Here is a 46,420-nt window from a genome sequence, read left to right on the forward strand (position 1 = left end):
AAATTATTTAATATTATTGTATACTTAGTAAGACTATTATATAATAATTGTATTATCATTATGTGTTTTGACTAATTTCATCATTTTAATATGCAACAAAATAAAATTTATAAAATTATAAAATTATATAAAATACAGCCGATAAATTAAATGCCGGGGTAGGCAGGTATTTATGAAATATTGTTGTAAAAGTACAATTAAATATTAACATTGTATCGGGGGGTAAAATGTCTAAATTATCAAATCAAAAATTAAAGCTGATGTATTTGTTGAAAATTCTTTTCGAAAAAACTGACTCAGAACATTCTTTAACAGTTCCAGATCTTATAAACGAACTAAAAAAATACGACATAAATGCAGAAAGAAAAAGCATTTACAACGATATTGATTCCTTAAAAAGCTACGGAATTGATATTTTGTGCAAAAAATCAAAGACTTACAGCTACTATGTCGGGGACAGAACTTTTGAACTGGCAGAGCTTAAACTTCTTGCAGATGCTGTGGCATCGTCTAAATTTATCACTGAAAGAAAATCTAGAGACCTCATAAGGAAAATAAGCAGCCTAGCCAGTAATTACGAGGCTTTGCAGCTTAAACGACAGGTTTATGTGGCAGACAGAGTAAAAACCATGAATGAAAAAATTTACTGCAATGTTGACAGAATACATCTTGCTGTTGCAACCCACAGGCAAATTTCCTTCAAGTACTTTGAATATACAGTTGACAAGAAAAAAAGATACAGAAACAATGGTGAAAGATATACAGCAAGTCCCTATGCCCTCACATTGTATGATGAAAATTACTACCTGATTGCTAATTGTGAAAAACATGATAGAGTTTCTCACTTTCGTGTGGACAAGATGGAAGACATTGAAGTTCTGGAAATAGCAGTAGAACAAGGAGATCATATAAATTTTGGAGATCATGCAAAAAAAGTGTTTGGTATGTTTGGAGGAGAGGAAGTAACTTTGGAAGCATTGTTTGATAATTCTCTGCTTGGTGTTGTAATTGACCGCTTTGGTGAAAAAACAATAATACGCAAATACGACCAGGAAAGCTTCATGGCAATTGTAAGAGTTCAAATAAGTCCTCCTTTTCTGGGGTGGATATTTCAGTTCGGCAACAAGGTTAAAATTCTTTCACCTGGCAATGTAAAGGACAAACTGGTAGAATACTGCAGAGAAGTTGAAGGCAGTTATTGCTGAGATGATTTTAGATTTAATTGCTGTGGAGCTGTTTAGTTTTTAATTGTTATTTTGAAGTTTTTCCTTGAAATTACATTATTATTATCGGTCAAAGGAAATAATTGTTAATAAAGCATTTTTTACCTAATTAATTGTAATTATTTTGAAAAAACATTGTATTTATCGACACTAAATGCTATAATTTTTACGAAACATAATAAAAATTAGATTAAAAATATGATTCAACTTGGAGAATTTTATGCTTCAGCAACCTATATATTCACTGTTTATCAGAATAATTCCTGAAACATTTTTAGTTATGTATGCAATTTGTCTTTTATCTGATTCAGAAGTTGATTTAAAAAAAGTATTAATATCCGGTGTAATTGGAGGTGTCGGAATTTATTTTGTACGATTTTTGCCAATTCATTTCGGAGTACATACAATTATAGCTATTTTGTTTGATATTGCATTGGCTGTTAAATTGAATAATATTGAGATACATAAAGCAATTAAAGCTACTTTGACATCAGTAATATTGTTGTTTTCTTCAGATATAATTCTGGTTGTTGTCTACAATTCACTTAATTTTACATCAGCATTGTCTGGACAAACATTGTTATCGGTAATAGCAGGTATTCCTTCAATGATATTCTATTACTTGATTGTAGTTATGATTATTAATTTTAAAAGCAAGAGGATTAAAAATGAACTGGATTGATAATGTTTCTAAATCCTTTGCTTCAATTGTTTCATCAAATTTATCCCTTGGACAAGACCAGGAAGAGGTTATTGCCTACGGAGCGTTTGCACTAATTCAGACTGTATTGTCTATTTTTGCAATTGTAGCTTTTGGTCTTTTGTTAGGGGTTTTTGCTGAATCTATGATTATTTCATTTGCAGCGGCAATTTTAAGGAAGTTTTCAGGCGGAGTCCATGCAACTAAACCATTGAACTGTGCTGTTATTGGAATGATTATATTTTGTGTTCTTGGTCTTTTGGTAAAATATCTGATGATTAATATTGAATTTGTATATTTAATTGGATTAATGGCATTAGAATTTGCTTTTGTTTTCTATGTTATGATTAAATACAGTCCTGTTGGCAGTGCCAACAAACCGTTAAAAAATCCAGATAAAAGAAAACGTCTTAAAAAGCAGTCTTTGATGTTTACTTTAAGCATGTTGGCCGTAAACATAGTTTTAACATATGCCTATGTACTTACAAATAACATAAAATTTTTAACAGTTGCCGTATGTATATCCACAGGTATTTTATGGCAATCTATAACTTTGGTATCTCTGGGACACATAATTATAGAATCTTTAGATACGTTTATGGGGGGTACGACTATACTAAATAGGAGGGCGAACAAATGAAAAAAGGTCTAGTATTGAAGGTTATGACTTTAGCAGCTGTAATGTTGTCATTTTTAGCTACAACAACTACTGCTTCAGCTTGCTGGTGGGGAATGTATCAGCCAGAAGAACCTAAATCATTAAGAGAAGAATAAAAAGGGGTCTTATGACCCCTTTTTATTGGACATGCAAAGCAGGTGATAAAAATGATGCAAATTGACATAAATAGAAAACAAAAATTATATGACATGTTGTCTGTATTAAAGCTCATTTCTCTTTTGATATGTGGTATTGTTATATTTACACAATTTCCAGAAAACCTTTATATGATGTCGTGGGTTAGCAATACAATTGGAAATAACATTGTTGCGTTGAACTTCATAGGTTTTGGAATTTTTGTTCTCATATGTGAGGGATGGCTGCACAGTTTTAAAAAAGATCAGATAGAACAAGTGTATAATATAAGCAGCCTCATAGAAAGTGTAGTTTTTATGGCCATTTATACAGGACTGATTTGTATATCAGGATTCCATGAAAGCCAGTACAAATTCCTGTATTTATTTATAATAATTGCAAATACAATTCAATATGGCTTCAAAACTGGCATAACAACTGCAGTCATAAGCTCTGTTGCTATTTTGATAATAGATTTACTGGGGTATAAAACCGGTGTTAACAAATATTTTGAAGCAGATTTGGTGCTGTCAGGAGTTTTTGTTATAATGGCATGGCTTTTGGGGTATTATGTGAAACTTGAAAACCAGCACAGGGAAAATACATTGCATTTGGCAAATATTGACGAGTTGACCGGCGTATATAACCACAGATATTTCCAAAATTCATTGTCTGAGCATATTCACGAAGCAGACAAGTCAAATAAGGTACTGGGGCTTTTATTCATTGATATTGACCACTTCAAATATTACAATGATCTTTATGGCCATAGTGCAGGAGATGTGGTGCTGAATAAGTTCGGAGAAATATTCAAAAAAAATGTAAGAGAAAATGATGTGATTGCAAGATACGGCGGTGAAGAATTTGCAATTATTTTGCCGGATACCTGCGAGGAAGAAGCTGTTGAAATAGGAAACAGATTAAGAGATGCTGTAGAAAACACACATTTTGAAGGTGAGGAAAATCAACCTAGCGGAAATTTGACTATTTCCATAGGTGTTTCATGTTATCCCATAAAGGCTAAAAACAAAAAAGAACTAATCAATACTGCTGATGATGCTTTGTACAGGGCAAAGTTTTTCAATAAAAACAGAGTTGAAAGCTATTATTCAGTGTTGGAAGAATTGAAAGAGGATATTGACGAAAAACATATTGATTTAATAAGTTCCATAAAGACTCTAATAAGTGTTATCAATGCAAAGGACCGTTACACATATGCTCACACAGACAGAGTAGTTATTTACTGCGAGCTTATGGCAAACCATCTCAATCTTTCTGACAATGACAGAAAGACATTGAGGTATGGAGCGTATCTACATGATATAGGAAAAATTCAAATAAGCAAGGATGTATTAAACAAAATAGGCGTGCTTACAGATGAAGAGTGGAATCTGCTCAAGACACATCCTGAAAACGGAGCACAGATTGTAAGGACTGTTACTGCTCTAAGTGAAGTGCTGCCTCTTATATTGCACCATCATGAATGGTATGACGGAACAGGATATCCTAAAGGATTAAATGGAGATGAAATACCTTATCTTGTGAGGATATTAAGTGTGGCTGACAGTTTTGATGCCATGACTTCAAACAGGCCATATCACAAGAGAAAAACCTATGAGCAGGCAGTTGAGGAACTGATAAGATGCAGTTCATCGCAGTTTGATCCAGACATGGTTCAAGAGTTTATTAGAATGCTTGATAATAATAGAAATATGCTTGATCTAAACTAAAATAATATTAAACGTCCTAAAGGCGTTTATTTTTTTATCTATGTAACGATGCGTGTATATGTGTAAAAAAGAATATGAAAGCAAATATAATGTGATATAATAATAAGAAAACATTGGACAATGGAGGGTATATGGCTACATTTGATGATTTTAGTAAAATAGATATTCGTGTGGGAGAAATAATCAAGGCTGAGTTTTTCGAGAAAGCAAGAAAACCAGCTTACAAGCTATGGATTGATTTTGGAGATGAAATAGGAGTTAAAAAATCTAGTGCACAGATAACTGATTTTTACAGCGCAGAAGATTTAATAGGATGTCAGGTGCTTGGAGTTGTAAATTTCCCTCAAAGGCAAATAGCAGATTTTATTTCGGAGGTACTTGTACTTGGTACATATTCAAAGGGAGGGGTAGTTCTTATACAGCCTGAAAGAACCGTTGAGAAAGGTGATAAACTGGGATAAGATTAGGAGAAAATGATATTTGCATTGACAAATTCTCCTTTTTTTGATAAAATAATTGAAGTTATACGTTTTCAATGTCGAAATATCTTACTTTAAAATTTTTAAGACTATTTAGATTCAGTATAATTTTAAGAAATTTTGGCAATGGAAATTCAATCCGGATAAATTAGAAAAGGGAGTACTATTCATTTCTTCTGAATAGCAGGTAAATTATGAACAATTTTAGGAAAACGATTATCATTGCGGGAATAACGTCTATAATGCTATGTACAACAGCATTTGCAACAGAAATTAATGCTGTTGATATAGATACACAGGAAAACATTCAAGCAGAAGTCATAAATGAAGAAAATAAAGTTCAATCAGTAGAAATTCAAGTACCTGAAATTCAGGAAACAACTCCTCAAGAACCTATTCAACAGGGAAAAGTTACTGTAAATATACTTAATGTAAGAAGCGGTCCTTCAACAGAAACAGAAATATTAGGGAAACTTTCTTTAGGAAGCACATTCAATATAAAAACTCTCAGCAACGGCTGGTATGAAATAGAATACAACTCTGCAACAGCCTATGTCTTTGCTGAATATGTGAAAATAATAGATAAATCTACTGAATCACCTTCAGGAAGCAATGTGGTAGATTACGCAAAACAGTTCATCGGCACTCCTTATGTGGCAGGAGGAAGTTCACCCAGCGGCTTTGACTGCTCCGGTTATGTAAAATATGTAATGGCTAATTTCGGTATTGACATGCCAAGAATTTCTACTGATCAGTATTCAATAGGAGTAAGAGTTGAAAAGTCTGAGCTTATGCCGGGAGACTTGGTTTTCTTCAAGTATTCATCAACTTCATATAATCTGAATCACGTTGGAATTTATGTTGGAGATGGAAACTTCATACATTCTCCAATACCTGGACAAACTGTAAAACTTGACACATTGTCATCAGGATATTTTTCTAAATATTACTATGGAGCAACAAGAGTTATAAAATAAAACTGCGGCATGTGCCGCTTTTTTGTTGCGTAGTTGTTGTTCATTTATTTATGAAAATGTGTTATATTAATAATATAATAATTTGTTAACAGGAGACAAGATGAAGACAAGCGAAAAAATTTATCAGGAAAATTCCTACCTTACTGAACTTGAAGCAGAAGTTATAAGCTGTATTAAAAAAGATGATTTTTATGAAGCAATACTTGACAAAACAATATTTTATCCTCACATGTCCGGAGGACAGCCAAAGGATGAAGGAACAATAAACAACATTGATGTATGTGATGTGCAGGAACTTGGCGATGAAATTGTACACATTCTGAAGGATGAAATAAGCGGCAAAGTTAAACTTAACATAAATTTCAGCAAAAGATTTGACTATATGCAGCAGCATACAGGACAGCATATTCTTTCATATGCTATTTCTCACTTGTTCGGCGGAAACACTGTGGGATTTCATTTGAGCGATAATTATACAACAATAGATCTGGACATATCACTCACTGAAGATATGATTGAACAGGCGGAACAATTGTGCAACAAAATCATTTATGATAATAAAATTGTTGTTGCTAAAAATTATTCCTATGAAGAAGCAATGAAGCTTGATCTACGAAAAGATCCTCTGAAACTCGATGTTTTGAGAATAATTGAAATCCAGGACTGCGACATTTCAGCATGCGGTGGAACTCATGTGAGAAATGCAGGAGAAATAGGAATTATAAAGGTTACAAAGACTGAAAAATACAAGCAGGGAACAAGAGTGGAATTCCTTTGCGGGAAAAGGGCACTTGGTGACTACATAATTAAAAACAGAAATATTTCAGCTCTGTCATCCATTTTGACCTGCAGGGCAGACATGATCATGGATAATTTTGAAAAAATTATTAATGAAAACAAGCAATTAAAAAAAGATGTGAACAATCTCAAGAACAGTATCAATGAATATAAGGCAAGAGATTTAAAAACAAATGCCATAGAGAAGGAAAATTTAAAGTATATATTTTCAGCGTCAGATGAGGATGTAAAGGACTTAAGATATATTTGCTCAAAGATAACTGAGGATGAAAACTATGTGGCAGTAATGGTTTCTGAAGCTGATACTGGATGCAGCCTTGTAATAGGTCAGTCAAAAAACATGAATTATGATATTAAGAATATATTTGAAAAGTGCAGAGTTATTATGAATGGAAAGGGAGGAGGAAACAACTTCCTTCTTCAGTGCACGGGAGATAAGTCAAACGGGGCAGAGTGCCTGAAAATTGCAAAAGATATACTCTTTAAATAATGAATCTCAAACCAAAACAACCATGGGCGGACAAGATTCGCCATACGTCCGAAGTTAAAAAATCCCAAGCAATGCTTGGGATTTTTTTTAATGTTTATGGTATATGCAATTGGATTCGTATTTAGGCTCACAAGTTAGATGAACTCCAAGTTTCTTGAATATTTGCTCATCAACAGATGAAAGAAGCACTGTTGAATGAACTTCACAGCCTTTTAAATTAGGAAGCTGTTCAAGTGCCAGTCTTGCTTCAGGGTTGTTTGCAGCGCTCACAGAAAGTGCAATCAATATTTCATCTGTATGAAGTCTTGGATTGCAGCTTCCCAGAAAAGAAGTCTTCAATGTTTGAATAGGTTCTATTGCTTCAGGAGAAACAAGGTGAACTTCATCATCAATTCCGCTAAGAGTTTTTATGGCATTTAAAAGAGCTCCTGCTGAAGCTCCAAGCAAATCTGAAGTCTTGCCTGTTACAATCTGACCGTCATGAAGTTCTATGGAAACTGCCGGATAATCTGTTTCTTCTTCACGCTTGAGTGCAGGTTCAACAACTCTGCGGTCACTTTCCGAAACTCCCGCTTGTTTCATGAGAAGTTCCAATTTGTAAAGAACATCTCTTGAGCAGCGTCCTCTTTTTATGTCGCAAAGGCCCTGGTAGTATCTTCTTATGATCTCCTGTTTTGAAGCATCTTTGCACACCTGGTCGTCAGTGATGCAGTTTCCTGCCATATTAACGCCCATGTCTGTTGGTGACTTATAAGGGCTCTTGTCAAAAATACTTTCAAATATTGCATTTAATACAGGGAATATTTCAATATCTCTGTTGTAATTCACTGTAGGATTGCCGTATGCTTCCAGATGGAACGGGTCAATCATGTTAACATCGTTAAGGTCTGCTGTTGCTGCTTCGTATGCTATGTTAACCGGATGGTGAAGAGGCAGGTTCCAGATAGGGAAAGTTTCAAACTTTGCGTATCCAGCCTTCACACCGCGCTTGTTTTCATGGTAAAGCTGTGAAAGACATGTTGCCATCTTTCCGCTTCCAGGCCCTGGAGCTGTTACAACAACCAATGGTCTTTCAGTTTCGATATAATCATTTTTGCCATAGCCTTCATCGCTTACAATGAGTTTAATGTTGCTTGGGTATCCTTCTATTTTGTAATGAAGATATGATTTGATGTCTAGTTCATGAAGCTTGCGGCGGAACTGTTTTGTTGCAGCGCCTTCTGTGTATTGAGTTATAACAACACTTCCCACAAAAAATCCCATGTTGCGGAATGCATCTATAAGACGAAAAACATCATCGTCATAAGTAATTCCCAAATCTCCTCGGATTTTGTTGCTTTCTATTGCATCGGCATTTATGGCAATGATAATTTCTGTCTGGTCTTTGAGCTGAGACAGCATTTTCAGCTTGCTGTCCGGCAGAAAGCCCGGAAGCACTCTTGATGCATGGTAATCGTCAAATAATTTCCCGCCGAATTCAAGATAAAGCTTATTGTCAAAATGTGCAATTCTTTCTTTAATGTGTTCAGATTGCATATTTAAGTATTTATTGTTGTCAAATCCAATTTTCATAAATAAGTTCTCCTCGTTTTATACATGAAGAAGAGTATATCATTAACAGTATATATTTTCAACAATTAAAACTAAAATATTCTTAGCAAATATTTAAGAATTTAAGCCTTTTTGTTGACAAGAAAGAAATTAGAGATAATAATAGAATAGGATACAATATTTTACAGCTATTGCAATGCAGAAGGAAATGTTGATACAGTCTCAATATAATGGAGGAGAGCAATGAAGAATTTAGTTGTTTATTACACCTTAAGCGGCAATACTGAAGCTGTGGCAAAGGAAATATCAAATTTGTCCGGAGGAGAGCTTAAAAAAATTGAACTGGTTAAGGAACCGGAAGCAGCAGGCTTTGCATGGGCAGCATTTTCATCAATACTTGGACTTAAAGGCAAAATCAAAAGCACGGATTTGAATGATGACGGCTATGACAATATTTTTATTGGAGGCCAGGTGTGGGCAGGTCACAGTTCAACTCCCTTAAATTCCATCCTTCACAGCATGAATTTTAAAAATAAGAATGTTTATATATTCCTGACGCTGGCAGATGAAAAGGAACCAACATCAGTTATTAAATCAATGACTGAGCGCATTGAAAGAAAAGGCGGAAATTTTGCTGATGTTTTTTATGTTCAGTCGAAGATGAAGGAAGTGCTCAAACAGGAAGAATTAAATCAGCCCTTGAAGGAATGGCTTTCAAAGAACAATGTCCTTCAGTCCATTTAAAATAAAAGAATAAAAAAAATTAACGGAGTGATAAAATGATACATAAAGCTATTGAATTTGCAGCGAAAGCTCACAGAAACCAGGTAAGGAAAGGCTCAGATGCTCCTTACATAGTGCATCCCTTTGAGGTAGCACACATACTCACAGAAAACAAATGCAGCAAAAATCTCATAATTGCTGGACTCCTCCATGACACTGTGGAAGACACTCATGTTGAAATAGACGACATTGAAAGAGAATTTGGAAGTGAAGTTGCAGCCATTGTAGCTGCTTGTTCAGAAGATAAGTCAAAATCATGGGAAGTAAGAAAGCAGCACACAATTGATTACCTTGGAAGAGAAGCTGATATGGATGTTATGCTTTTGTCTCTGGCCGACAAGCTTTCAAATTTAAGAAGCATTAAGGCAGATTATGCTGTTATGCAGGAAGAAGTATGGACCCGTTTTAACAGACCAAAGGAAAAACAAAGCTGGTACTACGGAGAACTTCTTGATGTTTTTGAACCGTTGTTTGACTATGAAATGTACTGGGAATTTACAGACATTTATGCTGATTTGTTTGCAACGTACTATATTGACAAAAACAAGGAGCTTATTGTTAAGACAAACGAGCACGACTATTACGGTTACAGCAGAGAAATGTGCAAATGGGTACGTGATGACAAGCTGAAAGCACTCATAGACAACAAGGAAGTTTCTAAAATTGAAAAGGATTATGCAGTGGCTCTTGTGAAGCAGTGGAATGAAGAATAATTTGTTTCGATGCAGATTGTTCATGGTGTTTTTTAGAACCGCTAACTATGATACCGCCACGAAAACTAGTATAATTATGAGGGTAATATGGAAATCAGTATTGATTTAAAAAACGGATATAAAGTAAAAACTATTAATGAAAAAGACAACATTAATCAGGTATATGGACTGTGCAAGAGATGCTCAGACTATTACCTTCTCCATGACGGAACATATCCGGATTATGAGGATGCAGTGGAAATTTTCACATCTCTTCCTCCAAACAACACTTACGAGGATAAATTTGTTGTTGGAATTTTTAGTGCTGAAAATGAACTTTCAGGACTTATAGAAGTTGTGAGAAATTATCCTGAACCTGATTCATGGATAATCGGACTCATGTTCATAGATCCTGAAAAAAGGAAAACTGGTCTGGGCAGGATGTCACATGATGCAGTTAAAAATCTAGCAATAAATTCAGGAGCAAAAATGCTTAGGCTTGGTGCAGTAGAGGAAAACACTAACGGTGTAATGTTCTGGTCATCTCTTGGTTATAAAAAAGTTAAGGAAGCAAAAAGGGATTACAAGAAAAAAACACACAATCTCTACACAATGGTCATGGATTTGTAATTCATAAATCGGCAGGTGATAAATTGAATAATGTAAGCAAAATAATGAAAAAGATGATTGAATATTTTGAAAAAGACGCAGTAAGAATCAACCACGCACTGAAGGTGTATGCCTATGCCAAAAGCATAGGAGAACTTGAGAAAATTTCAAAGGAAGAACAGGAAGTTCTTGAAATTTCATCAATTTTGCACGACATTGGAATAAAGGAAAGCGAAAGAAAATATTCTTCTTCGGCAGGAATTTACCAGGAAATTGAAGGACCACCTGCTGCAAGGGAAATCATGGCTAAATTCAATTTAAGCGAAGACATAAAAGAAAGAATTGAGTTTTTAATAGGCAATCACCATACATACAGCAAAATAGACGGAATTGATTTTCAAATACTTGTGGAAGCAGATTTTCTGGTAAACATTTTTGAAGAAAATATACAAAAAGAACAGATAGAGATAATTGAGCAAAAGTATTTCAGGACAAAGACGGGTAAAAGTTTTTTAAACAACATATACCAGTAATGCTATAAGCATAAGGGGGGAACACATGCCATTTGAAATTATCAGAAGTGATATTACTAAAATGAATGTTGATGTTATAGTAAATGCAGCTAACACAAGGCTTAAAATGGGCGGTGGTGTATGCGGCGCAATTTTTAATGCTGCTGGAATGGAAGAACTGCAAAAGGAATGCGACTCCATAGGCGGCTGTGATGTTGGTGAAGCTGTTATTACAAAAGGACATGCACTTCCTGCAAAATATATTATCCATACAGTGGGCCCCATATGGCAAGGTGGAAACTTCAGCGAAGAAAAGCATTTAAGAGACTGTTATTTAAATTCTCTTAATCTTGCAAAGGAGCATAATCTCCAATCCATTGCTTTTCCTCTGATTTCATCGGGCATTTATGGTTATCCAAAGGACAAGGCATTAAATGTTGCCATGGCAGCAATCCAGGAATTTCTCCTTGAAAATGACATGACTGTCTACCTTGCGGTGTTTGACAAAAAAGCCCTTGATTTAAGCGAAAAGTTGTCAAGTCAATAAAATGTTATCCTCTTATTAACAAATGAATGGTAAAAATGAAAATACATTCAGGAAAATCAAGGACATGATTGAGCTAAAGAAGTCAAAATACGCATGGGACTTCATATTCCTTGGTGCCAACATAGATGCGGCTGAAACTGCTCTAAACCTTGGAATTGATGAAGAACGTGCAGCAAATTGAAGGACAATGTTATGGATAAAAATCAAACGGACGAGTAGTCCGCTTGATTTTTAATATTTTTTAAGCTGTTCCTTTATGCATGTGTTCCATGAGGCTGCACCTGTTTGTTCTTCTTTTGCTGAATACACAAGCAGTACCTTGCTGTAATCAAGAAAAACTGCCTTTACCTTTTCTCCGAGATTTATGTTTTCACTTTCTCCAAGAACTTGTCCATCTATGCTCTGAACCTTGTCTATGTCAGAATTTTCTAGTATTTGTTTAACAGTCAGCGTATTTCCCGGAATAGGAAATTTCATTTTTCCTTTAATACGCCCGTCATTGCCGGTGAGGCGCAGACCTACTCCTGCCAGCGCACCTATTATGCCGCCGCCTGTTCCTCCATGCTCGGAAAGATGAATGCCGAGTTCATGGGCAGTCTTGTAAGCAATTTGTTTGTTAAGAATTTCTTTTTTTGCTTTTCTTCCGTAATTCATGAGGATTTCTTTGTCTTTAATCTTATCATATTCTGCAATGCAAAGTCCTGGGTCTGAACCCTCTGCAGTTTCGGTTTCAAGAAAATTCACAGCAAAGTTTTTCAAATCTTCGAATATTTCATTGGTATGGTCTATTACAAAGCACATGGCACTGTTGTGTGACGTGTAAGGTATGTCAGGATGAAAATACAGCTGGTGTCTTGTAATGTACGTGCACCTGCCCCAGCCTTTCTCTTCGATTTTTTCGATCATTATGCTGGCAAGTTCTCCTGTTCCTCTTGTTTCCAAATTATCCGTGTCGTCGATGCATACAAAAGTTTTCATATAATTCTCCCTTCATTGAACTAATTAGTTCTCAATTCTCTCATATCTTTTCCGTTTAATATTTGCGTCACTTCATCAGAGCTTAATTCAATATTGAAAAAGTCTCGATAATAGACCTGTGTAACTTTTTTCATATCAATATGTTCAAAGTACTGAGGGTACAAGAGATTTGATGTCCACAGGATGGCCAGAGGTGTTTCAATTGAGCCCGGATGACCCCAGCGCGATACTCCGTTAGGTATCTGATATACATCCTTATTCTTTACCGCTCTGAGTGAAGACCACTGGTCGTTGGTTAAAATGTACTCTGGTACGCCGGATTCATTTGCTATGATTATATCCGGATTCCAAACATAGATTTGTTCCAGTGTGGCGTATGTCTTGTCACCTGAAATTTCAAGCTCACCACTGGTGGATACGTTAATGGCTCCCGTAATTTCCATCCAGTCGTCCTGAAAGCTTCCAGCAGCGTCGGTTCTCACTGCTTCGTTTACAGAATGATAAACGGACACCCTTTCTTCTTCAGGTATTGAAGAAGTGATTTTTTGTGTGCTGTCGATTACATTGTTGTAGTAATCAATATATTTCTGAGCTCTTTCGCCTTCGCCGAGAACCATGCCCATAATTGAAATTGTTTCAAGCTGTTCTTTCATTGTAAAGTAATCAATGACAACATAGGGAATGTGCAGGTTGTCAAGCTTTTCTGTCACACTTTTATTAAGAGCGGTGTCAGTTTTCAGAAAAACCACATCCGGATCGCATGCAAGAAGTTCTTCTATGTTTATTGTTCCTGTGCTGAATGGTACAGGAAGATCTTTTATGTGAGGATACATCTGTGTCAGGACCTTGTCTCTTTTCAAGCCGTCAACAACTGCCACAATATCATCGCCTCTTCCCAAAAGCGCTGCAACGTGTCCGGTGTAGGCGTAACCGCATGCTATTTTTTTAACTGGTGATTGGATTTCAACCTTCCTGTCAAAGCAGTCAACAACAGTGATGGTGCTTGTTTCCTCTGCCTGTGTCTGAACTGGTGCTTCAGTTTTTGCCTGTTCCTTTGAAGAACATCCCTGAAGCAAAGCAAAAGACAAAATAAATACAGCCATGCTGATTTTCAGTCTTAGTTTCATTTTATTCCTCCTTGATTTTCTTTTATTAAGGATATGGGAACAACCTGCCTGATCGAAGTCATTTCATCAAGTCTGAAATCAAGAACCTTGGAGTTTATGTTGTATGTGGTTACAATGTTTTGTTCATTCAGCACATCGTATGGTTTTCCCGTTTCTTCGAAAATTCCGTTATTCATAAGAACAACTGTGGTTGGAGCATGATTTGTTTCAAAATAATAAGCATGGTTTGGAAAGTGAGTTGCCATCAGTATGGAAATGTTGTGCTTCTTCACCAGATCTGCCACGGTTTCCAACACAACAAGCTCATTTTTAAAGTCCAGATGTGAAGTGGGCTCATCCATTACTATTATTTCCGGCTGCTGGGCAAGAGCCCGGGCAATCATAACAAGCTGGCACTGTCCGCCGCTGATTTGAGTGTAGGGAACATCTGCCAGTTCTGATATTCCCACTTTTTCCAAAGCATCCATTGCAATTTTTTTGTCTTCTTCAGAAGGAGAAGTAAAAATCGAAGTTTTATGAGCCCTTCCCATCAAGACTATTTCCTTGACCTTGTATGGAAATGAGCGTTCATGAGTTTGAGGAACGTAAGCCATTTTTTCAGCCAGCTTGTTTTCTCTTAATTCTCTTAAGTTCGTATCTCCAATCAATACATTGCCTTCATTTAATTTTAAAATTCCAAGCACGCAGTCCAAAAGAGTTGTTTTACCGCAGCCGTTAGGCCCAAGAACGCAGAATACTTCGCCTTTTCGGATTTTGAAACTGATATTGTTAAATACTTTTTTGCTGCCGTAACTGAAGGAAGCATTGCTGACCTGTACTGTACATTTATCCATTACCATGAACCTCCCTTGGTCTTTTTCAAAAGATATATGAAAAACGGCCCTCCAACCAATGATGTAAGAATTCCTATGGGAATTTCACCGCTGATCAGAGTTCTTGAAATGTTGTCTATTATTATCAAAAATGAAGCACCCAAAGCACAGCTTACTGGTATGAGCGAGTTGTTGTCATTTCCCACAATCATGCGTCCTACATGAGGAATTATCAGTCCTACCCAGCCTATGTTTCCGCTTACACAAACGGCTCCGGCAGTTGAAAGTGTGGCAAAAATAATTGCTGCAAGTTTGTTGATACTTGAGCTAATGCCCAATGTATGAGCTTCCCTGTCTCCCATGGACAAGACGTTGATTCTCCAGCGCATGAGTATGAGTCCGGCTATTCCAAAAATCATCGGAGGAGCTCCAATCAAAATGTCCTGTGCACTAGCTGAAGCAAAACTTCCCATGAGCCAGAACGTGATGGCAGGAAGTTCGTTCAATGGGTCTGCCATGTATTTTACCAGCGATATGAGGGCAGAAAAAATTGATGAAACAACAGTTCCTCCCAAAACAAGCATTATTGTTGGAGTTGTGTTGTAAATTCTTCCGATGGTATAACTTAAAAATACAGCAATTCCTCCGAACATCAATGCAAATATGTATACAAACGGAGAAGACCGTGCAAAAAGTAATATTGCCAATGCTGCTCCAAAACCTGAGCCTGAACTCACCCCGAGCATCCCTGAATTAACAAGAGGGTTGTGAAACAATCCCTGAAAAGCAGCTCCGCTTACAGCAAGAGAAGCTCCTGCAAGTGCAGAAAGCAAGGCTCTCGGCATCCTTATGTTCCATATAATTGTGGCGTATGTGTCATTAAAGGAAGAAGATGCTGCAAAGGGGTAGGCTAATATTCCCGGTATTTCTTTTAGTGGAATGGGATACCTGCCGTTAAAAAGAGTCAGGAATATCAATACAAACGGTGACATGAAAATTAATATATAAATGAATTTGTTTTTCTTCATGATTATCTCTTTTTGATTTTTTTGTTAAACAATAAATGCTGAAGCAGCAAGCATAAGGACAATGAGTGCAAAAATCAATCCGAAATTTTTTAGTTCTTCAGTAGCTTCATTTTCTTTCGTTGATGAGTTTTCCTCACTAGATTGATTGTCATCTTCCGGAGCATTTGCTTCTAAAACTTCTTCCGTGATGGATTCTTCCAATGCAGCATCTTCTTTCGCCGGAGATTCTTCAGCCTTTACTTCTGCTGTACTTTCTTCTGTTGCTTCAGTTTGCTGTGGTGTAGTTGAAACTTCTTCGGTCGCTTTAACAGGCTGCTCTGTATTTTTTGTTTCAGGAACTTCCTGAGCAACTGATGATATTGTTGAAAAGGAAACATAGACTGTTTCCCCAAGTTTACTTCCATTTTTAGCAAGCATGTCAGGAGATATTTCCACAGTGTAAGTGGTGTTTTCTTTTAAGTTATCAACGGGATCAATATATAATTCTCTTTTTTTGTCTGGTTCTACTTGGTCATCTGGAAAAATAAGTTCAGATGGAACCACTTGTCCATGTTCATCTTTAAGGATGATGCATTTTAAATTGTTTTCCTTAACAGTTAAATTCACAACATTTTTATTGAATATAAGCTTTATGTTTGAATCAGGCTCAACATCCACAGCTGAATTTTGCGGAATGGAATCCTCAAGACAGAATTCAACTTTCTTTCCTTCATCAGCATTTATGGTTTCTGCACCTGCAGTTACACAGGAAGCCATAATCATTGCCATCAATAAAGGTAATAACTTTATTTTCATAATTTTCTCCTGTAATGTACGCAAAATGTAATGCAAAAAATATAAAAAAACATATTAGTTTTAATCTGAGGGCAGACGAGACCATGTTGCAAGGAGACGCGACTTCCGTACAACATCCTTGTGAATTATCCGGGGAGGATATCTTTGTCTAAAAGGCTGCCCTCAATATAACAAAATATGTTTTGTTACCAATAATTATTTAACGGTAAAACTGATTGTTTTTTCTTCTCCAAAAGTATTTCCGTTGTTTGCTTTAAGATCAGTACCTATTACTATGTTGACAGTCTTTCCTGACTTAAGTGCTGCAGTCGGTTTTATGAATATGAAAGATTTTTCTGCATCTGAGTTTTCAATGCGGAAAACTTCACTTGATATGATTTGTCCCTTGTTGTCCTTAAGGCTTATTTGTGTCTGGTTGTTTTCCCAGTATTCACGAACTACACCGCGGTCAAAGACAAGCTTGATAATAATCTCATCACTTGGATTTCCTTCTTCAAACGTTCCTGTTTCAACTGACTGATTGTTTTCAATTGTTACGAAGGAAGCTCCCAAAAAGTTCAAGGGAGCAACTCCGTTTCCTTTTTCCTCAGTTGCTGTAGGCGCTTCAACAGCTGGTTCAGGACTGTTTTTTGTTTTTTCAAGCATAGTCACTGCATCAGAACCTGTCATATATTCAAATGGTTTAATTTTATTTTTGCCTTCCAGAAATCCTTCACTTACAAACGCTTCAATTTCTTTTTCAGCCCAGGACGGAACTTCCCCTGCATCTTTGAAAAGAAGCATTTTTTCAGGCTGCTTTGTGGTGTCAAAATTCATGATTCTTGAAATCATTATGTAAGCTTCAACGTTTGTAACTTGTTTTTCAGGATCAAACATGTTATTATCTCTTCCAAGAACATATCCTGCGCCGAATGCCTTTGAAATTTCTTTGTAGTATGAAGATTCAGGTTTAACATCCTTGAAGCTGATTTCCTTTTGTTCTTTAAAATCAAAATATGAATTGATTAAAGCAACAAGTTCGCCTCGAGTAAGGTTCGAATCCGGATTAAATATTTCACCTTCATGAATTTTTCCCCAACCCTTGTCCATCCAGTTTAACTGGGTATTTTCAGCTGAAGTTATTTCCTCTGCAAAACCCGGAAAAGTGAAAACAAACATCATGATAAGTATTGCTGATAAACTGATAAATGATAATTTTGCCCTATTCATTTCATCCTCCTGTTGTCTTAAAAATTCGGGCATAAAAAAACATCTTTCCCGGGAAAGATGCAATTGTAGATTTAATAGTACAAAAATTACGCCTGCAATTAATTCTACTTTCCAACGGGAGGCATAGACGTTTCCAGCTATACCCTAACGAATTGCATCCATGGCTTGCGCTTTAGGAAAATCAATTTCGTAAAATTAAAGACAAATATTTAATTAACAATATAGTAACATTTATTTGTGAATATGTAAACAATAATTTTAATAACTTCGCAATTATCAAAAAATAATTTCATTAAAGGTTTATTATTTTAAATGCAAGGTATAAATATAGTAAGGCATCAAAAGGGGTGATTTAATGAAAAAAATCGTTCGAGGAGTAGTTATCTTTGCAATTACTATAGCTTTTGCTTTTCTTTTATATTCCATATATGAAATTTATCTGAAGGAACAAATAGAAGATACGGGAGAGGTTGTGGAGTCTGATGATCAGGAACCACAGACTCAAATTGACATGGTCATTGATTACTTTCCTGTTTTGAAGGATACAAAGTATACTTACATTACAGCAGAAAATGATGAAGTTTATGAAATGACCATAGATTATACAAGTGAAGACATGATGCAGTTAAGAACAAAATATGCTGATGAAGTGAATATTTCAGTAATTCAGGTTTTAGACAATAAGGCCGTGCTGAAATTATCACAGGAAGAAAGTTATTTCAGAAAAAATCTCATGACCTATCCAGGTAATATGGAAATTCTTATGATGGGTCCACTTGAAGAAGGAAGACATTGGTCTGTAAACGGAGGAGGCGTCAGAACAATTACTTCAACAACTGCAATGGTTTCTACTCCAATCGAGATGTACAATGCAGTAGAGGTTACGACTGTATGGGATAATAAAAAGACTGTTGATTATTACGCCAAGGGTGTGGGGCTTGTGAAATCTATTGTTATAAGCGAGGAAGCTTTATCTGATTTTAAAGATAATGCAAAAATAACTCAAAAGACTTATTACTTAAGTGAAATTAAAAGGAACTTCAAACTGACTGAAGAAATCAATTTTTATTTTCCTGACCTAAAAGATATGAAAATAAGAAATGTATCAGAAAATATAGAATTCAGTACAAATGATATAACAGAGGAAGTGTTTACTTCTGCCTACTATGATGTTGTTATCGGTAATGTGAGGGTGCTTCCAAAAAACAGCCGCATTAACAAGCTTGACATGGGTATGGACAGTACACTTCACATTGACTTAAGCAGGGAATTTCTCAGCGGCATGAATGTTGAGGCCATGCATGAAGGAATGGTTCTTCAGAGCATAACAAATACTTTTGGGAGATTTTTCGGGACGGACCAGGTACGGTTCACTGTTGACAACGAGGATTACAAGTCTTCAAACATAAAGCTTAGGCAGAAGCCAATGAAGGTTGACTTTGTAAGGTATCCTCTTTTTTATGATGTTGTTGTTTACGGAGGAACAGCTTCGGGGATAATGGCAGCAGTTTCTGCTTCAAGAGAAGGAAAGGATGTTGCTCTCATAGAACAGACATCTCACTTAGGCGGCATGGTTTCCGGGGGCTTAAGCTACACGGATCACGGAAACATAAAAGTAATAGGAGGAATGACAAAAGAATTTTTTGAATTGGCAGGAAGGCATTACAGTAAAAAAATAAGCTGGTTTTACGAACCACATGTTGCAGAACTGATTTTCAAAAAAATGCTGCAAGAAGAAAACATTCATGTTTATTTTAACAGTCTTCTAAAGGAAAAAGGAGGCGTGAAAAAAGACGGCTCTTCCTTAATAAGCATTGAAATGCTGGATGGTTTATTATTTTATGCTCAGAATTTCATCGACAGCACCTATGAAGGCGATCTCATGGCAAAATCAAGTGTATCATACACAGTGGGCAGGGAAAGCAATGATGTTTACCTGGAAAGTTTTGCAGGGGTTCTTCCTCCTCTTGGGAGAAATAATTTTTATTATAACCTAAAGGCTTTTGATAAAAATGAAACTTTATATGAAGAAATTTCCACCAGGCTTCCGGGTCCAGCGGGGAGCGGTGATGAGTTGGTGCAATCATACAATTACAGATTGTGCCTAACAAACAATCCAAACAACCAAGTTCCATTTTCAAAGCCTGAAAACTACAGAAGGGAAAGATATCTACTCGTTGCAGCCTGGCTTAACTTCTTAAAGGAAAGTGAAGGAAGAAGCATAAAATTTTCAGATATTATATTTTTCGGACCATTGCCTAACAACAAGTATGACATTAATAATTCAGGACCATTTTCCACAGATTACATAGGAGGAAGCTACCTGTACCCTGAAGCTGATTACCAGCAAAGAGAAACAATAAAAAAAGAACACAGGGAGTATATTCAAGGACTGTTGTATTTTGCTGCAAATGATGAAGCTGTACCGGCAGAACTTAGAGTTGATGCTAAGAAGTGGGGGTATGCAGGGGATGAATTTGTTGACAATGATTACTGGCCGTACCAGCTTTACATAAGAGAAGCAAGGCGGATGGTGGGCGATTTTGTTATGACGGAAAAAGATGTTCGCCGTGAAAAGTTAAAGGATGATGTTATAGGAATGGGTTCGTACAACATAGATTCTCACAACGTCCAAAGATATCTAACATTGGATGGCTATGTTCAAAACGAAGGAGAGCTGCAAATTCCTGTTACTCCCTATCAGATTCCATACAGGGTGATGATGCCTAAGATTTCTGAAGCAGATAATCTTATTGTTACGGTTTGCGTGTCTGCTAGCCACATTGCGTATTCATCACTGCGAATGGAGCCCCAATACATGATAATGGGTGAAGCCGCAGGAATTGCAGCTTCCATGGCAATTGACAAAGACACTGCTGTGCAGCATGTGGACACAGAAATGCTTAAACAAATTCTTATAGAAAACGGCACTATTCTTGAAGTGCCGGTTGATTAATGAGGTGGAAAATGAAATTCAGAAATATTGCAACAGCTTTTTTAATGAACAAAGATGATGTCTTGCTGATGGAAAGGTCAGAAACAAACAAGCGTATGCCAGGTTTCTGGTATGGGGTGGGCGGACATATTGAACCGGAAGAAATAAATGACCCTTATTCAGCAGTCTTAAGGGAAATTTATGAGGAAACAGGTTTGAAAAAAGACAATGTGGAAAATTTAAAACTTAAGTACATGCTTTTAAGAAGAGAAGGAGATGAAACGGTCATAAATTATCTGTATTTCGGAAGAACAAATACAAGGGCTATTTTGCAAAATGACGAAGGAACCCTTCACTGGATTCCAAAGGCAGAAGTAATGAACCGCAAGTTTATAGATGTATTGAAACTTGCCTTGGAGCATTACTTTAAAAATGAAAAAAATGATGATGTGATAGTAGGCGTTATGCAAAAAGAAAAAAATTCCGGTATAAAATGGAGCACTCTTATAAATATGGAGCAATAATGCTTTGATTCAGCTCCTGAAAATTCTTATATGCATAAGATATTGATGGCCTTGTCATAATTCAGAGTATGAAAACGATTGAACACAAAAGATAAATATGTTATCATTATACATCTAATCATAATCATCCAATAAAATAAAGGAGATGATAAATTGTTCAGTGAATTAAGGAAAAAATGGCAGTCATATGTGGAAGAGGGTGTCGTTCTTGAAAATATAAAAACCGATATCCTGGAATCATGGCAAAGGTGCGAAAAGCTCGGCGTTGATTATAAGTCGGGAAAAGGAACAAAGGTTGACGATCATGTGCTTGAAAAAAGCATATACAACAAAAGAGAAATGATAAGGCTCACCCGCCCCATCATGGAAAACGTTTATGAAATGGTTAAGGCCACAAGCTACAGCGTAGTGCTTACTGATGAAAAAGGTATAATTATAGATCTGATTATCAACAGCGATATAAAGGACATTCATGACACCATAAATTTTGTGAAGGGATCCCTGTGGGATGAAAAAAGCGTGGGCACCAATGCCATAGGAACATGCCTTGCTGCTGACAAACCCATACAGGTCCTGGGTCCTGAACATTACTGCGAATATCATCACCAGTGGACTTGTTCTGCTGCTCCCATACACAACAGCAAGGGGGAAGTAATCGGATGCTTTGACATTTCAGGCCGTGCAAAGGATGTGCAGACACATACATACGGCATTGCCGTTTCAAGCGCAAACTGCATTGAAAAACAGCTTATGATTGCCGAATCATACCATCTTATGGACACAACTTTCGACGCAATACTCGATGGTATAATGGTAGTTGACAGTTCACTTAATATAATGCGAATAAACAACAAAATCAAGGATCTTTTCCGCATGGAGGAAGAAGACATATTTAAGATTGACATAGGCAAAGTATTCAAAGGAATAGACATACAACACAATATTCTTGAAACCAAAAACAAAATGAGTTTTTCCGATTACACAATTTCAATAGGAGCAAAAAAAATAGAATGTTCATTGAACATTTCTCCCATAACTGTTGGCAATGAAGTTACAGGAGCCGTGATGCTCATGAAGGAAGCAAAGCAGGTGAGGAAGGAAGTAAGCAGGCTTGCAGGATTTTATGCAAACTATACATTTGACAGCATCGTTACAACAGATGTGAGAATGAATGAGCTAATCAGCACTGCCATAAAAATTTCCAAAACAAACTGTTCTGTATTAATTGAAGGGGAAAGCGGAACGGGCAAGGAACTTTATGCCCAGTCAATTCACAACGAAAGCAACAGAAGCAGCGGTCCGTTCATTGCAATCAACTGCTCTGCCATTCCAAAAGAACTTTTTGAAAGCGAGCTGTTCGGATATGAAAGCGGCTCATTCACGGGAGCAGTAAAGGGAGGAAGGCCTGGCAAGTTTGAACTTGCCAGCGGCGGAACGATTTTTCTCGATGAGATAGGAGAAGTGCCTCTTGAAGTACAGCCAAAACTTTTGAGGGTCCTGGATAACAATAAAATTGTTAGAATAGGCGGTTCTTTTGAAAGAGACCTGGATGTGAGAGTAATTTCGGCAACAAACCGAAACCTGATAGATGAAGTTTCAAAAGGATCATTCAGACAGGATTTGTATTTCAGGCTCAATGTAATCAACTTAAAAATACCACCATTGAGGCAAAGGAAGGACGACATCATTGAGCTTGCAAGGTATTTTTTGAATGGGCTCAATGAAGAAAATGATGGAATACATAAAAAATTCAGCCCATATTTTGAGGAAATGCTCATGAAGCACCAATGGTCTGGAAATGTAAGAGAACTGAAAAATGTTGTTCAAAGAGCATACTACATGTCTGACAAAGTTCTCATAAGCAGCGTTACATTCCCTAAAAGCACTGAAGCATCAAATGACTTCAAGGAACATGAAAAAGAGGCAAAGACCTATAACCTCAAGGATATTGAAAAGGAAAGCATATTAAAGGCGCTTTCAGCAAACAAGGGAAATATAATCATGGCTGCCAATGATTTGAATATTAGCAGGGCAACTATATACAGAAAAATAAAGATGTATTCCATTGACATGAACAACTCTTATAAATATGAAGCAGTCTCAAAATGAGACTGCTTGTTTTTTTGTAAATCAAGCTGTTGAAAATAAAATCATATCTCAAGGTGAGATTCATGTCTCAAATTGAGATTTTTTGTGAGACAGCAAACAGATAATATTATAAAAAAATTCTGGATAATGAGTAGAATACCTGAATTTCACCTATAAATTTATTTGCTTATAAAACTATAAACTTGGCACGATTTATGCTTATATATAGACAAATAAAAGAAAGGAGGAACATATATGCCTCTTAAAGGAGCGTTCATATTTATAGCACCACAAGGAGATCCGGAAGTTCATAAATCAGTTATAGATACTGGAGATGTTATTTTAACAACAGTGGGCGTAAACTCTTATGAAAAAGCTGTGGAGACAGCAAAGAAACTTGCTGATGAAGGAGTTTCAGCAATTGAACTGTGCGGAGGCTTCGGAAACAAAGGAACTTTTATGGTAAGCGAAGCAGTAAAAGGAAAATCGGTTGTGGGAGCAATAAGGTTTGACATTCATCCCGGCCTGGGCAATAAAAGCGGTGATGAATTTTTCTAGGGGGTGGTATTACGAAAAAGTTTGTAATTGAGTTTGGCATGGGAATTGATTTTCACGGACAGGATGTGACAAAGGCTGCTGTGAAGGCTTCAAAGGATGCCATTTCTAAAAGCTGCCTTATAGGACTCAATGAAGTGGTAGGATTTTCTCAGGACAACATTGATGAAAACGTATTTATTGATGTGACGGTGGCTGTATCAAGACCTGAAGAAGTGAATAAAAAAGAAGTTGAAAAATGTTTTCCTGTGGGGAAAATTACTGTCAATGCCGTAAAGGGAGGGCTTAAAACAGACGGCCTTTACTTTACAAGATTTGGTGACAGAGATGATTCAATAGAAGCTTGCATAGCTTGTGTAAAAGTAGGAATAAAATAACGATGGGAGGTAATATTTTGAAAATATCAAATGAGCAATTAAAAGAAATGTATTTGACCATGTTAAAAATTCGTAAATTTGAAACAAGAGCAATGGATAAGTTTGCTGAGGGAAAAATTCCGGGATTTGTTCACCTTTATCTTGGTGAGGAAGCTGTTGCTACAGGAGCCTGCGCAAATTTAAGAAAAGATGACTACATTACAAGCACTCACAGAGGCCACGGCCACATTATTGCCAAGGGTGGAGAATTAAACTTCATGATGGCTGAACTTTTCGGAAAAGAAAATGGTTATTGCAGAGGTAAAGGCGGTTCAATGCACATAGCTGACGCATCAAAGGGAATACTGGGGGCTAACGGAATAGTTGGAGCAGGACATAACATTGCAGCCGGAGCGGGACTTGCGATTCAATATAAAGGAACAGATCAGGTATGCGTATGCTTCTTTGGGGATGCCTCAACAAACCAGAGCACATTCCACGAAGGGCTGAACCTGGCAAGCATCTGGAAACTTCCGGTTGTATTCGTATGCGAAAACAACGGATATGGAATTTCCGTAAGCCAGGCAAGACATCAGGCAATTACTGATGTATCTGTAAGAGCAACGGCTTACAACATGCCGGGAGTTACAGTTGACGGCAACGATGTGTTTGCAGTTTATGAAGCTGTTGGTGAAGCAGTTGCAAGAGCAAGAAAAGGACAGGGGCCTACGCTCATTGAATGTAAGACATACAGGTTCAGGGGACACTTTGAAGGAGACCCAACAGTATACAGGCCTTCGGGAGAATTAGAAGCATGGCTTAAGAAAGACCCAATCCCAAGGATGGAAAATTATCTGAAGGAAAACAACATAATGACTGAAGAAGAAATAAAAAAAATGAACACTGATGTTGATAATATGATTGATGAAGCAAATGCATTTGCAGACAACAGCAAAGTGCCAGCCTTGGAATCAGCTTTAGAAGATGTATACACTGATATAGTTGAGGAGGGAAGAATAAGATGAGAACAATGACATATGCTGAAGGAATTAGAGAGGGAATGAGAAAAAAAATGCTGGATGATCCAAGTGTTCTTCTATTCGGTGAAGACGTTGGAAAATTCGGAGGATGTTTTGGTGTAAGCGCCGGAATGTTTGATGAGTTCGGAGACAGACGTGTGAGAGACACTCCTATTTCTGAAGGAGCAATCATAGGTGCAGCCGTAGGTTCTGCTGCATGCGGCTTACGACCAATTGCAGAGCTTATGTTCATGGACTTTGTAACTGTAGGTATGGATCAGATTGTGAATCAGGCAGCTAAGTTAAGGTACATGACCGGTGGAAAAATTACTCTTCCAATGGTTATACGTCTTCCTGAAGGCGGTGGAGTGAGTGCTGCTGCTCAGCACTCACAGTCATTGGAAGCATGGCTTGCACATGTTCCGGGGCTGAAGGTTGTTTATCCATCAAATGCTCAGGATGCTTATGGATTGATGGTTTCTGCAATTGAAGATGACAATCCAGTTATATTCATAGAAAACAAGACATTGTATGCTGTAAAAAGTGAAGTTGATGATGAACTTAAGGCTGTTCCTCTTGGTAAGGCTTGCATTAAAAAAGAAGGAACCGATGTTACTATCATAACATATGGAAAACAGGTGATGGACGCTATGAAGGCAGCTGAAGATTTAGCAGGGGATGGTATCAATGCTGAAGTTGTTGATTTAAGGTCACTGTATCCTCTTGACAAAGAAACAATCTTTAAGTCAGTTGAAAAGACACACAAAGTTGTGGTTGTGAGTGAAGAAGTAAAAAGAGGAGCATTTTCAGGAGAAATTGCTTCACTTATAGCTGAAGAATGCTTCTACGAATGCGACGCTCCTATAAAAAGAGTGGGAGCATTGAATACTCCTGTTCCTTTCTCAATGAGTCTTGAAACATACATGCTTCCTAACCATAAGGATATAGAAGCTGCTGTCAAATCATTATTTTAATCATATGCAGCATCGAGCAATCGATGCTGCGTTTTAAAAGGAGGAGCGATGACTTCCATAGGTATTGTGGCAAATCCGGCATCAGGCAAGGACATAAGGCGTCTTGTTTCCCATGCAACCGTAATTGACAACAACGAGAAAATAAACATAGTGGAAAGAATCGTGCTTGGAGCTCAGTCATTAGGTGTATACAAAGTTTACATCATGCCTGATTCTTATAATATAGGATACAGGGTCTTAGATAAACTAAAGCTTTGTGAAGAATTGAAGTGTGAAATAGAAGTAATAGAAATGATTCGCACTGACAGTATGGAAGATACTGTAAATGCAGCTGAATACATGGAAAAAAAAGGAGTTGGCTGCATCGTTACATTAGGAGGAGACGGAACAAACAGAGCAGTGGCTAAGTCTGTAAAAAACACTCCCCTCATAACCATTTCAACAGGGACAAATAATGTATATCCTGTAATGCTTGAAGGAACAGTTGTGGGAATGGCAGCAGCTGCTGTTGCAACAGGAAAATATGACAGCAGTCTTTTCATTGCCAGGGATAAAGTAATAGAAATTTACAAGGATGATGAGCTGAAAGACATTGCACTGATTGATGCAGTCATTTCCAAAGACGTATTCGTTGGATCAAAAGCCATATGGGATATGGATACAATAGAAAAAATATTTGTAACCCGCAGCCATCCTGCTTCTATAGGATTTTCTGCTGTTGTGGGATGTAAAAAATTATTTATGCACACGATGATTTCGGAGCATATGTGGACATGAACAACTGTGAATCTTTCATAACAGCGCCAATTGCTGCCGGAATTGTTGAAAAAATATCTGTCGATGAACCCGTAATTCTTGAATTTAGTGATGAATATGAGTATATGACCAAAAACAGGGGAACTATTGCATTGGACGGAGAACGAGAAATAGAATTTTCCGCGGATCAGCGCTTTGTTTTTAAAATAAGAAGAAACGGACCATTACATGTTAATGCTGTAAAGGCACTTGAAACTGCACAGAAAAACGGATTTTTTATTAAATAATTAAATATCTTGATTATTACAAGATAATATTGGGAGGTAAAATGGCTGAATATATAGTAATGCCTAAAATGGGACTGACAATGACCGAAGGATTTTTGACAAACTGGAAAAAATCCGAGGGAGATATAATAAATACAGGTGATGTTCTTTTTGATGTTGAAACAGATAAATTGACAAATTCCTTTGAAGCAAAATCTTCAGGAATACTCAGAAAAATCCTTGTGCGGGAGGGCACTGTAAATGTCCTTGAACCGGTTGCAATTATAGGAAGTTCAGATGAAGACATAACAGATCTTCTGAAGAAGGAAGAAACTGTAGATGCCGTTGCCAATAAAGAAATAAAAACACCATCCATAGCACAATCCGAAGCTCCGGCAGCTGGAGGTAGAATAAAAATATCTCCAAGAGCAAAAAAAATAGCACAGGATTTGGGAGTGGATATTTCATTTGTTGTTGGCACAGGACCGGGGGGTGCCATCACAGAAGATGACATTAAATCATTTGCTGAAAAGCCTTCACAGAAAAAAGTTTCTCCGGCAGCTTTAATTGTTGCAGAACAATTAGATGTTGACACAAACAAAATTCAAAAAGAAACACGCATCATGAAGGACGATGTAATTAACTTTAAGCTCAGCGAAGAGCTTATTAAATATGCATCTCCAGTGGAAACAAGGGCGCCTATGACAACCATGCGCAAAGTCATTGCCAAAAGAATGCTTGAAAGCGTACAGACATCGCCAACGGTAAACTACAATCTGAAGGTGGATACAACTGCCATGAAGCAACTGAAGGAAGACTTGAAAGAAACATTTAAAGTTTCATATACTGATATTCTTGTAAAGATAGTTTCAATGGTTCTTCTGGAACATCCTCTTTTGAACAGTTCCATTGATGGCAATGAAATTATAATCCGCAATTACGTAAATATGGGTGTTGCCGTTGCTTTGCCTGAAGGACTTCTTGTTCCTGTTGTAAAATATGCAAATGTAAAGGGGCTAAAAGACATTTCCAAGGAAATAATAAACTTGGGTCAAAAGGCTAAAACAAATGTACTTACATCTGATGAACTAACAGGCGGAACATTCACAATTACAAACATAGGAATGTTTGGAATTGAATCATTTACTCCTATTATCAATCAGCCGGAGGTTGCAATTCTTGGTGTCAATACAATTGAAGAAGAAGCAAGAGTTGTTGACGGTGAAATTAAAATTAAACCTATGATGAATTTAAGCCTTACTGCAGACCACAGAGTTGTAGACGGAGCCGTTGCTGCTTCGTTTATGGCAAAATTGAAACAATACATTGAAAAACCAGGAATGCTTTTGCTTTAAGGAGGATAATATGAAAATAGCAATTTTAGGAGGAGGACCCGGAGGATACGTTGCAGCCATAAGAGCCGCTCAGCTGGGAGCGGAGGTTACGGTAATTGAAAAAGAACGCCTTGGGGGAACATGTCTAAACAAAGGGTGTATACCAACAAAAGTGCTCCTTCACACGGCTGAACAGCTTGAAACCATAAAAAAGGACAGCAGGGAAATAGGCATAGATGTATCTGATGCAGCAATCAATTGGAAACAGCTTCAAAAAAGAAAAGAAAAAATAGTAAGAAAACTTGTGGCTGGAGTTGAAAATCTTTTTAAAAACAACAACGTTTCAAAAATCTCAGGAGAAGGAAGGTTCATCAGCAAAAATCAAATTCTTGTAAAAGCATCGGATGGATCAAATGTCACAGTTGATTTTGATTATGCAATTATTGCTACGGGTTCAAAGCCTGTGATAATTCCTTTGCCGGGAGTTGACCTTCCGGGGGTGATTACAAGCGATGAAGCACTTTCCTTGCAGGAAATTCCAAAAAGCATGGTCATAATAGGAGGGGGAGTAATAGGAGCCGAATTTGCAGAGGTTTATGGAACATTGGGTTGTAAGGTTACAATAGTTGAGATGCTCCCAGACATTGTGGCAAACATGGACAGGGATATAGTAAAACCCCTTAAGGATAAATTTATAAAAAGCGGAATTGAAATATACACAGACACCAGAGTTGTTTCAATTTCAAAATCAGCAGAAAATCTTATTGTGAACACTTCTTCAAAGAACGGTGACAAATCTTTTGAGGCAGAAAAAGTACTATTGTCCATAGGAAGAAAACCTGTCACTGACAACATGGGACTTGAAGAACTGGGTATAAAAACAGTAAAAGGAGCTGTTTCTGTTAATAAATTCATGCAGACTAATATTGAAAATATATATGCTGTAGGAGACTGCAACGGAGGGGTAATGCTTGCCCATGTTGCTTCAGCAGAAGGTATTGTAGCAGTTGAATCAATTATGAAGAAGCATCCTGACATTGATTTTAAAACAATTCCATATTGTGTTTATACTCATCCTGAACTGGCAGGAGTGGGGCTTACAGAAGAACAGGCAAGAAACATGGGTTATGACATAAAAACAGGAGTTTTTCCGATGTATATAAACGGAAAAGCAATGATAGAAGCACAGACAGAAGGAATTGTAAAATATGTTGCTGATGGTACTACAGGCGAGATACTGGGTCTTCACATGTCAGGACTCAGAGCTACGGACCTTATTGTAGAAGGAGCTTTGGCAATAAGGCTTGAAGCCACAGTTGAAGAAATAATTTCAACCATTCATGCACATCCTACAGTTGGAGAATCTCTTCTTGAAGCAGCTCATGCAGTATATGGAAATGCAATCCATATTCCAAAATAAAATTAATATGGCAATCTGTATGCAGGTTGCTCGACTATTGACAAACCTAATTTACTCAAGTTGTAGGGGCGGATCTTGTGTCCGCCCGGGGTTATTAATACATAAAATTGATTTTTTCGGGAGAGCAGTAGCTCTACCCTACAACTTTGATTTCAAATTCACTGACAGTTACCAATATATTAATTGAAACAGCTTTGTCATTAAACTATGCAATCTGTAAACAGGTTGCTTTTATTATGGAATAATTAAAAAAGTTATGCAAATATTAAGTTTATTGTGATAATATGTAAGAAACTTATACAACATAGGAGGGAATATGACTTCCATCGGCATAATAGCAAATCCTGTTTCAGGAAAAGATATAAGAAGACTGGTTTCTCATGCCACTGTTATAGATAACAGTGAAAAAATTAATATTGTGGAAAGAATAGTGCTTGGAGCTCAATCATTGGGCGTTGACACTGTATATATGATGAATGATTCTCACAAAATGGGACTTAAAGTAAGAGATAAGTTAAGAACCAGCAAGGAATTAAAATGTGAAATTGATCTAACAGATACCATTACTTTCAACAGCATGAAGGATACGGTCAATGCAGCGGAGTTTATGGAATCAAATAATGTGGGATGTATTGTTTCATTGGGAGGAGACGGAACAAACAGGGCCATTGCCAAGGCAATTAAGAAAACTCCCTTAATAGCCATATCAACCGGTACAAACAACGCATATCCCGAAATGCTTGAGGGAACAATTGCAGGAATGGCGGCTGCAGCAGTTGCTCAAAATCGTTTTGAAATAGAAAGCTATGCAATAACTGACAAAAGAATAGAAATATACAGGGATTCAAATTTTGTTGACATTGCACTCGTTGATGCAGTAATTTCAAATGATCCTTTTGTGGGCTCCAGAGCCATATGGGATATGGAAAGCATTGAAAAAATATTTGTAACAAGAAGTCATCCGGCTTCAATTGGATTTTCATCTATAGTAGGATGCAAGAGAATAATACATCAGCATGATGATTGTGGAGCATATTTAGATGTAAACACAGATAAGGGCACGGTAACAGCTCCAATTGCAGCAGGAATGCTTGAAGAAGTTTCTGTAAGTGAGCCTGTTATTCTTAATCTTGATGAGGAGTACGAGTATGTGGCAGGTGACAGCGGTACCATTGCTCTTGACGGGGAAAGAGAAATAGAATTTTACAAAGGACAGCGTTTCATATTTAAAATAACAAGAAATGGCCCTATACATGTGAATGTTGTGAAAGCACTTGAAACAGCACAAAAAAACGGATTTTTCGAAAACAGAAAATAAAATATCATATAATATAATTAGACGTTGAATATTGTGATAATCTAATAATAACATAGAGGTATTATATGAATAATAAAGTTTCAGATAGAGACAAGTGGAAAAAAATAGTCGGCATAATGGTATTTGTGTCCCTATTATTATCAATAGTATATGCAACAGTTAAAATTATTTACTCCCCTACGGGAACGTCATTAGAAATGTACGAAAAAGTAAGAAGCGACTATGTTCTCATGCTGCTTCAGTGTATATTTGGAATTGTAGTTATGGCTATACCTTCAATAGTTGAAAAAAAAGCATCAATAGACATACCTAACAATATGGAAATAATTTATTTTATATTTTTGTACTGTGCAATTTACCTGGGGGAAGTGCGAAATTTTTATTACTTGATTCCAAACTGGGATACAATTCTTCATGCATTCAGTGGAGCAATGCTTGGTGCTTTGGGATTCAGCCTTGTGAGTTTTCTAAATGACTCTGAACACACACATATTGACTTAAGTCCTTTCTTTGTGGCTTTATTTGCCTTTTGTTTTGCATTGGCTTCCGGTGCTGTGTGGGAAATATATGAGTTTCTGGCAGATGAAATTTTAGCTACAAACATGCAGAAGTATATGCTGGCTGATGGAACCATACTCGTGGGGCACGCAGCCCTTATGGATACAATGGAGGATTTCATTGTCGATTCATTAAGTTCACTTGCAGTTACAATTGCAGGTTATTATTCAATAAAAAATAAAAAACCGCAAAATTCAAAAAAGTTATGACAAAATGCCATAACTTTTTTGCTGTCTATGAGTAATCATCCTTGTTCACAGGCATGATAAAAAGTTCTGTGCTGCTGTCAATTTCAGCATAAAATATGTCATCTAATTCATAACCTTTCTTTTTTATTTCAAATTCAAGCCATTTCATATCCAATCCCATTTCATTAAGTGTATCCTTGTTGATTTTTCCTCCGTTTATGACTTCAGTGGGGAAGCTTTTATTTGGTTTAAATGATTTTCCTGAATCCATTTTTGTAAAATTAAGATATTCAACTTTTTTTAAAACAGTCAGTTCACCGTTGTTTTCAAGAATTGCATAGTCAACTTCTTCCATGTTGAATATATTTATTTTTCTCAGCATCATATTAAGTTCATCCATATTGTACCTGGTTTTTTGAAGTGCTGATTTTACAATTGCACCGTGTTTAATGAGGACTGTTGGACGACCATCTGTCCAGTACCTGATTTTTAATGATTTTAAAGTAAGATATTCCATCAATACGGTCAATGAAGACCATAAAATTAAACCATATATTCCATGCTCAAATTGCAGATTATTGTCTGTTGCCAGGGACGAAGCCATGGAGCCAATAGTTATGCCTGTTACATAATTAAAAAACGTAAGCTGGCTCAATTGTTTTTTACCCATGAGTCGGGTCATTACAAGAAGTACCAGGTAAGATGCAAAAATCCTCAATGTTAATTCATACCACTGCATTTAATCACTCCGTTCTTATATACTTACAGTATTGTCCCTCTTAAAATGTTTAATATTCATATATTCTAAACTGATATAGCTCGTAATAGCCGTAGTATCAAACTTTAAGTGATTAAATCACAGAAAAAGAAATAATGAACGGTTATAATTTAGAAAAATTATTTAAAGGAGTTAATATGTCATTATTTGATTTTTTCTTAAAAAATGAAGTGGATCCAAGGGATTTAAAAGATAAAACTCTGAAGGTAAACAAGACAAGGTGCCCTCAAAATCACAGATGTCCTTCCGTTAGGGCGTGCCCGGTGGGAGCGTTGACACAGGACAAGTATGAAGCTCCTAAAATAGATCTTAAGAAGTGCGTTAAGTGCGGCAAGTGTTTGAGAGTCTGTCCTACAGGAGCAATTTCATTCCAATAGCAATAAAAAGAACAGAGAAATAATTCTCTGTTCTTTTTTTTAGATAAAAGAGTTGTCAGCTGGTTTTGATATGTTTTTTAGTGCCTGTTCTGCATTGTCTTGAAGTTGCGGCTCAACTGAAATATCTCCCAGTGAAACCATTCCTACAAGGCTTCTGTTTTCAACAACCGGCAGCCTTCTTATCTGATTTTCGCTCATAATTCTTGCAGCTTCATGTACATCCATATCAGGGCGTCCGGATACAATATTTGTTGACATTACTTCTCCAACAGTCTGGCGGCTGGTATTTTGACCGGATGCCACAGCCCTTAATGTAATATCCCTGTCTGTTATTATACCGATTACACCATTTTGACCGGTTATTGGTATTGAACCGATATTGTATTGCTTCATAAGCTGAGCTGCACTTTCAATGGAATCATTTTGATTTAAACTTACAATGTCAGTTGACATTATTTCTTTCAATTTCAAAAAAATCACCTCCAAATATATAGTTCCCTTTGAAGATGTTTTTATTAATTTAATTCATTCACTAATTTTAAAATTAAATTTATATTGCAAACTATATTACAAATCTATTCTGGGAATTCGAATTATTCGCTCTCTGCTGGGAAGAATGCTTTCAGGCGGCATTTTTGTAAGGTTGATGTCAAAATCTGTTGTTATGTCAGGAAAAATTTGTATGCCATATATAAATACATTATAATAATTATCATGAGATACTTTTATATCATATTCTGTAAAATAATATACAGGATCCATTTTGATATCTTCCGGGTCATAGGATACCGGCACCATGAAAACGGGAACATTTCCGGATGAATCTGACAAATGCGTGTCCAGAGGAACCGTTTCATCCAGTGTGGAAAATATAGTTACAGAAGCATTTTCTACGGGAGCTGTTCCAAGTTCTGTAACAGTCCTTATTCTGACATAACCAGATTTATTTGTGTTTGTTTTCTTAATCAATATATTATTAGCCTTGTAAGGCTTAAGGTTATTTGCTTTTTTGATGGTCATTTTAACCTCCTTGCAGTAAGCGGTATTATAATTGCACATCTGAATGGAAATATATTTATATATACCAATAATATATGCACTGCAGAGAAAATTGATTATGCTGAGATTAAGATTACTATATTTTTATAATGATGATGTTGAAAAAGTATTGTGACTGCAGTAATATAAAAAGAAAAGATAGGGAGGAACGACATGACAAAAGGAAGAAAAGCTGTATATTATATTTGTGACCATAAAGATTGGGGGCATGTGAGCTTTATTGTTTGGGATATTTTAAAAGAAGAAGGATATCTTCATCCTGCAGGTTTCACTTTTGATGGCAAAGAAGTGATGAAGTATACTGATGAAAAAAACAATGAATATTATTTTGCTCCAAGTGATATTGCTATATGCCGTGATTATCCCAGATTTTTGCCTGATATGAACAAACATTTCGGTGACTTTGATATGTCAGGAATGGTAACATGGCATGAAGGAACAAATGCGCCTGAAAGGGTGTTAACAATACACACAATAGGAGATGTATCATCAGGCTGCTACGGCCCAGCTAATCCTTTGTACAATCATAATCTAGTGATTTCAATGGAAAAATTACGAAAAGATATAGGACTTGAAGATTTTAAGGTAGTAACTGAAGCTACTCATTGGTCAGGAGTCCATGACGGAACAGGCGACCCGGAATTGATCCTTAAATACAATGTTCCAATGGTTGACATAGAAGTAGGAAGTGAAGAAGATAGCTGGTCCAACAAACAGGCATGCAGCATTTTAGCTCGTTCACTGTTGCATGTTTTTGATCATGACATAAAGCTTCATAATTTACTATGTGTTGGCGGCATTCATTTTGATCCGAATTTTGCCGAATCAGTACACACTTCCTGGAACGATGGGAAAGAATATTTCGGTATTTCACATATTGTGGCAAACCAGTGGCTTGTTTCCGGCGAATACGAAAATGAACAAGGTGAGGAAAAACTCTCTGCATGCATAGAATCAATTATAGGAGGAATTGACGGCATTGTTTTTCACGACAAACTAAAAGGATGTTACAAGGATCTTGTGAGAAAACTCGGCGAAAAATACAATGTTCCCATTATAAAACATCAGGCTCTAAGAATACCGGAAAATATCAGTTGGAAATAATTGTGTGCGATACTAGGATGATATATTTCAAATGGGCATCATAAACATACATATAAATACTTTAAAATGTATATTGATGAAAATAGCACATCGTGATATAATGTTCAACAATATATTCCTTCATTGTAATTGCGCTACGTCAATTATCCAATGGGAAAGTAAATTCAACCGGAGGTAATAAATGAAAATTGAAACACAACTGCTTCATGAAGGCTACCAGCCTAAAAATGGAGAACCAAGGGCTCTTCCCATATATCAATCAACCACATACAAGTATGATTCAACTGAACATATAGGAAAGCTGTTTGACCTTAGTGCTGAAGGACACATGTATTCACGTATTTCAAATCCCACAGTTGCTGCAGTTGAAGCTAAAATTGCCGCTCTTGAAGGGGGAGTGGGAGCAATGTGCACCACATCAGGACAAGCTGCTTCAATGATAAGTCTTTTGAATATTCTCAAAGCCGGTGACCATTTTATCAGCGTATCTACAATATACGGAGGAACAATAAATCTTTTTGCTGTAACTTTAAAAAGATTTGGAATAGAGTGCACTTTTGTAAGCACGGATGCCACAGAAGAAGAAATTCAAAAGGAATTCAAGGAAAACACAAGGGCTGTTTTTGGAGAAACTATAGCTAATCCTGCACTTTCTGTGTTTGATATTGAAAAATTTGCAAACATTGCTCACAAAAATAATGTGCCGCTGATTGTTGACAACACATTTGCAACACCTGTTCTTTGCAGACCTTTTGAATTCGGAGCAGATATTGTAGTCCATTCAACCACGAAGTACATGGATGGCCATGCTGTCCAGCTTGGAGGAGTAATTGTGGACAGCGGAAACTTTGACTGGACAAGCGGAAAGTTCCCTGAATTTACAGAACCTGATGAATCTTATCACGGTGTTGTGTACACTAAAAACTTCGGCAAGGCAGCTTACATAGCAAAAGCAAGAGTGCAGATGATGAGGGACATAGGAGCATATCCTTCTGCCAATGCAGCATTCCTTTTAAACCTTGGACTGGAAACTCTTGCAGTAAGAATGGAAAGACACTGCAGCAATGCATTGACTGTTGCGGATTATTTAAGCAAATCTGAAAAAGTTGAATTTGTAAATTATCCGGGACTTGCAACAGATAAATATCACGAACTTGCAAAAAAATATGTTCCTAAGGGGGCAAGCGGTGTAATTTCATTATCAATAAAAGGAAGCAGAGAAAATGCTGTTAAATTTATCGATTCTTTAAAGCTTGCATCAAATGAGGTCCATGTTGCAGACATACGCACATGTGTACTGCATCCGGCCAGCTCCACTCACAGACAGCTTACTGACAGCCAGCTTGTTGCAGCAGGTATAACACCTGGACTTGTGAGACTTTCTGTGGGCATTGAAAATATTGATGACATACTTGACGATATAAAACAGGCATTGGATAATATAAATTAGTTTTAACTTGTAGAGCTCTATTATTGTTTCATAAAGCTTATAATGATGTTTTAATAATATTTTTCGGGTATAAATTTAAGGTAATCAAATATCTGAAAGGGGAAATATTATGTCTGTTAAATGGAATGGAACAAAATTATTAAAAACAATTGCTGAAAATGAAGCAAGTGCAGCAAAATTATACAGGGCAATAGCTGCTGAAGCAAGAATTGGGGAACAGTTTTTCGAAAAGCTGGCTAAGGACGAAGAAAGGCATGAAAAAATCTACAATGCGCTGCTTGAAAGATTCGAAAAAAATGCAGAAGTTGATTTAGATGATGAAGATGCCCAGTACATGGATTTGCTGGTTGAAAACAATGTTCTTTTTGATGAGAAACTTATTGAAGAAGCAAAAAAAATATTTACCAAGAGCCAGATATTCGAACTGGCAGAGCAGTCCGAAAGAGATGCTGTCATATTTGTGACCGAACTTCAAAGGCTTTATCCTGATCTTGCCAAAGATGAAATGGAAATAATACTTAAGGAAGAAAAATCTCACCTGAAGATGATTCTTCAGAGGAAGACCGAAAGTCAGCCGCTTTTTGGAAGAGGATTATAAGTATATAAAACCTGCCTTATTTGGCAGGTTTTTTGTTAAATCTTTACAAAAAAATAAGCGGTCATCCCGCTATATTAATTCTGCTCTTTCATTGTCGTCCAGGTTAGGAGAAGATTTGTACTTTGCCCTGAGTGCAGAAAATATCCTTTTGCAGCTTACGTCTTCAATTCCGTTTCTTTGAAGATTAATGTCGATTATTTCGCTAATTTTGCTTGTTTTATTCTGTAGAACCACATTTACATTCCATGGTGTTTCTAGAATTATTTTTTTGTCGTATTCAAATTTTTCCTTGCTCTTATACTTTGTGTCTTCAAATTCCATTTCTTCAATATCTTTTATAAGAACCGGCACATCTTTTTCATCCAAAACAACATTAACCAGTTTCTTTTGTTTTTCTACTCCGCTAATTTCTTTCATATGTTCTCCTTTACATGTTACCTTGATTGCTTTTATTTTACCACATTATCGGTGAAACTTACAATTAAATTAATTTTTTTAAAAAATTTAATAGCATAAAAGCGGGAATACTTAATTGTTTAGGATAGTGCATTCAGGGTAAATATATTAAAAATGCTTTTATAATTCAATACAATATTTTATAGTTACAACATTTATGGTATAATGTAGGAGTAATAATTTAAAATATATAAGAAAGAAGGATACTAATATGGCAAATAAAAATATTAAAAAAGAAGAAAGAAAGAAAAAGAAAAAAACAGATGATGTAACAACATATGTTCCGATAACTTATGAAAGACCGGTTATGACACAGCCGGAGCTTATTAAGAAAAAGAAAAAAGATCAGTAGACAGTATTGCTAGATCGGGAGGTGAAAATTATGAATGTTTTAAAAAGAGCTGTTTCGCAAATTCAAAAGGGTGCAGTAAAATCTTTTCAAACTTTTCCTGCTGCTATTGCAAATGCACTGGCCTTTTCACTGGTTACAATTGTAAGGATTCATCTTGACTGGCCTGAGCAGGAAGCCTACAATTTTCTGTTTAACTGCCTCCATTGGGCATTTGCACTTGGAGCAATATTGAGTTTGGCTGCAATAACAGCTGCGAAAAGCCGCATAGGGGACAAAAAGTCTTTCATGACAGCAAATGTTGTGGGTGTTTTAGCTGCAGCTTCAGCTTTTCTGCTTTTATATGCTTTTGGCGGGACTGACCCTGAATTTACTGGAATCCGTTATAAAACAATTTCAATAATTGCTGCATCCCGAGTGGGAGTTTTAATGCTTGTAAGTTTCCTGACATTTATTGTTATGGCAGGATATCCAAAAGACCAATCAGATTTTGCTCATTCGTATTTCATGACGCACAAGGCATTTTTTATTGCCATTCTTTACGGCATAGTTATTATGAGCGGAACATCTGCTGTTGCAGGGGCCATAAGAGCACTGCTTTACAGGGAAATGAGCAGCAAAGTCTACATGTATATCGGAACTATAAGCGGTTTTTTAGCTTTCACAATTTTTCTTGGGTATTTTCCGGATTTCAGCAAGGGTAATGTTGATGAACACCGTGCTGTAGCCCAGAAACAGCCAAGGTTCGTTGAGGTGTTGTTTCAATACATCATGGTGCCCATAGTCCTTGCAATGACAGTTGTGCTATTGATTTGGGCAGGCAAGACAATCGTAGGAGGAATGAGAGCAAATTTCATTCGACTTTCTTCAATAGCAACGTCTTTTGCAGTAAGCGGAATATGGCTTCACATTATGGTTACTCACAATGAAACGGCTATAGCTAAATTTTAACAAAAAATTTATCCTGTGGCTGTGCTTTTTATCCTGGCCTTTGAAGCTTGGGCTTTTATATTGCAGCTTCAAAAATACGGACTTAAAACAACTGAATATTTCTTCATTGTGGTTTGGGTTGCAGCTCTCTTTGCAGCATTACTTTTAATTATTAAAAAGTCAAATGCTCATATAGGAATTGTTGCAGTTGTTTGTTCTCTGGCCGCAATAACAGTCCTGCCTTTTGTGGGATACAACGCACTTCCTATAACTGCCCAAATAAACAGACTTGAAAATCTTCTTAATAATGAGGGCATGCTTGAAGAAGGCAATTTGATTCCGGCAGCAGCTGAACCTGATAAGAATGTCAGGGAATCAATCACTGATGCTGTAAGTTTCCTTGCAGGTACCAATGAAGCAAATCTGCCATCATGGTTTGACAGAGATCTTCAAAACAGCAATACATTTAAATCAAAAATGGGATTTGATCAAATTTGGCCTCAGCCTGATGATTTTTATGAAGGATCTCCAGGTTTTTATATGAGCACCTCACTGTATCGTGAGCAGGTGGCGGTTGATGTGAGCAACTATAACTGGGCTGTAAGCTTCCAGGATTATTACGAAAAAAACCAGGATGGAGGAATAACAGTAAAAGGAAAAAGGGGAACTTATGATATTTATTGGACCTATACTCCTCCTGACAATTTACCGGATTTAAAAATTATGCTAAACAGCAGAGCGATTATAGAGGATGAGTTGAACACATATATTGACAAGATTATCGAAAAATATCCTCCTGGGAACATGGAATCTTCGCAAAAAGTACCCCTTGATGACATGAGTATTAAATTTGAAACTCCTGAAGTTGAAGCAATGCTTGTTTTAAGGGACCTCAGCATTTCTTTGGATACCCGTGAAGATAGAATAAATTACTGGATTAATCCGGATGCATTGTATATAAGAGAAAAACAATAATAAAGAATGCATTAATGTTTGACATTAATGCATTCTTTTATGTATTAAATGATTCTCATGTTGATAATGATGAGTATTACTGAATTTCAAAACCTGCTATTCCAATTGCTCCTGGTCCGCTGTGTGTGGAAATTACACATCCGGTCTGTATCCATTGAACTTTATTGAAATTATTTTCTTTCACAATCTGTTCCATTTGCACTTTTATTTCTTCATCAAGGCCAAGAGAATACAAAAGAAAGATTCTGTCTTTTTCTAAATTGTAATGGTTTATAATTTCGTTTATGTAATCTTCTGCTATACGTCTCATTTTACCGCGGAATTTTTTTGTAGATACTAATTTTCCTTCTATAATTTCTATGAGCGGCTTAAGCTGTAGCAGAGATGCTCCAAGATATGCAGCGTTTGATACACGTCCACCTGCCTTTAAGTACTCCAGATTTCCCGGAATAAAGGAGGCACGTGCTCGTGATACAAATGTTTTTATTTCTTCAACTAGTTTTTCTGGTTCCGTGCAAGTGCTTTTTTCTGCCAGTTCAGCTGATTTTACAATAATTGCAGCTTCACCGCCCGACACATTCATGGAGTCTACCAAGTAAATGTTGTCAAATTCCTTGATTGCTATGGAAGCATTTTGATATGTGCTTGAAGCTTTTGAGGAATATGCAATGTGAATTATTGCACAGCCTGGGTTATCTTCATTAATTTTGCGGAAGAAACTTTCATATTCATTTGGGTTTGTTGACGATGTGGAGGGTATTTTTTTTGTCTGTTGGTAATAATCGTAAACCATGGTAACAGGTATTGAACCATCTGGATAATTTTGCTCGTCCATTATAACATGCATTGGAACAACCTGAATATTGTACTGCTTAATTAGGTCCAAAGGGAGGTCGGACCCGCTTTCTGTTGATATTATAATTTTTCTCAATGATATTCTCCGTTCATCAAAATTGTTTTCATAGTTCATTAACTATAACATATAATAGTAGTTATTCCAAATATTATTTGTTTGTTTTAAAGTATGTAATTATTTTTCTCAAAATATTCACGAATATGTTATAATATCATAAAAAAAGGAGGCTATAATGATAAATATAGGGGATGCTGCTCCGGATGTATTTTTGGAGATAAACGGAAGAACAATTAAATTATCTGATCTTAGAGGTAAAAATGTAGTTTTTTATTTTTACCCCAAGGACATGACATCAGGCTGAACAAATGAAGCCGTTGATTTCAACGAACACCTGAATGAATTTGAAAAACTCGAAGCAGTTGTTGTGGGAGTAAGCAAGGACAGTCTTGACAGTCATAAGAAGTTTACAGAAAAAAACAATTTGAAATTTGATCTTGTCAGTGATGTTGATTTAGAAGTTATTAAGGCCTTTGATGTGTGGAAGGAAAAAAACATGTATGGTAAAAAGACCATGGGTGTTGAGAGAACAACTTTCATAATTGACAAACAAGGAATAGTAAGAAAAATTTATTCCAAAGTAAAAGTAAATAATCATGTGGAGAAAGTACTTGAAGATCTTAAGGAGTTGTCTGAATAAATAAATGCCGCATGTATGCGGCATTTATTTTAGTATCTTCCTATAGGTGGTTCAACATAGTCGGGAAGAGGACAGCTGTAAGCGCCCCCATTTTGCTTCAGCACTATATTTTTTGCTTCTTCTATAACATTAGGCATGTTCATGGTTCTTATGGCTGCTAATGCCATTGCCTTGGCAGCTGTTATGAGTCCCTTGTCTGATATGCTGCTGTTTGACTGTCCTGTCATTTGCCATGTGTGCCCAACATTTCCAACGCATGCTGTTGCAATGAGAAAGTTAAGAGTTGGTACAGCATAGCACACATCTCCCACATCTGTGGAGCCGGTGCTGTATTTTTTGTTCTTCTCATCATATGGATGAATGATGCTGTCAAGTGGATTAGCCAGAATTTCTTCCACTTTGTTGTCACCATATATTTCAGCTATTTCTTCCTTGATATTATTAAGCGTGTTCTGGTTGTATGATGAAAGGTACAGTTTTGCAAGATCATAATCTTCATCATCCCATTTAGGAGCACCAATTTCCTGAAGACATTCATCTGCAACTTTTGCAAGAGCACTGTTTGTTATGTAATCAGAAAATGCCATTGTTACTTCATAGTTCATTGTTGTTCCTGTCATCATAGCTGCACCTTTAGCAACATCCACAACGCGTTCAAACAATTCTTTAACCTGCTTTACCTTAGGTGAACGAACTTCATATTTCACAAGAGCATGGTCCTGAACAACATTTGGAGCTGTTCCTCCTGCATCTGCATAAGCATAATGAACTCGTGCCTGGTCTATGATGTGTTCTCTTAAGTAGTTGACGCCAACGCTCATGAGTTCTGCAGCATCAAGGGCGCTTCTTCCTAAATGGGGTGAACCGCCTGCATGAGAAGTGAGCCCTTTGAACTCAAAATTAGCTCCCATTATTGCAACAGAACGGTCGGACTGAACTTCGTTTGTTGTTGCCGGATGCCATGTATAAATAAGTCAACGCCGTTAAAAAGTCCTGCCCTGGCCATGAACTGTTTTGCTCCTGCCCCTTCCTCTGCAGCACAGCCGTAATAAATAACTGTTCCATTAAGATTATTTTCCTTTAAGTATCCTTTGCTGCAAGAGCAGCACCAAGGGAACCTGCTCCAAGGAGATTGTGTCCGCAGCCGTGTCCCGGAGCACCTTCCTTTATTGGACATTTATGAGGATTTCCTGCCTCCTGGCTTAAAATGTCAAGCGCGTCATATTCTCCGAGAAATCCGAAAACAGGTGCACCTGTTCCAAATACAGCAGTAAAGGCTGTTGGAATTTCAGCAACTCCTAAAGTTATTTTAAAGCCTTCCTGCTGCAGCACATCACATAAAAGTGAAGCTGATTTTGTTTCAGCATAGGGAAGCTCTGCAAAGTTCCATATTTTATGGCTTACATCAATAATCAGTTGCTTTTTTTCATCAATTATTTTTTCTATAAATTCTAAATCAGTCACTGTATCCTCCTCTTAAAGAACCTTGCTTAAAAATTCTATTGTTCTAGGATTTTTTGCATGGTCGAATATATAATCCGGTGTTCCTTGTTCCTGTATGATACCATCTGCCATGAACAAGACACGGTCGCTCACTTCTCTGGCAAAAGCCATTTCATGAGTTACAATCACAATTGTCATTCCTGATACTGCCAGATCCTTAATTACATCAAGAACTTCCTTAACCATTTCGGGGTCCAGGGCGCTTGTGGGCTCGTCAAACAGTACAACGTCAGGCTCCATGGCAAGAGCCCTGACTATGGCAAGCCTTTGTTTTTGTCCGCCAGACAGTTTTGTAGGGTATTCATTCTTTTTATCAAGAAGATCTACACGGTCCAAAAGCTCGCAGGCTTGTTTTTCTGCCTCAGCAGCAGGAACTTTTTTTTCAAGTATGGGAGCCAGAGTTATGTTTTCAAGCACCGTAAGGTGAGGAAAAACATTGAACAGCTGAAAAACCATTCCTATTTTTTGTCTGTGCTTGTCTACGTTGACTTTTTTGTCAGCAAGGTCTACGCCTTCAAAAAAACTTTACCTCCTGTTGGTTTTTCAAGGAGGTTCAGACAGCGCAAAAATGTGCTTTTGCCGCTTCCTGAAGGGCCTATTATGGACACAACCTCTCCTTCATGAATGCTTTCTGTGATGTTTTTAAGAACCTGAAGTTTTCCAAATGATTTGCACAAATCTTCAACGCGTATAAGTTCCTTATTGCTCATTTACTTTGAGCCTCCTTTCAAACATGGTGAGAGCTTTTGTCAATACAGTTGTTACAACAAGGTATATGGCTCCTACAATAATCAGTGAAGGTATTGCAAGGAATGTTGCAGATTGTACAGTCTTGTATGCTGTCATAAGTTCCTGCACAAAAAACACCGATGCCAGTGAAGTTTGTTTAACCATTGTAATATATTCGTTGCCCAGGGCAGGAAGAATGTTTTTTATTGCCTGAGGAAGAATTATTTTTCTCATTGTGTTGTAGTTGGAAAGACCCAGGCTCTTAGCTGCTTCTGTCTGGCCTTTGTCCACTGCTTGAATTCCTGCACGTATTACTTCTGCAACATATGAGCTTGCATTTACTATGAGTGCTATTATGATGCATGCTGTATCCGAAAGTTCAAAAGGGACTATTTTAGGCAGAAGCAGCCAGAAAAAATAAAGCTGAAGAAGGATTGGAGTACCACGGAGTATTCCAATGTACAAAGAGGTAATCCAATCCAAAATTTTTATTTTCGACAGCTTCATAATTGCAACCACTGTTCCGATGATTGTGGCAACCAGGACAGTGATTGCCGCTAAAATCAAAGTTCCCAACAAACCGTTCATATACACGTAGTCATATTTAATCCATAAATCTATGATAGTTTGAAACATTTTTATCTCCTTATTGTCATTGCGCTGGATCTTAGAGAAGCTGAAAAAATCAAAAGCTCCAAATGATTACAGACCAAGTTCCTTTGAATACTTAGTGTATTCTTCGTGCCATTGTTCAAATGTGCCGTCATTTACCACTTCATCTATTATTTCGTTGATTTTATCTGTAAGTTCCTCTTCGCCTAAAGGAATACCGATTCTTGTTCCTGATGTTTTTTCATCAACATAAAATTCAAAGCTGTCAACAACCATGAGTCCGCTGTCCTTATTTGCTTCTATATATAGCTGAGCAGTTGGTATGCTTGTGGCGCATACATCTGCCTTTTTTTCCTGTACCATTAAAAAACCGTCAGTTGTGGATGAAACACGTTTGAATTCCTTGTATTTCGGTATTTGTTCATTTACATAAAGCTCCTGCAGGGAACCGCTTTGTGCAACGATAACTTTGTCTGCTACGTCTTCAGCACTTTTAATGTTCTGGGCATCTTCAGCCCTTATGAGAAGGCCATGGCCGTCACCGCCTTCAGCAAAATAATATCCATTTGACATGTTCATAGCCTGTGCTCTTGCGGGAGTGTATGACAAAGCTGAAATTGCAAGGTCGTTATTTTTTTTCTGTTATACTGCTTAAAACTGCAGAAAATTCAAGTGGAACTATGTGAAGTTCAACTCCAAGTTCGTCTGCAATATACTGGGCAAGTTTAATGTCACTTCCAACATATTGCTCGTTGCCTTTCTTGCTTGGATCGATAAATTCATAAGGAGCAAAATATGGCTCGGTTGCAACTTCAATGTAACCGCGTTCGATTATTGCTTCAAGGCGGTTCTTAGGTTCTGCCGCTGCTTCCTTAGTTGTTTTGTCTGCAGTACATCCGACTGCGACTGTGACAATTGTGGTCATTGCCAATAAAAATGCTAGTAGTTTTGTTGTTTTCATATGATTGTCCTTTCAGGTATGACGTTAAAAAAAGTATATTTAATCATATTGTGTACCGACAGTGTAGCAATTTAATGCAACTGTGTACGCATTATAAATACATATTAAATTTATTTTTTTAACGCATTAAAGTTTAATGTATTATTTATACCACACTTCAAATGTGTTAGCAAGAAAATTTGTAGGACAAGACGTATTTAATCTGAAAATATTGATTGAATTTAAAGATATTAATTATGCAGATATTTTTATAGACATAAAAAACTTATGCCTGCAAATTCAGTGCTAGGTACATTCTCTGCAGAAATAAAAATCATGTGAGTTGTTATAAGTTTATTAATTTGATATAATATTTATGTTCAAATGATTAATTGGCGTTATTATAGATGAAATTTACGAGGAGAAAATTATGCTTGATTTGCTGAAAAGAAGAAGGACTGTAAGAAAGTTCAAGGAAGAAAAAATTCCCAGGGATACAATAGAGAAAATAATAAAGGCAGGACTTTTGGCTCCTTCATCAAAGGATAAGAGGCCTGTTGAATTTGTAGTAATAGAAGACAGGGATACTATGATGAGGCTCAGAAAATGCAAGGCAAAAGGTGCAAATGGACTTGATACTGCAGTATGTGCCATAGCTGTAATTGCAGACAGCGATTTAAGCGACGTCTGGGTGGAAGATGCGTCCATAGCCTCTATATTGATTCAGCTTGAAGCTGAGGCACAGGGACTGGGCTCAGTGTGGATTCAAATGAGAAAGAGACAAAGTGATATTGGTGAATCTGAGGCTGAAGTGAGAAATGTTTTGAACATACCGGAAAATTACGGAGTGCTGAGCATAGTGGCACTGGGATATAAAGATGAA

Annotated in this window: 52 protein-coding genes, 1 pseudogene and 1 riboswitch; of the genes and pseudogenes, 35 read left to right on the top strand and 18 right to left on the bottom strand. The window is 36.8% G+C overall.

What is annotated here, in order from left to right:
• Positions 1 to 227: 227 nt before the first annotated feature.
• From BN358_RS14920 to BN358_RS14955, 8 genes are all read left to right on the top strand, one after another.
• Positions 228 to 1,205, top strand: coding sequence for a YafY family protein (locus BN358_RS14920; RefSeq protein WP_019229349.1), 978 nt, complete (start codon positions 228 to 230; stop codon positions 1,203 to 1,205).
• Positions 1,206 to 1,443: 238 nt separating this feature from the next.
• Positions 1,444 to 1,905, top strand: a complete 462-nt coding sequence (locus BN358_RS14925; RefSeq protein WP_019229350.1) for a hypothetical protein — start codon at positions 1,444 to 1,446, stop codon at positions 1,903 to 1,905.
• On the top strand, positions 1,892 to 2,563 hold the full coding sequence (locus tag BN358_RS14930) for an accessory gene regulator ArgB-like protein (RefSeq protein WP_019229351.1): 672 nt from the start codon (positions 1,892 to 1,894) through the stop codon (positions 2,561 to 2,563). The genes BN358_RS14925 and BN358_RS14930 overlap by 14 nt, the downstream gene beginning before the upstream one ends.
• Positions 2,560 to 2,697 (top strand): cyclic lactone autoinducer peptide, encoded by a 138-nt coding sequence (locus tag BN358_RS14935; protein ID WP_019229352.1) that lies wholly within the window; start codon positions 2,560 to 2,562, stop codon positions 2,695 to 2,697. The genes BN358_RS14930 and BN358_RS14935 overlap by 4 nt, the downstream gene beginning before the upstream one ends.
• A gap of 51 nt (positions 2,698 to 2,748) precedes the next feature.
• The gene (locus BN358_RS14940) at positions 2,749 to 4,446 is read left to right on the top strand and encodes a diguanylate cyclase (RefSeq protein WP_019229353.1); all 1,698 of its coding nucleotides are present in this window, start codon (positions 2,749 to 2,751) and stop codon (positions 4,444 to 4,446) included.
• A 131-nt stretch (positions 4,447 to 4,577) separates the two neighbouring features.
• The gene (locus BN358_RS14945; RefSeq protein ID WP_019229354.1) at positions 4,578 to 4,907 is read left to right on the top strand and encodes a tRNA-binding protein; all 330 of its coding nucleotides are present in this window, start codon (positions 4,578 to 4,580) and stop codon (positions 4,905 to 4,907) included.
• Positions 4,908 to 5,119: 212 nt separating this feature from the next.
• Positions 5,120 to 5,902: a C40 family peptidase gene (locus BN358_RS14950; RefSeq protein ID WP_019229355.1), complete on the top strand. Its 783-nt coding sequence runs from the start codon at positions 5,120 to 5,122 to the stop codon at positions 5,900 to 5,902.
• 100 nt (positions 5,903 to 6,002) lie between these two features.
• Complete coding sequence (locus BN358_RS14955) at positions 6,003 to 7,190, top strand: DHHA1 domain-containing protein (RefSeq protein WP_019229356.1); 1,188 nt, start codon at positions 6,003 to 6,005, stop codon at positions 7,188 to 7,190.
• Positions 7,191 to 7,277: 87 nt separating this feature from the next.
• Here BN358_RS14955 and BN358_RS14960 read toward each other — a convergent pair whose 3' ends face one another.
• Positions 7,278 to 8,762 (bottom strand): DUF1846 domain-containing protein, encoded by a 1,485-nt coding sequence (locus BN358_RS14960; protein WP_019229357.1) that lies wholly within the window; start codon positions 8,760 to 8,762, stop codon positions 7,278 to 7,280.
• A gap of 222 nt (positions 8,763 to 8,984) precedes the next feature.
• Between BN358_RS14960 and BN358_RS22470 the strand changes: the two genes are divergently transcribed.
• From BN358_RS22470 to BN358_RS14985, 5 genes are all read left to right on the top strand, one after another.
• Entirely contained in the window at positions 8,985 to 9,485 is a 501-nt protein-coding gene (locus tag BN358_RS22470; protein ID WP_019229358.1) for a flavodoxin, read from the top strand.
• A gap of 35 nt (positions 9,486 to 9,520) precedes the next feature.
• Positions 9,521 to 10,237, top strand: a complete 717-nt coding sequence (locus BN358_RS14970) for an HD domain-containing protein (protein ID WP_019229359.1) — start codon at positions 9,521 to 9,523, stop codon at positions 10,235 to 10,237.
• Positions 10,238 to 10,324: 87 nt separating this feature from the next.
• A complete protein-coding gene (locus BN358_RS14975) occupies positions 10,325 to 10,846 on the top strand; it encodes an N-acetyltransferase (RefSeq protein WP_019229360.1) in 522 nt (173 codons plus the stop codon).
• Positions 10,847 to 10,899: 53 nt separating this feature from the next.
• Positions 10,900 to 11,358: an HD domain-containing protein gene (locus BN358_RS14980; protein ID WP_157593544.1), complete on the top strand. Its 459-nt coding sequence runs from the start codon at positions 10,900 to 10,902 to the stop codon at positions 11,356 to 11,358.
• Between the two features lie 25 nt (positions 11,359 to 11,383).
• Positions 11,384 to 11,884 carry a macro domain-containing protein gene (locus BN358_RS14985; protein ID WP_019229362.1) on the top strand — a complete coding sequence of 167 codons (501 nt, stop codon included), beginning with the start codon at positions 11,384 to 11,386 and terminating at the stop codon, positions 11,882 to 11,884.
• A gap of 231 nt (positions 11,885 to 12,115) precedes the next feature.
• Here BN358_RS14985 and BN358_RS14990 read toward each other — a convergent pair whose 3' ends face one another.
• From BN358_RS14990 to BN358_RS15015, 6 genes are all read right to left on the bottom strand, one after another.
• Positions 12,116 to 12,862 carry a hypothetical protein gene (locus tag BN358_RS14990; protein ID WP_019229364.1) on the bottom strand — a complete coding sequence of 249 codons (747 nt, stop codon included), beginning with the start codon at positions 12,860 to 12,862 and terminating at the stop codon, positions 12,116 to 12,118.
• Positions 12,863 to 12,882: 20 nt separating this feature from the next.
• Complete coding sequence (locus BN358_RS14995; protein ID WP_019229365.1) at positions 12,883 to 13,989, bottom strand: ABC transporter substrate-binding protein; 1,107 nt, start codon at positions 13,987 to 13,989, stop codon at positions 12,883 to 12,885.
• On the bottom strand, positions 13,986 to 14,822 hold the full coding sequence (locus tag BN358_RS15000) for an ABC transporter ATP-binding protein (protein ID WP_232233340.1): 837 nt from the start codon (positions 14,820 to 14,822) through the stop codon (positions 13,986 to 13,988). Before BN358_RS15000 ends, BN358_RS14995 begins: the two co-directional genes overlap by 4 nt.
• The gene (locus BN358_RS15005) at positions 14,822 to 15,829 is read right to left on the bottom strand and encodes an iron ABC transporter permease (RefSeq protein ID WP_019229367.1); all 1,008 of its coding nucleotides are present in this window, start codon (positions 15,827 to 15,829) and stop codon (positions 14,822 to 14,824) included. Before BN358_RS15005 ends, BN358_RS15000 begins: the two co-directional genes overlap by 1 nt.
• Positions 15,830 to 15,853: 24 nt before the next feature.
• The gene (locus tag BN358_RS15010) at positions 15,854 to 16,624 is read right to left on the bottom strand and encodes an Ig-like domain-containing protein (protein WP_019229368.1); all 771 of its coding nucleotides are present in this window, start codon (positions 16,622 to 16,624) and stop codon (positions 15,854 to 15,856) included.
• Between the two features lie 195 nt (positions 16,625 to 16,819).
• Positions 16,820 to 17,833, bottom strand: coding sequence for an S-layer homology domain-containing protein (locus tag BN358_RS15015; protein WP_019229369.1), 1,014 nt, complete (start codon positions 17,831 to 17,833; stop codon positions 16,820 to 16,822).
• 88 nt (positions 17,834 to 17,921) lie between these two features.
• Positions 17,922 to 18,038, bottom strand: a riboswitch (molybdenum cofactor riboswitch).
• A 150-nt stretch (positions 18,039 to 18,188) separates the two neighbouring features.
• On the opposite strand from BN358_RS15015, the gene BN358_RS22475 reads away from it, so the two are divergent.
• The 13 genes from BN358_RS22475 (at position 18,189) to BN358_RS15080 (ending at position 32,145) form a co-directional block, all read left to right on the top strand.
• The gene (locus BN358_RS22475; protein WP_019229370.1) at positions 18,189 to 20,789 is read left to right on the top strand and encodes an FAD-dependent oxidoreductase; all 2,601 of its coding nucleotides are present in this window, start codon (positions 18,189 to 18,191) and stop codon (positions 20,787 to 20,789) included.
• 11 nt (positions 20,790 to 20,800) lie between these two features.
• The gene (locus BN358_RS15025; RefSeq protein ID WP_019229371.1) at positions 20,801 to 21,292 is read left to right on the top strand and encodes an NUDIX domain-containing protein; all 492 of its coding nucleotides are present in this window, start codon (positions 20,801 to 20,803) and stop codon (positions 21,290 to 21,292) included.
• A 153-nt stretch (positions 21,293 to 21,445) separates the two neighbouring features.
• On the top strand, positions 21,446 to 23,401 hold the full coding sequence (locus tag BN358_RS15030; RefSeq protein ID WP_019229372.1) for a sigma-54-dependent Fis family transcriptional regulator: 1,956 nt from the start codon (positions 21,446 to 21,448) through the stop codon (positions 23,399 to 23,401).
• Between the two features lie 234 nt (positions 23,402 to 23,635).
• Positions 23,636 to 23,938, top strand: a complete 303-nt coding sequence (locus BN358_RS15035; RefSeq protein ID WP_019229373.1) for a DUF6506 family protein — start codon at positions 23,636 to 23,638, stop codon at positions 23,936 to 23,938.
• Between the two features lie 26 nt (positions 23,939 to 23,964).
• Positions 23,965 to 24,312, top strand: a complete 348-nt coding sequence (locus BN358_RS15040) for a Lin0512 family protein (RefSeq protein ID WP_255346911.1) — start codon at positions 23,965 to 23,967, stop codon at positions 24,310 to 24,312.
• Between the two features lie 14 nt (positions 24,313 to 24,326).
• Entirely contained in the window at positions 24,327 to 25,316 is a 990-nt protein-coding gene (locus BN358_RS15045; RefSeq protein WP_157593545.1) for a thiamine pyrophosphate-dependent dehydrogenase E1 component subunit alpha, read from the top strand.
• A complete protein-coding gene (locus BN358_RS15050) occupies positions 25,313 to 26,284 on the top strand; it encodes an alpha-ketoacid dehydrogenase subunit beta (protein WP_019229376.1) in 972 nt (323 codons plus the stop codon). The genes BN358_RS15045 and BN358_RS15050 overlap by 4 nt, the downstream gene beginning before the upstream one ends.
• Positions 26,285 to 26,332: 48 nt before the next feature.
• Positions 26,333 to 27,061 (top strand): ATP-NAD kinase family protein, encoded by a 729-nt coding sequence (locus tag BN358_RS15055; RefSeq protein WP_051011022.1) that lies wholly within the window; start codon positions 26,333 to 26,335, stop codon positions 27,059 to 27,061.
• Positions 27,058 to 27,327: a hypothetical protein gene (locus BN358_RS27955; protein ID WP_051011023.1), complete on the top strand. Its 270-nt coding sequence runs from the start codon at positions 27,058 to 27,060 to the stop codon at positions 27,325 to 27,327. Before BN358_RS15055 ends, BN358_RS27955 begins: the two co-directional genes overlap by 4 nt.
• Positions 27,328 to 27,368: 41 nt before the next feature.
• A complete protein-coding gene (locus BN358_RS15065) occupies positions 27,369 to 28,661 on the top strand; it encodes a dihydrolipoamide acetyltransferase family protein (protein ID WP_019229377.1) in 1,293 nt (430 codons plus the stop codon).
• 10 nt (positions 28,662 to 28,671) lie between these two features.
• The gene (lpdA, locus tag BN358_RS15070) at positions 28,672 to 30,060 is read left to right on the top strand and encodes a dihydrolipoyl dehydrogenase (protein ID WP_019229378.1); all 1,389 of its coding nucleotides are present in this window, start codon (positions 28,672 to 28,674) and stop codon (positions 30,058 to 30,060) included.
• A 316-nt stretch (positions 30,061 to 30,376) separates the two neighbouring features.
• Positions 30,377 to 31,378, top strand: coding sequence for an ATP-NAD kinase family protein (locus BN358_RS15075; RefSeq protein ID WP_019229379.1), 1,002 nt, complete (start codon positions 30,377 to 30,379; stop codon positions 31,376 to 31,378).
• Positions 31,379 to 31,443: 65 nt separating this feature from the next.
• Entirely contained in the window at positions 31,444 to 32,145 is a 702-nt protein-coding gene (locus BN358_RS15080) for a hypothetical protein (RefSeq protein WP_019229380.1), read from the top strand.
• A 25-nt stretch (positions 32,146 to 32,170) separates the two neighbouring features.
• Here BN358_RS15080 and BN358_RS15085 read toward each other — a convergent pair whose 3' ends face one another.
• Positions 32,171 to 32,863 (bottom strand): DUF421 domain-containing protein, encoded by a 693-nt coding sequence (locus BN358_RS15085; RefSeq protein WP_019229381.1) that lies wholly within the window; start codon positions 32,861 to 32,863, stop codon positions 32,171 to 32,173.
• A 176-nt stretch (positions 32,864 to 33,039) separates the two neighbouring features.
• On the opposite strand from BN358_RS15085, the gene BN358_RS15090 reads away from it, so the two are divergent.
• Entirely contained in the window at positions 33,040 to 33,279 is a 240-nt protein-coding gene (locus BN358_RS15090) for a 4Fe-4S binding protein (RefSeq protein ID WP_019229382.1), read from the top strand.
• A gap of 39 nt (positions 33,280 to 33,318) precedes the next feature.
• Here the strand turns inward: BN358_RS15090 and BN358_RS15095 are convergent, their stop codons facing one another.
• Both BN358_RS15095 and BN358_RS15100 read right to left on the bottom strand, forming a co-directional pair.
• Positions 33,319 to 33,750: a CBS domain-containing protein gene (locus tag BN358_RS15095; protein WP_019229383.1), complete on the bottom strand. Its 432-nt coding sequence runs from the start codon at positions 33,748 to 33,750 to the stop codon at positions 33,319 to 33,321.
• Positions 33,751 to 33,846: 96 nt separating this feature from the next.
• On the bottom strand, positions 33,847 to 34,299 hold the full coding sequence (locus BN358_RS15100) for a hypothetical protein (RefSeq protein ID WP_019229384.1): 453 nt from the start codon (positions 34,297 to 34,299) through the stop codon (positions 33,847 to 33,849).
• A 192-nt stretch (positions 34,300 to 34,491) separates the two neighbouring features.
• Here BN358_RS15100 and BN358_RS15105 point away from each other — a divergent pair, with 192 nt between their 5' ends.
• From BN358_RS15105 to BN358_RS15115, 3 genes are all read left to right on the top strand, one after another.
• Positions 34,492 to 35,442 (top strand): D-aminoacyl-tRNA deacylase, encoded by a 951-nt coding sequence (locus BN358_RS15105; RefSeq protein ID WP_019229385.1) that lies wholly within the window; start codon positions 34,492 to 34,494, stop codon positions 35,440 to 35,442.
• Between the two features lie 181 nt (positions 35,443 to 35,623).
• Positions 35,624 to 36,892 carry an O-acetylhomoserine aminocarboxypropyltransferase/cysteine synthase family protein gene (locus BN358_RS15110; protein WP_019229386.1) on the top strand — a complete coding sequence of 423 codons (1,269 nt, stop codon included), beginning with the start codon at positions 35,624 to 35,626 and terminating at the stop codon, positions 36,890 to 36,892.
• A 109-nt stretch (positions 36,893 to 37,001) separates the two neighbouring features.
• A complete protein-coding gene (locus tag BN358_RS15115) occupies positions 37,002 to 37,490 on the top strand; it encodes a ferritin family protein (protein ID WP_019229387.1) in 489 nt (162 codons plus the stop codon).
• 69 nt (positions 37,491 to 37,559) lie between these two features.
• Here BN358_RS15115 and BN358_RS15120 read toward each other — a convergent pair whose 3' ends face one another.
• Entirely contained in the window at positions 37,560 to 37,907 is a 348-nt protein-coding gene (locus BN358_RS15120) for a hypothetical protein (RefSeq protein WP_019229388.1), read from the bottom strand.
• Positions 37,908 to 38,157: 250 nt separating this feature from the next.
• Here BN358_RS15120 and BN358_RS25695 point away from each other — a divergent pair, with 250 nt between their 5' ends.
• The 3 genes from BN358_RS25695 to BN358_RS15125 are packed head-to-tail and all read left to right on the top strand — an operon-like array spanning position 38,158 to position 40,200.
• Positions 38,158 to 38,298 carry a hypothetical protein gene (locus BN358_RS25695; protein ID WP_019229389.1) on the top strand — a complete coding sequence of 47 codons (141 nt, stop codon included), beginning with the start codon at positions 38,158 to 38,160 and terminating at the stop codon, positions 38,296 to 38,298.
• A gap of 30 nt (positions 38,299 to 38,328) precedes the next feature.
• Entirely contained in the window at positions 38,329 to 39,246 is a 918-nt protein-coding gene (locus tag BN358_RS28540; RefSeq protein WP_019229390.1) for a DUF4153 domain-containing protein, read from the top strand.
• Positions 39,247 to 39,267: 21 nt separating this feature from the next.
• The gene (locus BN358_RS15125; protein ID WP_019229391.1) at positions 39,268 to 40,200 is read left to right on the top strand and encodes a hypothetical protein; all 933 of its coding nucleotides are present in this window, start codon (positions 39,268 to 39,270) and stop codon (positions 40,198 to 40,200) included.
• 76 nt (positions 40,201 to 40,276) lie between these two features.
• Here BN358_RS15125 and BN358_RS15130 read toward each other — a convergent pair whose 3' ends face one another.
• Positions 40,277 to 41,131 carry a DegV family protein gene (locus BN358_RS15130; RefSeq protein ID WP_019229392.1) on the bottom strand — a complete coding sequence of 285 codons (855 nt, stop codon included), beginning with the start codon at positions 41,129 to 41,131 and terminating at the stop codon, positions 40,277 to 40,279.
• A 157-nt stretch (positions 41,132 to 41,288) separates the two neighbouring features.
• Here BN358_RS15130 and bcp point away from each other — a divergent pair, with 157 nt between their 5' ends.
• Positions 41,289 to 41,753 (top strand): thioredoxin-dependent thiol peroxidase, encoded by a 465-nt coding sequence (bcp, locus tag BN358_RS15135; RefSeq protein WP_083851613.1) that lies wholly within the window; start codon positions 41,289 to 41,291, stop codon positions 41,751 to 41,753.
• Between the two features lie 29 nt (positions 41,754 to 41,782).
• Here the strand turns inward: bcp and BN358_RS27960 are convergent, their stop codons facing one another.
• The 6 genes and pseudogenes from BN358_RS27960 to BN358_RS28400 all read right to left on the bottom strand — a co-directional run bounded on the left by BN358_RS27960 (position 41,783) and on the right by BN358_RS28400 (position 45,558).
• Positions 41,783 to 42,664 carry a peptidase dimerization domain-containing protein gene (locus BN358_RS27960; RefSeq protein WP_232233345.1) on the bottom strand — a complete coding sequence of 294 codons (882 nt, stop codon included), beginning with the start codon at positions 42,662 to 42,664 and terminating at the stop codon, positions 41,783 to 41,785.
• Positions 42,665 to 42,833: 169 nt separating this feature from the next.
• On the bottom strand, positions 42,834 to 43,217 hold the full coding sequence (locus tag BN358_RS27965) for a hypothetical protein (RefSeq protein ID WP_232233346.1): 384 nt from the start codon (positions 43,215 to 43,217) through the stop codon (positions 42,834 to 42,836).
• 12 nt (positions 43,218 to 43,229) lie between these two features.
• Positions 43,230 to 43,966, bottom strand: a pseudogene (locus BN358_RS15145) (amino acid ABC transporter ATP-binding protein).
• The gene (locus BN358_RS15150; protein ID WP_019229395.1) at positions 43,956 to 44,621 is read right to left on the bottom strand and encodes an amino acid ABC transporter permease; all 666 of its coding nucleotides are present in this window, start codon (positions 44,619 to 44,621) and stop codon (positions 43,956 to 43,958) included. Before BN358_RS15150 ends, BN358_RS15145 begins: the two are co-directional and overlap by 11 nt.
• A 66-nt stretch (positions 44,622 to 44,687) precedes the next feature.
• Positions 44,688 to 45,176, bottom strand: coding sequence for an ABC transporter substrate-binding protein (locus BN358_RS28395; protein WP_051011024.1), 489 nt, complete (start codon positions 45,174 to 45,176; stop codon positions 44,688 to 44,690).
• Between the two features lie 49 nt (positions 45,177 to 45,225).
• Complete coding sequence (locus tag BN358_RS28400) at positions 45,226 to 45,558, bottom strand: transporter substrate-binding domain-containing protein (protein WP_051011025.1); 333 nt, start codon at positions 45,556 to 45,558, stop codon at positions 45,226 to 45,228.
• A 409-nt stretch (positions 45,559 to 45,967) separates the two neighbouring features.
• Here BN358_RS28400 and BN358_RS15160 point away from each other — a divergent pair.
• Positions 45,968 to 46,420 (top strand): nitroreductase family protein (locus BN358_RS15160; protein ID WP_019229396.1); only part of this gene is annotated, 453 nt, incomplete at its 3' end.

Source organism: Sedimentibacter sp. B4 (assembly GCF_000309315.1).
GTDB lineage: Bacteria > Bacillota > Clostridia > Tissierellales > Sedimentibacteraceae > Sedimentibacter > Sedimentibacter saalensis.

Bases quoted from the DNA above. Each gene is read 5' to 3' on its own strand.
- BN358_RS15075 (WP_019229379.1), top strand. From the start codon at position 30,377: ATGACTTCCATCGGCATAATAGCAAATCCTGTTTCAGGAAAAGATATA.
- BN358_RS15010 (WP_019229368.1), bottom strand. From the start codon at position 16,624: ATGAAAATAAAGTTATTACCTTTATTGATGGCAATGATTATGGCTTCC.
- BN358_RS14920 (WP_019229349.1), top strand. From the start codon at position 228: ATGTCTAAATTATCAAATCAAAAATTAAAGCTGATGTATTTGTTGAAA.
- BN358_RS14955 (WP_019229356.1), top strand. From the start codon at position 6,003: ATGAAGACAAGCGAAAAAATTTATCAGGAAAATTCCTACCTTACTGAA.
- BN358_RS14945 (WP_019229354.1), top strand. From the start codon at position 4,578: ATGGCTACATTTGATGATTTTAGTAAAATAGATATTCGTGTGGGAGAA.
- BN358_RS15005 (WP_019229367.1), bottom strand. From the start codon at position 15,829: ATGAAGAAAAACAAATTCATTTATATATTAATTTTCATGTCACCGTTT.
- BN358_RS15065 (WP_019229377.1), top strand. From the start codon at position 27,369: ATGGCTGAATATATAGTAATGCCTAAAATGGGACTGACAATGACCGAA.
- lpdA (WP_019229378.1), top strand. From the start codon at position 28,672: ATGAAAATAGCAATTTTAGGAGGAGGACCCGGAGGATACGTTGCAGCC.
- BN358_RS28400 (WP_051011025.1), bottom strand. From the start codon at position 45,558: ATGAAAACAACAAAACTACTAGCATTTTTATTGGCAATGACCACAATT.
- BN358_RS14960 (WP_019229357.1), bottom strand. From the start codon at position 8,762: ATGAAAATTGGATTTGACAACAATAAATACTTAAATATGCAATCTGAA.
- BN358_RS15035 (WP_019229373.1), top strand. From the start codon at position 23,636: ATGCCTCTTAAAGGAGCGTTCATATTTATAGCACCACAAGGAGATCCG.
- BN358_RS15000 (WP_232233340.1), bottom strand. From the start codon at position 14,822: ATGGATAAATGTACAGTACAGGTCAGCAATGCTTCCTTCAGTTACGGC.
- BN358_RS15115 (WP_019229387.1), top strand. From the start codon at position 37,002: ATGTCTGTTAAATGGAATGGAACAAAATTATTAAAAACAATTGCTGAA.
- BN358_RS22475 (WP_019229370.1), top strand. From the start codon at position 18,189: ATGAAAAAAATCGTTCGAGGAGTAGTTATCTTTGCAATTACTATAGCT.
- BN358_RS15090 (WP_019229382.1), top strand. From the start codon at position 33,040: ATGTCATTATTTGATTTTTTCTTAAAAAATGAAGTGGATCCAAGGGAT.
- BN358_RS15100 (WP_019229384.1), bottom strand. From the start codon at position 34,299: ATGACCATCAAAAAAGCAAATAACCTTAAGCCTTACAAGGCTAATAAT.
- BN358_RS14975 (WP_019229360.1), top strand. From the start codon at position 10,325: ATGGAAATCAGTATTGATTTAAAAAACGGATATAAAGTAAAAACTATT.
- BN358_RS25695 (WP_019229389.1), top strand. From the start codon at position 38,158: ATGGCAAATAAAAATATTAAAAAAGAAGAAAGAAAGAAAAAGAAAAAA.
- BN358_RS14970 (WP_019229359.1), top strand. From the start codon at position 9,521: ATGATACATAAAGCTATTGAATTTGCAGCGAAAGCTCACAGAAACCAG.
- BN358_RS15120 (WP_019229388.1), bottom strand. From the start codon at position 37,907: ATGAAAGAAATTAGCGGAGTAGAAAAACAAAAGAAACTGGTTAATGTT.
- BN358_RS14935 (WP_019229352.1), top strand. From the start codon at position 2,560: ATGAAAAAAGGTCTAGTATTGAAGGTTATGACTTTAGCAGCTGTAATG.
- BN358_RS15105 (WP_019229385.1), top strand. From the start codon at position 34,492: ATGACAAAAGGAAGAAAAGCTGTATATTATATTTGTGACCATAAAGAT.
- BN358_RS14940 (WP_019229353.1), top strand. From the start codon at position 2,749: ATGATGCAAATTGACATAAATAGAAAACAAAAATTATATGACATGTTG.
- BN358_RS14985 (WP_019229362.1), top strand. From the start codon at position 11,384: ATGCCATTTGAAATTATCAGAAGTGATATTACTAAAATGAATGTTGAT.
- BN358_RS28395 (WP_051011024.1), bottom strand. From the start codon at position 45,176: ATGAACATGTCAAATGGATATTATTTTGCTGAAGGCGGTGACGGCCAT.
- BN358_RS15050 (WP_019229376.1), top strand. From the start codon at position 25,313: ATGAGAACAATGACATATGCTGAAGGAATTAGAGAGGGAATGAGAAAA.
- BN358_RS14980 (WP_157593544.1), top strand. From the start codon at position 10,900: ATGATTGAATATTTTGAAAAAGACGCAGTAAGAATCAACCACGCACTG.
- BN358_RS27960 (WP_232233345.1), bottom strand. From the start codon at position 42,664: ATGGGAGCTAATTTTGAGTTCAAAGGGCTCACTTCTCATGCAGGCGGT.
- BN358_RS22470 (WP_019229358.1), top strand. From the start codon at position 8,985: ATGAAGAATTTAGTTGTTTATTACACCTTAAGCGGCAATACTGAAGCT.
- BN358_RS15085 (WP_019229381.1), bottom strand. From the start codon at position 32,863: ATGCAGTGGTATGAATTAACATTGAGGATTTTTGCATCTTACCTGGTA.
- BN358_RS15055 (WP_051011022.1), top strand. From the start codon at position 26,333: ATGACTTCCATAGGTATTGTGGCAAATCCGGCATCAGGCAAGGACATA.
- BN358_RS14925 (WP_019229350.1), top strand. From the start codon at position 1,444: ATGCTTCAGCAACCTATATATTCACTGTTTATCAGAATAATTCCTGAA.
- BN358_RS27955 (WP_051011023.1), top strand. From the start codon at position 27,058: ATGAACAACTGTGAATCTTTCATAACAGCGCCAATTGCTGCCGGAATT.
- BN358_RS15080 (WP_019229380.1), top strand. From the start codon at position 31,444: ATGAATAATAAAGTTTCAGATAGAGACAAGTGGAAAAAAATAGTCGGC.
- BN358_RS15150 (WP_019229395.1), bottom strand. From the start codon at position 44,621: ATGTTTCAAACTATCATAGATTTATGGATTAAATATGACTACGTGTAT.
- BN358_RS14930 (WP_019229351.1), top strand. From the start codon at position 1,892: ATGAACTGGATTGATAATGTTTCTAAATCCTTTGCTTCAATTGTTTCA.
- BN358_RS28540 (WP_019229390.1), top strand. From the start codon at position 38,329: ATGAATGTTTTAAAAAGAGCTGTTTCGCAAATTCAAAAGGGTGCAGTA.
- BN358_RS15110 (WP_019229386.1), top strand. From the start codon at position 35,624: ATGAAAATTGAAACACAACTGCTTCATGAAGGCTACCAGCCTAAAAAT.
- BN358_RS15015 (WP_019229369.1), bottom strand. From the start codon at position 17,833: ATGAATAGGGCAAAATTATCATTTATCAGTTTATCAGCAATACTTATC.
- BN358_RS14995 (WP_019229365.1), bottom strand. From the start codon at position 13,989: ATGAAACTAAGACTGAAAATCAGCATGGCTGTATTTATTTTGTCTTTT.
- BN358_RS14990 (WP_019229364.1), bottom strand. From the start codon at position 12,862: ATGAAAACTTTTGTATGCATCGACGACACGGATAATTTGGAAACAAGA.
- BN358_RS15025 (WP_019229371.1), top strand. From the start codon at position 20,801: ATGAAATTCAGAAATATTGCAACAGCTTTTTTAATGAACAAAGATGAT.
- BN358_RS14950 (WP_019229355.1), top strand. From the start codon at position 5,120: ATGAACAATTTTAGGAAAACGATTATCATTGCGGGAATAACGTCTATA.